We start from the raw sequence: 56919 nt of genomic DNA on the forward strand, positions 1-56919 counted from the left end.
CCCCACAGCCGCAGCCGGTCCCTCCTCCCCGCCCAGCGGTACCACACCGACGGGGAGGGGGTGCTCACCGCCGCCTTCCGGGAGCCCTGCGCCGTGGAGGTGTGCGGCCCGGAGGGGGAGCTTCTGGCCGGCCTGGAGCTGACCCAGGGGGAGAACCATCACACCATCCAGCTTTGAGAGGAGCGTACCATGGCAAATCCAGTTGTCCAAACGGCGACATGCACCTGCAGCTTCGGGGCGGCCCCCGCCGTCCTGACGGTGACCAGCCAGCAGACGGTGTCCATCTGCAAGATGCCGGCGGCCACCATCCAGGATGGGGCGGCCCTCAGCAACGTGCCCACCTTCGGCATGTGCTCCAACCCGGCCAACCCCACCGTGGCGTCGGCCACCGCGGCGGCCATGGGGGTGCTCACCCCCATGCCCTGCGTCCCCGCCACGGTGGCCTGGGCCCCGGGCTGTCCCACGGTGACGGTGTGCAAGCGGCCGCTGCTGAACAGCACCAGCAAGCTGACCTGTTCCTACGGGGGCGTGATCCAGGTGACCGTGACCCCGGCCATGACGGTGAAGGTGCCGTAAGCGCGGACCGGCGGCAGAGAGGAGGGCTTGGCTATGGAGGAGTACGACCTGCGGGACGTTTCCTATGAAAAACTGAATCGGGGCTATGAGAACCAGTGGGAGCTGATGGACGACCTGTTCGCCTGGCTGGACCTGCGCATCTACTTCTTCTACGAGCACCACCAGTGGCTGGGCCCCAAGAACGACATGCGGAACATGATGGGGCTGGTGGTCAGCCGGGAGGAGTTTGAGCACAACCTGGTGAAGGCGGCCCAGCTGGGGCTGGCCGCCCAGCTGGACGGGGGGGAGGCGGCCCAGCTGGAGTCCTCCCAGGTGACCATCCGGGCCCGGCTGGAGCGGACGAGGGCGGAATTCCCTCTGCTGCGCATGTTCCGGGAGCTGGGGCTGGAGGAGTTTGAAGAGGGCTGTCTGGTGCTTGCCTACGCCGCCGCCCTGGATCAGAAGTATGAGAAGCTGCTGGCCTACCTTCAGGACGACATCACCCAGAAGGTCCCCACCACCGCCCTGGCGGTCCAGCTGTTCCTCCCCCTGGAGCGGACCATGGAGGAGTACCTGTCCCGCTTTGCCCGCCGGGACAAGTTTACCAGCCTCTTTGACCGGGAGCGCCTGGCGGCCGGGCAGCTGGTGTTGCGCCCCTCGGTGCTGGAGTTTCTCAGCACCGGGACGGTGGCCCCCATGCCCGGACTGCGGATCTTTGACGGGGCGGGGGAGGCCCCCTCCGGCCCCCTGGTGATCGGCCAGGAGGCGGCCCGCCGCCTGGACCTGCTGTTCCGGGAGCCGGGGGAGCGGGTCATCTGCCTCACAGGGGGGCCGGGCACGGGCAAGCGCTTTCAGGTGGAGCACCTGATGGCGCGGGAAAAACAGCGCTGCGTGTTTGTCTCCCTGGACGGGGAGCGGCCGGAGGAGCTGGCCCAGGAGGGGGTGCTGGTGGCCCGGCTGACGGGGGCCTGCCTGTGCGTGTCCCACATGGAGCGGACGGACGCCGAGGGAAAGCTGCTCCCGGCGGAGGAGAAGCTGCTCCAGGGAATCCTGGACCAGGAGCCCGCCCATGAGAAGCTGTTTCTCCTGTCCCAGCTGCCCATCCGGGCCCGCCTGAGCCGCCTGACGGTGGAGCTGGAGGTGCCCGACCCCACGGAGGAGGAGCGCATCGCCCTGTTTCAGGCTTTTCTGGGAGAGGCGGAGCTGGGAGACGGACTGACCGTGGAGGAGCTGGCCGCCAAATTCCGGTTCTCCCCCCGGCAGATTGAGCTGGCCTGCCGGCAGGCGGCGGGCTTGACCAAACTCAGGGGGGAGGGGGCCATCTCCAGCCGGGAGATGCACCAGTGCTGCTACCGGCAGGTGGTCCACAAGCTGGGAGATCTGGCCAGCCGAGTGCGCCCTGCCTTCCACTGGGACGACGTGGTGATGCCGGAGGACCAGAAAAAACTCCTCCAGCACGCCTGCGGACACATCAAATTTCAGCACCAGGTCTACTACGGCTGGGGGTTCGACCGGAAGATCGCCTACGGGCGCGGGCTGTCCATCCTGTTCGCCGGGGCCCCGGGCACCGGAAAGACCATGTGCGCCCAGGTGATCGCCAATGAGCTGAACATGGAGATGTATAAAATCAACATCTCCCAGATCGTCAGCAAGTACATCGGGGAGACGGAGAAAAACCTCCAGGCGGTGTTTACCGAGGCCAAGCGGTCCAACTGCGTCCTCTTCTTCGACGAGTGCGACGCCCTCTTCGGCAAGCGCAGCGAGGTGAAGGACGCCCACGACCGAAACGCCAACGTGGAGGTGGCCTACCTCCTCCAGCAGATCGAGGAGTACGACGGGGTGTGCATCCTGGCCACCAACCTGATCGGCAACATCGACGAGGCCTTCATGCGGCGCATCACCTATGTGGTTCGCTTCCCCTTCCCGGACGCGGCCATGCGGGAGGAGATCTACCGCCGCACCATCCCCCAGCAGGCCCCCCTGTCCGACGACATCGACTGGGCCTTTCTGGCGGAGAAGTTCGAGCTGTCCGGCGGACACATCAAGAATATCGTCCTCTCCGCCGCCTTTCTGGCGGCCCTGGAGGGGCAGAGCATCGGAATGTCCCACCTGCTGCGCACCGCGGTGGGAGAGATGAAGAAAAATGAGATCGTAGTGGTCCGGGAGGAGCTGCGGGAGTACGCGGACCTGCTGGACGGCTGAACCGGCCCCGACCTGACGGGGGCTGCAGGAACGGAAACGAGGTGGACCGCCCTTGAAACGGAATACAAGCTTTACCCTGGGAAAAAAGCTGCTGCTGATGGTGCTGCTGGTGAGCCTGATTTTAAGCGCCGCCGCTCTGGCCGCAGGCTACCATGTCTATTTCCGAGACACCAGGGCCCTCTATGGCCAGTTTGGCGAGAGCATCGCCCGGACCTTTGCCAGCCAGCTGGACCCGGAGGAGCTGGAAGGCTATGCCCGGGGCGGATCGGAGGACGAGCGGTATGGGGAGCTCCGGGACGCTCTGGTGGCTGCGGCCAGGGAGGGGGGCGTGGCCCGCCTGGATGTGGTGCGCCCCCAGGAGAACGGAGCGCTGGTTTTGTTCAGCACCGGCGAGGCGGACACGGAGGGGACTGCCTCTCTGGGGGATATCCGGCCTCTGGAGGGCTCCCTGGCAGAGGCGCTGGACGACATGCGTGCCGGCGGGACCGTGGACCCGGTGACCTGGCAGGACGGGGAGCTGGGCTGGAGGATGATGACGGCCGCCCCGGTGTACCGGACGGACGGCACCGCCTGCGCCTACGTGGTGGCGGAGCTGGACATGGAGCCGGCGGTCCAGGCCCAGCGGGATTTCCTGCTGGGGACCGGCGTACTGCTGGCGGTGCTGGCGGCGGTGCTGATCGCGGCGTACATGCTGGTGATCCGGCGCAGCTTCATTCAGCCCATCCGGCTTCTGACCAAGGCGGCCCAGGACTATGAGGGGGGCGAGGACAAGTCCACCTTTACCAAGGTGAAGATCAAGAGCCACGACGAGCTGCGCACCCTCTCCGACGCCTTCCGGATGATGCTGGTGGAGATCGACCTGAACAACTTTGAGCAGAAGGAACTGGCCGTCCGGGAGCAGAAGCTGGAGATCGAGCTGCAGCTGGCCAACGAGCTCAACAGCTCCATGCTCCCCAAGGAGCTGCCCCGGCGGGAGCAGGGGTATGAGTTTGCCGTCCGGGGTCTGCTGTGCTCCGGCCGGGAGGTGGAGTACGACTTCTACGACTACTTCATGCTGGATCAGGACCGCCTGTGCGTGATCATCGGGGCGGTGCCGGGGGAGGGGATTCCCCAGGCCCTCTACACGGTCATGGCTCAGACGGCCATCAAGAGCCAGCTGCGCTCCGGCCTCCCGCTGGCGGCGGCCATGACGGCGGCCAACAGCCAGCTCCACGAGATGAGCGGCACCTTTGTGCTCCACGCCCTGGTGGGGGTGCTGGACGGCATGACGGGGAAATTTTCCTGTATCAACGCCGGGCAGGAGGTCCCCCTGCTGATGCGGAGCCAGGACCGGTACGAGTGGGTCCAGGCCCCCCCCTACGCTCCGCTGGGACAGAATGAGAATGTGGTCTATCAGGTGCTGGAACTGGAGCTGCACCAGGGGGACCGGATGTTCTTCCACACCCGGGGCCTGGGAGAGATCCAGGACGAGCAGGGCAGGGCCTTTTCCGAGGAGCAGCTCCGGGCGGCCCTGAACCTCAGCGAGAGCCGGGCCCTGGATCTGGAGCGGCAGCTGGAATTTGTCCGGGACGAGGCGGCGGCCTACTCCAGCCGGGTGCAGGTGGACGGCTATGCCATGCTGACCCTGGAGTACCGCCGGCGGGACCGGGCCATGGCCCACTGCGTGCTCACCGCCGGCCCGGAGGGGGAGCAGAAGCTGCTGGACTTTCTCCGGGGCCAGCTGAAGGCCAACGGCTTTACCGGCCGCCGCCTGGCGGAGGCGGCGGTGCTGGCCGACGAGCTGTTTGTCCTGTGCTGCCAGCAGGCGGAGCCGGACGCCCGCTTTTTGGCCCAGTGCGCCATGCCGGAGGGAGAGAATCTGATGGTGCTCCGGCTGAAGGGCCCCATGGGGGCCAAAGACCCGCTGAAGTCTGCGCAGGGGGATTCCGCGGTGCGGGCGGCGGAGTATGTGCTCCAAAATACCCAGCGGGTGACCTTCGAGAGCCGGGACAGCATGGATGTGATCACCGTGACAAAGCGTCTGGAGGCGGAGCCCTCCGGGCGGACGGCCGAAACACACCGGGCGGGGGGATGAGGTTATGGCGGAACAATGTTTTCCGGCGAAGCTGGACCAGCTGGAGCCGGTGCAGAAATTTGTCCTGGATCAGCTGAGGGGGTTCCCCTACACAGAGCGGACCCGGGCGCAGCTGGACGTGGCGGTGGAGGAGATCTTCGTCAACATCGCCCGCTACGCCTATCCCCCGGATCAGCCGGGGTGGGCCCTGGTTCGATGCCAGGTGGAGCAGGGCCCGCTGCGGATTCAGATTCAGTTCGTGGATGCCGGCATCCCGTTCAACCCCCTGGCCAAAAAGGATGCGGATATCACCCTGTCTGCGGAGGAGCGGCATATCGGCGGGCTTGGGATTTTGATGGTGAAGCGCTCCATGGACGCGGCGGATTATGTGTATTCAGGCGGGAACAACATTTTGACGCTTACAAAATACCTTTGAATCCAGGGCGGCAGCCATGCCGCTGCATGGCTGCAGTACAGCTGACAGAACGCACAAAATCGACAGACAAGCGTCATGGGAGAATTGTATAAATTTCGATGCATATCACACAAAATTAGGAAATGAGGTAAAAAACAATGACGATCACAACTACCCGGAACGGCAGCGCGCTGACCCTCCAGCTGGAGGGCCGGCTGGATACTACGACCTCGCCCCAGCTGGAGGCGGAGTTGTCCGCGTCTTTGGACGGGGTGACGCAGCTGACCCTGGACCTGCAGCAGCTGGCCTATCTCTCTTCCGCTGGATTGCGGGTGATCCTGGGCGCCCAGAAACGGATGAACAAACAGGGACAGATGGTGGTGCGCCATGTGAACGAGACCATCATGGAAGTCTTTGAGGTGACAGGGTTTGTGGATATTTTGACGATTGAGGCATGATCTATGCTGACAGACACAAAAAAAGAGGGGCCGTTCCAAGAGAAGAGGCTGTGCCGAAGCGTTGAATTGTCGGATCAATCCAACATTGAGCGGATCCGGGCGAGGTTTGGACATAATCTCAGTGCGCATGCGTTTCCTTCGCTATATTTGTGGCAGAAGGAAATGGGGCTGTCTTTATACATGGAAGATGATTTTTTTGCTGTAAAAATTGACAGCCGGGGCAGCAATTCATGGTTTTTCCCCTGCGGTGATGAAGAAAAAATAAATCGGTTCATCCGCGGCGGGATGGATACCGCCCATTTTTCCCTGTGTTACCTGCGCCCCGGCGATGTGCAGTGGCTGATCCGTCACTTTCCGGATCGCTGGGAGGTGCGCAGGGAGGAGGAGTCTGACGAGTATATCTGCAGGATTTCCGATTACTTGGCGATGGAGGGGAGTCAGTATTCGGAGGTTCGGAAAAAAATCCGCCATCTGGAGCGGGAATACGGTGTGAAGGTACAGCCGATTTCTGACGCAACCATTGACGATGCGCAAAGTGTTCTGCGTCAGTGGCGTGAAGTGGCGCACCATGTCAGTGACGGGAATGTAGAGGACAGAATCGTGAGCGAGACGGCGCTGCAGAAGCGCAATGAATTGAATATTTTCGGCAGCATTTTATATCTCGATGAAAAGCCGGTTGCCATGTATGCGGGCTTTCCCATTGATGCTGTAACAATGGATGTGGTGGTGGGAAAGTGTGTGCCGGGCGCACCGAATTACACGGTATATTTTGCCATGCGGGAATTTTTAAGACAGTACCAGGACAGGTTCCTGTACTGTAACTTAGAGGAGGATTTGGGGATTCCGGGGATCCGAATGGTAAAGCGGAAAATGCGCCCAATCGCATTCAATGAAATTTGGGAGGCCGAATTGAAGTGATCAGGAGAGAGAAGGACTACTTCATTTCCCGTATGTTTTGCCGCCTGTTGGTCCCATCGCTGTTTTCGTCTGTGGGATTTGCTCTGGCGGATATGATGGATTCCATCGTATTGGGGCAGAGGATGGGTGAAGTGGGACTGGCCGCAACCAATCTGTGTTTACCGCTGTTTATGCTGATCAACGCGGTCATGGATGGACTGGGAATTGGCGGGTGCGTGCGTTTTTCGCAAAAATTGGGCGATGGACGCGCGGAGGAGGCCGTACAGTGCTTTAACCGGATTGTATCTGCGGCAGTATTCCTTGGAATGGGAATGGGGCTGCTGGCCAATCTTTTCCCGCAATTCATGCTGAAAATTTTGGGAACTGTGCCGAGTGACGGGGCCCTGTACTCGGCCTGCGGTTCTTATGCCCGAGTTCTGATGGCAGGTTCTCCGATTTTGATGCTGAATGTGATCTTATCCAATTTTCTGCGCAATGACAATCGGGAGCGCCTGGCGTCAATCGGCTTCTTTGTGGGAAATATGGTTGATTTCTCGCTGAACATACTCCTGGTTCTGGTGCTGAATTTGGGAACGGTCGGGGCTGCCGCGTCGACGGTGATCGGTTCTGGAGTGGCGATCCTGATTTATTTACCTGGAATTCTTGAAAAGGGGCACATTTTGAAATTGGAGCCGGTAAAAACGGAGTGGGCGGAGGTGCTCTCCTGTTTCCGAACCGGATTTTCCACATCCGTGCAGCACCTGTTCCGCTTGGCCTTTTTCCTTCTGGTCAACCGGCTGCTGATGGGGCAGGGGACAGAAGACGGCGTGGCAATTTTTAGTGTGGTCTACAGCGCATCCTTCCTGATTTTGTACTTATTCAATGGAACGGCGGAGGCGGCTCAGCCTTTGGTCAGTACATTCGCAGGAGAGGGCAGCGAGGAAGATGCCCGCCGGGTTCGCGTGCTGTCTCTGAGGTGGGGATTGCTTGCAGGATGTGCAGCCGCAGTGGTTGTCTTTCTATTTGCAGAAGAAGTGTGCTGGATCTTCGGTATTGCGGAGGAATTGAGACAATCCGGCGCCTGGGCGCTCCGAATCTTTTGCATTGGAGCGGGCGTCACAGGGATAAACACCATTTTGGAAAGCTATTACCAGGCGAAGGAAGAGGTGGTTTCAGCTTTTTTGATTACTTCTCTGCGCAGCTGTTTCATTTTGATACCGTGTACGCTGCTGCTGTCGCAGCTTGGTATCCGGTGGATTTGGTTTATGTATCCGCTGACAGAGTTGCTCACCCTGCTGGTGTTTGCGGCCTGCCATCGCTTTCTTGCAGATCAGCGGAGCGTTTTGGCCCCGGAACGCCGGCTCTCTCTCACCATTGAAGGAGAGGAACAGATCGGGCAGGTGCTTGAGCAGGTGACCCAGTTTTGTGAGCGGTGGCAGGCGGACCAGCGGCAGGGCCACTTTGTGACCATGGCTGTGGAGGAGATTGCAATGTCTATTTTACAAAAGGCCATGGGCAAAGCGGTTGATGGCCGCATTCACATCACGCTGGCGGCCCAGGAGGATGGAGAATTTGTGCTCCATTTTATTGATAATGCGGTGAAATTCGATCCATTTTCCCTGAAAAGCGGGCGAGTAAGCAATTTCTTTGAAGATTTGGATGTGAATGCAGTGGGAATGATGATTGTTCGCAAGAAAGCAAAGGAATTCCTATACCGCCAGAGTCAGGGGTTCAATTCCCTGATGGTCCGAATTGGAAAATAGGAGGAACTGACACATGAAGCTGTCCCTGAAGAGTAAGGTTATCCTGGTCGTATTGCTTTTTACTGTGATACTGTCTACCTGCACTGTCATGCTGAGCTATCTGACCTATACAAATTCCTTCCAAAACTATTATGAGAGCCTGGCGGGATCCATTGCAAAATCTACGGCATCTGTTGTGGACAAGCGGCAGGTAGAGGCGGTGGCGGATGAAGTATTAAAGACATATCAGCGAATCTGCGATGAAACCGGCGGCGCGCCTGACCTGAGCGCGTTTTCCCAGGAGGAACTGGAGGCCTATTATGCCGAATTCCATTACATCACCGGGATGCCGGAGTACCAGGAGCTTTTGGAGCTGCTCAACCAGCTTCGTGAAGATAACGGGGTTGTCTCGCTGTATTTGGGATACCATGAACTGAACACCATGAAGGACCTGTATCTTGTGGACGCCAGTGCAGAAGAGAGCTGCATCCCCGGGGATTATGACAATGTAGAAGCGGACCAGGTGGAGCAGCTTCGGGCGGGAAATTTTGACATGCCTGCGTACATTACAAACTATCCCGACTATGGGTGGCTGTGCTCTGCAAGCGCTACGATTGAAAATGCGGACGGCGAGGTGATCGGGGTCGCGCTTGTGGATATTTCCATGAACGAGATCATGGGGGACGCCCAGGAGTTCTTACAGACATTGATTTTGCTGATTGCAGTGGTGGCGCTGATTATGGCCGGGCTGATTTTGCTTCTGGTCAATCGGACGATTGTGCTCCCCATCAATCAGATGGCCCGCGCCGCCCTGCAGTATGTGTCCGACCGCCGCACCAGCGAGGGGCGTTCCGCCTCCGCCGGGGGGCGCCGGGCGGCTGCGGGCGAAGAGGAAGAGGAGCGTTCGGCCATTTCCAAGCTGAACATCCGCACCGGCGACGAGATCCAGGCCCTCTCCGAGGCCATCAAAACCATGGAGCTGGAGATCAACGAGTACATCCAGGACCTGACCGCCGTCACGGCGGAGAAGGAGCGCATCGGCGCTGAGCTGAATGTGGCCACCCAGATCCAGGCGGACATGCTGCCCAGAATTTTCCCGGCCTTCCCGGAGCGGGAGGAATTCGACGTGTATGCCACCATGAACCCGGCCAAAGAGGTGGGCGGTGACTTCTACGACTTCTTCCTGGTGGACGACGACCACCTGGCGGTGGTCATCGCCGACGTATCCGGCAAGGGGGTGCCCGCGGCCCTGTTTATGGTGATTGCCAAGACCCTCATCAAGAACCACGCCCAGAATCAGGAGGCGCCGGGCACGGTGTTCACCCAGACCAACGAACAGCTGTGCGAGGGCAACGACGCCGGACTGTTCGTCACCGGATGGATGGGCGTGCTGGAGATCAGCACCGGCAAGTTTGTCTATGTAAACGCGGGCCACAACCCGCCCCTGCTGAAGCGGGCCGGAGGGACCTTTGAGTGGCTCAAAAGCCGCCCGGGCTTTGTGCTGGCCGGCATGGAGGGGGTCCGCTACCGGGAGAACACCCTGCAGCTGGAGCCGGGGGACCGGCTCTACCTGTACACCGACGGCGTCACGGAGGCCACCAACAGCCGCGAGGAGCTCTTCGGAGACGAGCGCCTCCAGAATGCGCTGAATGAGTACATGGATCTGCCCGTGGAGCAGTTCCTGCCCAAGATCAAGGAGTGCATCGACGCCTTTGTGGGCGGCGCGGATCAGTTTGACGACATCACAATGCTCGCTCTGGACTATCAGAGCAAAGGGGAGACGGAACATGATTGAACGTATATTTCCCGCCACGGAGGATCAGCTGGAGCCGGTCCAGAGCTTTATTGATGGGGAGCTGGAGCGGTACGACTGTCCGCCCAAGGCTCAGATCCAGCTGGCGGTGGCGGTTGAGGAAATTTTCATCAACATTGTCCGTTATGCCTACCACCCGGAGGTCGGCCTGGCCACCGTCCGATGCAGCGTGGGGGGAGATCCCCTTCAGGTCACCATCCAGTTTCTGGACAACGGGAAGCCCTTCAATCCGCTGGAAAAGGAGGACGCCGACATCACCCTCTCCGCGGAGGAGCGGGACATCGGCGGCCTGGGCATCCTGATGGTGAAAAAGAGCATGGACGCGGTGGACTATGAGTATGTGGACGGAAAGAATATCCTGACCATCCGAAAGAATCTATAAATGCGGTGCGCGGCGGGAAAGCGGAAGGGGAAAAACGGCCCGTTTCCCGTCTGCCGCCCTGGACAGGGAAGAAAAAGGGGAAACGACAGCAGAAAAAGGGCTGCAGATATGGTATAATCATCGTATAGAATTCTGCCTTGGCGCTGCTGTGCATGGACCCTGACCGGAGAGAAGAAAAACGGCTGGAGCCCGGAGAGGCTGTCCGGCGAAGAGGACAGGAGGAATGGAGATGTCTCAGATCTACACCACACGGCGCAGAGCGGTCCGGGATGCCGGGAAAGCGGCCGCACCGGCGAGAGAGACGCGGCAGGAGACATACTACGGCGGATTCAGCGAGACAGACGGGGGGATGGGCTCCCAGCTGGGGGAACTGATGCAGGCCCGGATGCGTCAGCACTTCCTGGACCATCAGAACCCTGCGGCCGAGCGGGAGGCGGACCAACTGTCCGCTGGACTGGACAGCGCCCGTACGCCGGAGGAGGTCAAGAGCCGCCTGGGTGAGCGCCTGGGCGCGGACTTTTCCGGCGTCCGTTTCCACACCGGCTCCGGCGCGGTGAGCTCCGCCGAACAGATGGGCGCCCGAGCCTATGCCACGGGCCGGGACGTGTATTTCGGCAAGGGGGGCTTTGACCCCTCTGTGGCCGCCCACGAGCTGGTCCACACCGTCCAGCAGGGACTGGTGGAGAGCAGCACGCCCACCGTCTCCGCCCCGGCGGGAGAAGTGCAGATGCTGCCGAAACTGTTTAAAAAGATCGGCGGTCTGTTTAAGAAGGGCTCCAAAGCACAGGAGGCCGCCGCCTCTCAGGAGGCCGTCCCGGAGAGCGCCCTGGAGGCTGGCCTGGAGAGCGCCGGCGGGGGACCGCGCATGCAGCTTGCCTCTGCCCAGGCGGGCGAGGCCGCTGAGACCATAACCGGAGAAGAGGAGCCCGTCACAGAGTCTGTCCCAGAGAGCATCCCGGAGGCAGGCCTGGGAGGCGCCTCCGGGGGACTGCGCATGCAGCTTGCTTCCGCCCAGGTGGGCGAGGCCGCTAAGACTTTAACCGAAACCAAGGAGAAGAAGCCCAGTCTGCTCTCCCGGGCCTGGGGCGGCATCAAGAAGGGCGCCGCCTATGTGGGCGGCGCGATCAGCGGCAAGCTGAATTCGCTCAAGCGCCAGCACCAGCGGGCGGTGGACGACCTGAACCACCACCGGGAGGACTACAAGGCCATGTCCCGGACAGACCGCTTCCTCTGGACCCTGAAAAACCCCCTGGCCCGGATCATGGCCAGCGGCAGCATGGAGGACACCAAGGCGCGGGACGCCCGGGCCAAGCTGCTGGAGGAGAAGGCGGTGGCGTTGGCCGCCGATGTCCAGGGGGACGGCGGCTATGACCTGGGCGACGCCGCCTTTGATCCCATGGAGCTGATGGAGGGGCCCGGTATCGCCACGTCCGTGGAGCGGGACAAGCGTGAGGCGGAGGCCGCCCGGCGGGGCGACCTGCCCAATCTGGAGGCGACAGAGCCCTTGGAGGAGATCGGCGCGGAGGCCGGCGCTGCAGGCGAGGAGGAGAGTGCGTCCTTCTTTGACGAGCCGGTGGTCGGAGAGGACGACTCGGCCATTCCGGAACTGTTGGATGCCACGTCGGGAATCACTCAAGTGGCCGGTCTCGCGGGAGGAGCCTCCGGAAGCCTGTCGTCCGACCCGGCCAATCCGGAGGTGACAGCGTCCTCGGAGGAGGTCAACGAAAAGGCGGCCCTGGAGAAGGCCCGCGGCGCGAAAGCGGAGGGGTACACCGGTACATCTTCCCTGCTTCAGGACGACGTGTTCCACGGCAAGCCCAAGACGCTTGCGTCCCTGGGCAGCACGGGGGTCGGCCTGGGTACGGATAACCTGACCAATGTGGCCAGGGCGCGGGAGAGCATTCCGCAGATCGAGAGCGAGATGCAGCAGTATCTGGCGGGAGCGGGCCACACCAAAGACGACAGTGAGTACAAGGCGCTTGAGCAGACCCTCAAGGACCAGCAGGATGTGGGGAATCTCACTGCCGGTGAGCGGGTCTTCGGCGTCAGCAGCGGCCTCCTCCAGATGGGGGCGGCCGGCCTGGAGGCCGGCGGAAATATCATGAAGGCCCACAGCCAGCGCAAGAAGGGCGACGACGCCGGAGCGGCCACCCACAGCTTCTACACCATGAGCAATATTGCGGACTTCGGAACCGGATTGTCCAAGGTGATCGGCTACGGCTCCGCGGCTACCGATATGGTGGGCCCCATCGGCCAGCAGGTCATCCCGGGCTTGGGCATCGCCAGCGGCGGGATGAAGGCCATCGGCGGCGGCATCCAGCTGGGTTCCGCCCTCAGCACGAAGAAGAAGATGGATGATCGGATCAAGGCCATGGATGAAGCGCAAAAGAGCGGCGCCCAGCGTACCCGAGACCAGGAGCGGATGTACCGCACCTTTAAGCAGGCCAGCGGCATGGCCAAGGCCAACGCAGTGGAGGGCGGCATCAAGCTGGGCTCCGGCGTGCTCAACGCCACCGGCAACGCCATGACCCTGGGCGGCGTCACGGCGATCGCCGGAACGATCGTGTCCGGTCTCGGAACCGCCGCGGATTTGGCCGGCGGTCTTGTGGTGGACAAGATGAAGAAGGGCGTCCGCGCCGACACGGTGAACGAGGAGATCGGCCTGGACGAGAAGATCAAGGCTCTGATGGCTCAGGACGACTCCATCACGGAGAAGGAGGCCAAGCACATCGTGCTCAAATCCATGGGCTTCTCCACCGGCAAGCGGAAAGAGGCCTTCCAGCACATCACCATGCGCCGGGCGGCGGAGCTGTACCGGCGGGCCAACGGCGGCGACGAAGAAGCGGAGTCCATTGTGAAGGAACTGGGGCTCAGCAAGACCGGAAGCGGCTACAGTCTCCAGGGCATCGCGGAGAAGCTGGGCATGGACAGCAGCACCACCTGGCAGGAACAGATGAAGGCCACCAAGGAGTCCCGGGGTCACAATCCCTTTAAAAACAAGAAGAAGGCGGCATAGCGGAATGAAGGGCGCGCCGCCCTGAATGAGCAGAGGATAAGGAGCGTCGGTTATGGATTTGGCGAAGCAGAAGCAGTTTTTTCAGATTTTGGAACAGAAGCTGAACGGCATGGGCATGCAGACGGCGGCGGCGGCAGGCGCCGGAGCCCCCCAGATAGGGGATACCCTGCGGGTCCTGGTTCCTATCACGGACGAGGGAGAGGCGGTGCTGCTGGAGCTGATGGCAGCCGCCATCGATGAGGAGACAGACCTGCTTCAGTTCTATACCACCATGGTGATGGAACTGGCGGCGGACCGCGGACAGCTGGCGCGGACGCTGATGCAGTGGAACTTCCTGTGCCCCCTCGGATCGTTTGGCGTTTTTGAGGAGGGGAACCAGCTCTACCACAAGTACGGCATTCTGCTCACCGGAGAGGAGGAGCTGGATAGGCTGGCGGAGCATGTGATCCAGATTCTGAGCGTTCTCTACGAGGTGTTGGAGCAAAAATTTCCGGCAGCCAAGGAGTTCAGCAGGAAACTGGACACATAGAGGGCAAAATTCTGTGGATAATGGATGACGTAAAAGCCAGGCTGGAATAAATTCCAGCCTGGCTCAGCTTGTCGAAAAACCTCTGTCTAGACGAATCCGCCCGAGTATTGGCGGGGGAGCTCGAGGGGGCGGCAGCCCGCCTCGAATGGAATCAAATGCCCCGGAAGCCTTGCTGTGCAAGGATTCCGGCAAGCGGAGCGAGGACTTTTGCACCGCTGTGCGGCGCAAAAGTAACGGCATTTTTACAGGCCGTCGGAAAAGTCCTTGGACGTTTCCGACGGCCTGAAGCCAGGCTGGAATAAATTCCAGCCTGGCTTTTCCGTTACCCTTTCTCCCACGCGTTTCGGTAGATCCAATCGGTAAAGATGTTCCGCGCCCGGGGCAGGTTGGCGGAGCTGATGGGAATTCGCGCGCCGTCCGACATGAGGAAGTCGCTACTCTCGATGCGCTCCGCATGGTTCAGATTGACCAGGAAGCTGCGGTGGCAGCGGAAGAAATCCGGGCTGTCAACGGCGCGCTCCAGGTCGTCCAGGCTCTTTCGCACCACCACAGTCTGGCGGAGAGTGTGGATGTGGGATTGGTGGCCCAGCACTTCGATGTACAGGACGGAGGCCAGAGGAAACTCCTGCGTTTCCCCCTCCGCGTAGACGGAGAGGCTGCGCAGGGGCTCCGGCATGTGCTCCAGGCACCAGTCCAGAGCGCGGTCCACCTCCTCCTGCCGGAAGGGCTTGACCAGGTAGTCGGAGGCCCTCACCTCAAAGCTGTCCACCCCGTGGTCGGTGCTGGTGGTGGCAAACACGATGGACGCGCCGTATCCGGCGGCGCGGAGCCGGCGGGCGGTCTCCACACCGGAGATCCCCGGCATGTAGATATCCAGGAACAAAACTTGACAGGCATTTGCCCGGCGGACGCTTTGCAGCAGCTCCTCGCCGCTGACAAAAAAGTGGACTTGAAGAGAGAGCCCCTGCCGGCGGGCGTAATTTCGGAGCATGCGGCTCAGTATGACCCGTTCTTCTTCCAGGTCGTCGCATATCGCGATTTGAAGAGGCTTCATAGGCTGTCACATCCGTTTCCAGAGGCCGGAGGCTCCTCCTCCGCCAGCTGAAGCCGGAGCTGCCGGTAGGCATCGGATATGGGCTTCCGGCTGCCGCGGTTCATGGGGATCAGGGTCCCGTCCGACATGAGAAGCCCCTGGCTGTCCAGCTGTCGGACGTGGGTGAGATTGATCAGAAAGCTGCGCTGGCAGCGGAAAAACAGCCCCTTGGGGAGGCGGGCCTCCAGAGAGGACAGGGTCTCACAGTTGACGATGCACTCCTGAGAGCTGTGGACCAGGCAGCCCCGCCGGGCGCCCTCCGCCCATATCAGGTCGCACAGGGGGAGGCGGACCCGGAGGCGGTCGGAGAGAATCTCCAGCCGCTCCAGAGAGTCCCACCACAGCTTGGCGCAGCGGCGCAGAGCCGTGAAAAGCGCGCTCTGCCGGACGGGCTTCTGGAGAAAGCCGTCCGGGTGGAGAGAGTAGCTGTCAATGGCGGCCTGGGGGCGGGAGGAGCAGACCAGCAGGGCCGTGGAGGCGGAGGAGACCATGCCGGAGGGCGGAAGCCCGGCGTCCAGGTCCCAAATGACGATGGCCGGACCGGAGGCGCCGGGGGACCAGAGCTCTGTCTCCATATCGGCGCAGGTGGACCAGGTCCAGAGACGGAGCATCCGGGCCAGGGAGCCGGCCTCCTCTGAAGTGCTCATATGGATCAGAAAGCGCATGGGAAATTCCTCTTTCGTCAGGAGTCTTACTGCCGGGATGCCCGCCGCGGAAATTTACCGGCCCGGGGTTTGTCGGATGACGCAGTACATAGTATATAATATTTTATTCCTCCCCTCCGGCTTTTCAATAGGCGTGCGCCGAATGGTCGGTTTTCCGGCACGAAAAACAAAAAATGGGCCGTCTGAGTGATCAGACGGCCCATAAAATTGGGACAAAATTCAGTTTTTGGAATTATTTGCGGATTTTACAAGGCGGTGCGCTCGGGCGGGCCGGTTAGGCCTTGTTGAAAATTGGAAATGTGCCCGACGGCGAGGGATTTTTCGCCGGCAAGGCAATTTGACGCGGCAATCCTTGGTGGATTGCAAGGAAAATGAACGCAGCCGAGTGGAAAAAGCCCCGCTGTTTTGGCATATTGACATGTTTCAAACATGGCCTAGGAAAAAGACGCCTGGGAGATGTCCAGAGGCTGGCCGCTGCGGTTGTCGATGTCGGTGCCGTTGCCCTCAAACCGGCAGCCGGGCAGGTTCAGGGCGTCCTCCGTGGGCTCCCCCTCGATGAGAATGCCCGTGCCGTTGCGAAGGAACTGGTTGTCCGGGGCGACGGAGTTGAAAAAGTTTGTCCGGTTGGTGTTGTAGTGGATGGCCACCTCATTGCCCTCAAAGCGGCATTCGGTATAGCAGATGCCGCCGTCGGCCCCGGTGCCGTGGCACATCAGGGCGGTGCGCCAGCCGGTGAAGGTGCAGCCGATGGTCCAGGTCCGCTGGGCGGCGGTGACGCCCACTCCGTCTCCGCTCCCCACAAAATCAAGGTCATAGAGATAGTTGACCCCATTGCTGATCTTCGGATTCACCTGGACGGAGCCGGTAAAGACCGTGCGGCCCTCCCCCTCCGTATTGCCGTACAGATTTACCGACCGGCCGGTGATGGACAGGTCCCCCTCATAGGTGACGGCGGGCAGGTGGAGATTCACCACGTCATGGTCCCCGACCTGGTCCTCGATGGAGTCCACCAGGGTTTGGAGAGCCTCGATGGTATCCATGGGCGCGTCCTCCGGGTAGATGTTCACGGTCTCGATCAGGTCCACGTTCAGCGTCTGGTGGAGCAGGATCACGTCCCCGTTGTCCATGGTGATGGTCCAGGTGCCCCGGGCGGAGTTCTCCCGGCCCAGGAACTGGGTGAAGCTGGTGAGGGCGGCGTCGGGGGCGTAGCTCTCATAGGCCGGCTCGCCGTAGCGGATGTAGCCGGAGGGGTCGTCCGGCGTGTCAAACTCCGCGGTGACCGACGCCACCTTCCGCAGAAAGATCCCCCCGGCATTGGCGCCGGTGTCCTTGTGGTGGATAAACAGACAGACGGGGAAGGTGTACTCCCCGTCTTGTTCCGCCGTATGGGTGATGACGGGGGCCGGTTCATAGGGGGTGTCCCGCCAGCCCAGGAGGATCTGATAGGTGCCGTCCTCGTCGGTGTAGATCACCTCTCCCGTGCCGCCGTCGTCGTAGACCTGGGGCCGGGTGGAGAGGTACCAGCCCGCCCCCGCCGCTGCCAGAAGCAGAAGAACCGCAAAAATCGGGAGAGCCCTGCGCAGGGCTCTCCTCCAGCTTAACGCTGGAGGAACAAGTTCCTTGCGCACGTTGACGCTTTTGCCGCAGTAGGGGCAGAAGGAGGCGTTCGGGTGGAGCTGGGAGCCGCAGTGAGGGCAGCTTACAAAGGTCTTGTCCGGCATGTCACAGCACCTCCATCAGGCGGAGCACGTCGGAGTACCGGTTTTTCGGGTTCACCTGGGTGCAGCGGGCCACGATATGGCCCAGCCGGCCGGGGGCCAGCTGCTTGGAGGGGTGCTTCCCGGTGAGCATGACATTGATCAGAACGCCCACGGCGAAGATGTCCGTGCGCTGGTCGGTCTGGGACAGGCCGTACTGCTCCGGGGCGGCAAAGCCGGTGGTGCCCAGAATCTGGGTGTCGGTGTCCTCCTCCGGCTTGTAGAGCCGGGCGGCGTCGAAATCGATCAGCACGGCCTCGTCCCCCCGCAGGATGATGTTGTCCGGCTTCACGTCCCGGTGGACTGCCCCAAGGGAGTGGAGCACCCACAGGGCCCGGCAGACCTGGGTGACGATTTCCCGGGTCTCCTTCACGGTGAACAAGGTGTCCTTGAGGAGAAAGTCCAGCGTGTCCCCCTGGATATACTCCTCCAGAATCAGGTGCTCCTCCCCCTGGGAGGCCACCTCCAGGGTGACGGGGAGGTGGGCGCAGGTGTAATGGAGCAGCTTCTGGTAGACCTCGGCATTGCCGGTAAAATGCCGCAGCACAAGGGGTTTGCCGTCTGTTCGGTGCCGGATCAGGTATACGCCGCCCCGGTCACTCTCCTTCATCCGGCGAACCAGTTCGTATTCTGTTTGCAGAATTTCCAGCAGCCAGGAATAGATAAGAATCCCTCCCTCAAAAGCAAAATACGATGCAGGGAGCATATTGTTTTCCAAGTCAAAGTGTTATAAAATAGTATAAACGATTTAAAACTGGAAGTAAAGAGGGGAAAGGTTGTGAAAAAAAGCAGCACCCTGGATCTGAGCCGCGGGCTGATGAGCGAGCCGAACCTGGACGCCTATCTGGCCCAGAACCAGTCTGACTTCTCCGATGAGGACATGACTGGCTTTCTGAACCGGCTCTACCAGAGAATCGCGGTTTCCAAGGCAACCCTGGCCCGGCAGGCGGGCATGAGCGAGGTGTATCTCCACCAGGTGTTTTCCGGCCGGAGGCGGCCCTCCCGGGACCGGCTGCTGTGCCTGTGCATCTGCATGGACGCCTCGCTGGAGGAGGTCCAGCAGGTACTCAAGGGAGGCGCCTACGCTCCGCTCTACCCCAGGCACAAGCGGGACGCCATTATCAGCCATGGGATTCTCCATGGCACTGCTCTGGAAAAGATCAATGAGAAGCTGGCCCAGGAACAGGAGCAGCCCCTGTTCTGATCGGGTGAGAACTGCAGGACACGCAAACCAGACAAAGATCCCGCTCCCTGTGGATTGGGAGCGGGATCTTCTGCGTTTTGCGGGAATTACATCAGCTGCTTGCCGTCCTGGAAGGCGCTGCCCACCTTCTCGCCCAGCTTCCGGTAGGCGGCGTGGATGGGGTCGAAGGTGATGGGGTCCAGCTTGTCCGGGTCGATCCTGCCGTCGTCCCCCAGAATGCGCTCGTCGGCGCTGACGTTGACGATCTCTCCCACCAGGCGGCAGGTCTGGGGGTCATAGCTCACCAGCCTGCACTCCAGGGCCATGGGCAGCTCGTCGATGAGAGGGGCGTCCACAAATTCAGAGCGGGTGGTGTGCCAGCCCGCCTTCTCCAGCTTCCTGGGCTCCGTGTTGCCCGAGGCGATTCCCACATAGTCGCAGGCCACCATCTGCTCCGCGGTGGCCATGCTGATGGTGAAGGCCTTCCGGGCCAGGATATTGGCGGTGGTCTTGTGCCCCTCGCTGATGCACACGGAGATCTCGCTGGCCTCGCTGATGCCGCCCCAGGCGGCGTTCATGGCGTCGGGAGTGCCGTCCTCCCCGTAGGTGGCCAGGATCAGCACCGGCTGGGGATAGGTCCAGGGCTTGGCGCCGAAGTTTTTACGCATGATACATTACCTCCAATCAAAGCTCTGTCCGGCGGCGGAGAGAGGTCCGGACCGGAAAAATCAGGTTCCCCTCTATGATACTCCCGCTTGGGACAGGAATCAATGGAAATCCCCGCCCCGGGGCATGGATCGCGGTTTCCCTCTTTCATTTTTCAGAAGAATATGGTATACTACACTTTGTTACGAATTTCACAAGGAGAGAGGTTGGACCGTGGGAAACGTCACGCTGATTGGAATGCCGGGTTCGGGGAAAAGTACGGTGGGAGTATTGCTGGCCAAGGCTCTGGGCTATGGCTTTCTGGATACGGATCTGGTGATCCAGCAGCAGGAGGGGGCGCTCCTCCAGGAGATCCTGGACGAGAAGGGGGTCCCCTATTTTCTGGACGCGGAGGAGCGTGCGGTGCGCTCGGTGGAGTGCGACCGGCACGTGATCGCCCCCGGGGGCAGCGTGGTCTGCCGGGAGGGGGCCATCGCCCACCTGAAGGCCGCGGGTCCGGTGATCTATCTGCGGGTGCCCCTGGAGGAGCTGAAGGCCCGGATTCACAATCTGGACTCCCGGGGCATCGCCCTGGAGCCGGGGCAGACCCTGGAGGACATCATGGACCTCCGGGCCCCCCTGTATGAGCGCTACGCCGACGCGGTGGTGGACGCCGTCCCCGGACAGTCCACGGCCCAGACCGTCTCCTCAGTGCTGGAGCGCCTGGAACAGCTGGTTCCGGGCCTCACCTGGCACGCCCCCAGCCCACAGGGAACCGTGGGCCGGCCCCGGAAGGAAGATTCTCCGGAGGCCGAATGAAAAGAAGGAAGTAGAACATGACATTTCAGACACTGGGGCTGTGCGCCCCGATTTTGACCGCCCTGGAGGAGCACGGGTATGAGCGGCCCTCCCCCATCCAGGAGAAGGCCATTCCCCCCGCCCTGGCCGGGCGGGACGTGCTGGGCTGCGCCCAGACGGGCACCGGCAAGACCTGCGCCTTTGCCGCTCCCATTTTACAGCGCCTGAGCGCCTCCAGGGTCCAGGGACACCCCCTGCGGGCCCTGATCCTCACCCCCACCCGGGAGCTGGCCATTCAGATCGAGGAGAGCTTCCTGGCCTACGGCAAGCACCTGCCCCTGCGGTGCGCCGTCATCTTCGGCGGCGTGGGCCAGAACCCCCAGGTGGAGGCCCTGGGCCGGGGGGTGGACATCCTGGTGGCCACTCCGGGCCGGCTCATGGACCTGTACCAGCAGGGCTTCGTCAAGCTGGACCAGCTGGAGATCTTCGTGCTGGACGAGGCCGACCGGATGCTGGACATGGGCTTCATCCACGACGTGAAGAAGATCCTCAAGTGGCTGCCCCGCAGGAAGCAGACCATGCTGTTTTCCGCCACCATGCCCCCGGAGATCGCCGAGCTGGTGAACTCCCTGCTCCACGACCCGGTTCGGGTGGCGGTGGACCCGGTGTCCTCCCCGGTGGAGGCCATCCAGCAGTCGGTGTACTTTGTGGACAAGAACAACAAGACCAAGCTGCTGGCCTATCTGATCCGGGAGCTGGACGTGAAAAACGCCCTGGTGTTCACCCGCACCAAGCACGGGGCCAACAAGGTGGCCAGGGATCTGGCCAAGGCGGGCATCACCGCCGCCGCCATCCACGGCAACAAGAGCCAGACCGCCCGGCAGCAGGCCCTGGCCGACTTCAAGGCCGGGAAGATCCAGTGCCTGGTGGCCACCGACATCGCCGCCCGGGGACTGGACATCGAGGAGCTCTCCCACGTGTTCAACTACAATCTCCCCGAGGTGCCTGAGACCTACGTCCACCGCATCGGCCGCACCGGCCGGGCGGGCCGGGAGGGGGCTGCCGTCGCCTTCTGCGACTTTGGGGAGAAGCCCCTGCTCCGCGACATTGAGAAGCTGATGGGCCGCACCGTGCCGGCGGTGGAGGATCACCCCTACCCCATGGTGGTGCTGGAGGCCCCTAAGAAGGACAAGCGCGGCCGCATCATCAACGAGGAGGACGCGGAGGCCCGGGCCGCCGCCAAGGAGCGCCGCCGGGCCCAGGACGCCGCCAACAAGGCGGCCGCCGAGGAGCGGAAGAAGAAGGCCGGGGAGGCGGTGCTGTCCGCCGTCTCCGCCGTGGCCGCCGCCGTCACCGGCGAGGGCGGCTCCCAGGATGGGAAGAAAAAGAAACGCCGCCGGAAAAAGGGCAAGGGCGGCGGGGAGGCCGCCCCGGTCCAGGAGGCGCAGGCGCCGGAGACGCCGGTCCGGGAGACTGCCCGGGTCAAGCCCCTCCGCCCCGGCGTGCGGCTGGATACGGGGGACGCCATGCCCCGCACGGAATTTGACCGGCCCGACCCCCTGGCCGGCGACCACATCATGGACGCCACCGCCCGGCTGCTGGCCCCCCGGAAGAGCACCCTCAGCCGGGAGGGGAGCGCCGCCTCCCGCCGCGCCGCCCCCAGAAAGCGGCGCAGAGGGAATGCGGGGGGCGAGGGAGAGCCCCGCGCCGCCGGGAAGGAGAAACCCCAGCGCGCCGCCGCCCCCGCCGAGGCGGGCCGGAAGAAGCGGAGCGAGGCCGGGGAGAGCAAGGCCCGTCCGGCTGCCCGCTCCCCCAAAAAGCACCGGGGCGGCCCCCGGGGCCCCATTGAGCCCATGAAGTCCAACCGCACCAAGGACTCCACCGAGCAGCACAGCTTGATGAAGCCCTACTATCTGGACAACTGACCCCGGGGCGGCACGCTCCCCCGCGGACATACCCGCCTCACAGGGGCGGGGAACATAGAGAACCATTCCGGAAAAGGGAAACAAAATAAAAAACTGGAGGGCATGAACAATGGATTATCAGGCAATGTATCAGCAGAAGCTGACCACTCCGGAGGAGGCGGTCAAGGTCGTCAAGTCCGGCGACTGGGTGGACTACACCTGGTGCACCAACCACCCGGTGGCCCTGGACAAGGCCCTGGCCGCCCGGAAGGACGAGCTCACCGACGTGAAGATCCGGGGCGGCGTCACCATGTGGATGCCGGAGATCGCCAAGGCCGACGACGCCGGCGACCACTTCACCTGGCACTCCTGGCACTGCAGCGGCATTGACCGCAAGATCATGAAGAAGGGCATGGGCTACTTCAGCCCCATGCGCTACTCCGAGCTGCCCCGGTTCTACCGGGAGAACCTGGCCCCTGTGGACGTGGTGATGCTCCAGGTGAGCCCCATGGACGCCCACGGCAACTTCAACTTCGGCCTGGCCGCCTCCCACCTGGCGGACATGATGGCCCGGGCCAAGTGCATCATCGTGGAGGTCAACCAGAATATGCCCTGGGTGTACGGCCTCACCGGCACCGAGATCAACATTCAGGACGTGGACTTCGTGGTGGAGGGGGACAATCCCCCCGTGGCCCAGCTGGGCGGCGGCGGAGAGCCCACCGACGTGGACCGGGCGGTGGCCAACCTGGTGGTGCCCGAGATCCCCAACGGCGCCTGCCTGCAGCTGGGCATCGGCGGCATGCCCAACACCATCGGCGCCATGATCGCCCAGTCCGACCTGAAGGACCTGTCCGTCCACACGGAGATGTATGTGGACGGCTTTGTGGACATCGCCGCCGCCGGCAAGATCACCGGCCGCCACAAGAACCTGGACAAGGGCCGCCAGGTCTACGCCTTCGCCGCCGGCACCCAGAAGCTGTACGACTACGTGAACCGCAACCCGGACGTGATGGCCGCCCCGGTGGACTACACCAACGACGTGCGGGTCATCGGCCAGATCGACAACTTCATCTCCATCAACAACGCGGTGGACCTGGACCTGTTCGGCCAGGTGAACGCCGAGTCCGCCGGCCTCAAGCACATCTCCGGCACCGGCGGCCAGCTGGACTTCGTCATGGGCGCCTATCTGTCCAAGGGCGGCAAGAGCTTCATCTGCCTGTCCTCCACCGTCACCGGCAAGGACGGCACCATGAAGAGCCGCATCGTCCCCACCCTCACCAACGGCTCCATCTGCACCGACCCCCGGTCCTGTGTCCACTACATCGTCACCGAGTACGGCATGGTGAACCTGAAGGGCCTGTCCACCTGGGAGCGGGCAGAGGCCCTCATCTCCATCGCCCACCCCGACTTCCGGGAGCAGCTCATCGCCGACGCCGAGAAAATGGGTATCTGGCGCCGCAGCAACAAGTGAGACCATAAATGATATAAAGAGGACCCCGGCCTGCGGCCGGGGTCCTCTTTTATCCTTCCAGTGTCCAAAGAAAATTTTCCAGTTTCAAACGGCTGCCCACCGTGGTCCCCTCGGGGAGGAGAAACATGGTGATGGAGTGGGGCTGCCCCTGGTCGGAGACCAGGTCGGCGTAGTCCCCCTGGATGGCGGCCACCGTGTAAAAAATCGGGTCCATATGCCGGCGCTCCTTTCCGCTTCCGGCGCTCCGCCAGTATATTGGCGGAACATCCAGTAAACTGATCTTGCAAAATTCGAGTTTTTTCCCTATCCTGGATATAGGCCCTGTTTAAACCATGTCAACATCCCCCAACGGCGGGCCTTTTCCCGCCATACCGCATTGATTTTCCTTGCAATACACAAAGGATTGCCGCGTCAAACCGCCTCGTCCGGCGAAAAAATCCCTCGCCGCTGGGCACATTTCCATGCTTCAAACAGGGCCTGGATGACAGAACTGGTTTCACCGCTCCAGAAAAAGAGAGGGGATGCCCCGTGTCCGGTGAGAAAAGACGGTCGCTGAATGAAAATCTCTCCCGCAACCTCAGCTTGATCTACACCCTGCGGCGGGAGACGGAGAAGATCAACCTGGCGGAGTTTGCCAACCAACTGGGAATCGGCCACACCACCTTACAGAATGTCCTCCGCCAAAAGTGCAATTTGACCCTGGACACGGTGGACCTCATCGCCCAACGGCTGGACTTCCCAGCCCTTCAGCTTCTGGCTGACCAGTACCCGGAGACCGACCTGACCCGGGGCGCCCTCCTTCTGGAGATGGTGGGGATGTGCGGCGGCCTGACGCCGGAGCGGCGCATGCGGGTGGCCATGCAGCTGTGCCGGGTGCTGGAGGAGCTGGCAGAGGCGGAGACGGCGGGGTTCAGCGGATGATGTCCCACTGGACCGGGCGGTAGAAGAGGGCCTCCACCTGCTCCGGGTCCCGGGTCCGGCCCAGCACCCACATGAGCTTGGTCACCGCCGCCTCCAGAGTCATGTTATAGCCCTCCAGAAGGCGGTACTTCTCCTTCACCTGATAGCCCACCTGATAGACCGCCATGTCGCTCCCCTCATAGGGCACCTGGGTGAGCATCACGATGGTCTTGCCCGCCTGGAGCCACCGCTCCACCGCCTGGGCGAAGGGGCCGGAGCCGCCCCCCGGCAGGCCGCCCACCCCGAAGCTCTGGAGGATGACCGCCTGATAGCTGTCCTCCAGGGCGGCCAGGGCCTCGGTCCCCATGCCGGGGATCAGGGTGAGAAGCAGGACCCGGTCCTCCAGAGTGTGGTAGAAGTCGGGGGACTCCTTGGCGTCCAGGGCGGGGAGATAGCGGATGAGCCGCCCATCCCGGATGACCCCGATCTCCGGGTAGTCCACGCTGGAGAAGGCGTTGAAGCTCTTGGTGCGCTCCTTCCGGGCACGGGTACCCAGGATCACCTTGCCGTCAAAGACCAGGCTGACCCCCCGGGAGCCCTCTGAAGCGGCGTAGAGAAAGGCGTTATATAAATTCATCCGGGCGTCGGTGTTCTCCAGACAGATGGACTTCTGGGAGCCGGTGAGCACGATGGGCTTGGGGGAAAACTGGATCAGGTAGGACAGGGCCGCCGCGGTATAGGCCATAGTGTCGGTGCCGTGGGTGACCACAAAGCCGTCGTACTGGTCGTAGTGCTCCTCGATGGCCCGGGCCATCCGCAGCCAGTGGCTGGGCCCCAGGTTGCTGCTGTCCAGGTTCATCAGCTGGATGGTCTCCACCCGGCACAGCTCCCCGATGGCGGGGACATAGCCCAGAATCTCCCGGGAGGTGATGGCCGGGGCCAGCCCCTGGCCCGTCTCCCGGGAGGCGATGGTGCCTCCGGTGGCCAGCATGAGGATGTGCTTCATCGAAATTCCGCCTCCTGTCAAGCCCCGCGGGGGCCCTATGTAGGATTACAGAAAGGTCTCCACCGCCCGGCGGGCGGAGTAGAGCTCGGTGAGCCGGGCGGCCAGCGCGGAGGAGTTGTAGCCCAGGGCGCCCACCGGACAGTGGGCCACGCAGGACATGCAGCTGATGCACTTGTTGTCAGCCCACAGCAGGGTCTTGGGGTCCATGGCCCCGGTGGGGCACACCTGAGCGCAGAAGCCGCACCCCAGGCAGATGTCCCAGTCCCGATCCTTCTTCACCGGCACCGCCGGCTTGGGGGCGGGGGAGGGGTTGCCGGGCACCTCCGCCTCGGTCCAGCCGGGCTGGGAGAGCTTCTCCTTCACCCCCTGGACAAAGGCGTTCAGAGCCGCCATGTCCTCCTCGTCCGGGCGGCCCACGCCCAGAGTGGGGGCGAAGATGTGGGGGGTGATGACGGCGGCGGCCCCTACGCAGCGGAAGCCCCGCTCTCCCATCTCCCGCTTCATCTGGGCCAGGGCGTCGTCGTAGTGCCGGTTGCCGTAGGTGGCCAGGATCACGCAGGGGGTGTTGTCCCCCTTCAGGCCGTCCAGCAGTCCGGGCACCGCCGGGTGCTGCCCGGCGTACACCGGCAGGGCCAGAACCAGCAGGTCCTCCGGGGTGAACTGCTTCTCCTTCTTGTTGGGGCCGGTGAGCTCCAGCAGCTCCGCCTCCCCCTCAAACAGGGAGCAGACGGCCTCCAGGGCGCGCTTGGTTCCTCCGGTTGGGCTGAAATAGGCCCCGATTGCGTGTGTCATACGATCTTCCCCTTTCCTCATTTGTTTGACTTGGTGGAAAAGAGGGGGCCGTCCGGCCCCCTCCCAGGCTGTCGGAAAAGTCCAAGGACTTTTCCGACAGCCTGAAAAAATGCCGTTACTTTTGCGCCGCAACAGCGGCGCAAAAGTCCTCGCTTCGCTTGCCGGAATCCTTGCACAGCAAGGCTTCCGGGGCATTTGATCCCACTCGAGGCGGGCGGCTGCCCCCTCGAGCTCCCCCGCCCTGTCTCAGGCGGATTTTATTCTGTATAGGTTTTTCGATAAACTGAGAGGGGGCCGGACGGCCCCCTCTTTTGTTTTGGCAGAATTCTCCTTACAGGCACTGGAGATATTTTCCGTACAAAGTCATGCTCAGCTCGTCCCCGATGGCGTGGACGTGGTCGGCGGTGATCCAGCCCTCCTGGAGCCCCAGCTCCTCCAGACAGCCCACATAGCGTCCGGTCTCGTCCTGGATCTCCTTGATGGTCTGGCCGGCGGTGAGCAGACTGTCCGCCGTACCCGCGTCCAGCCAGGTGAACCCCTTCTCCAGGGGGATGACCTGGAGCTGCCCCCGGCGGAGGTACTCCAGATTCACGTCGGTGATCTCCAGCTCCCCGCGGGCGGAGGGCTTCAGGTTCCCGGCGATCTCCATGACCTGGTTGTCATAGAAGTAGAGGCCGGGGACGATGTAGTTGGACTTGGGGTGGCGGGGCTTCTCCTCGATGGAGATGGCCCGGCCGCTCTCGTCGAACTCCACCACGCCGAAGGGGCGGGGGTCCTCCACCCAATAGCCGAAGACGGTGGCCCCGGACCGGCCGGCGGCGGCCTGCTTCAGGGTGGCGCCCAGGGAGGGGGCGTAGAAGATGTTGTCCCCCAGCACCAGGCACACGTGGTCGGCGCCCACAAACTCCCGGCCGATGAGCAGGGCGTCGGCGATGCCCCGGGCCACCGGCTGCTCCGCGTAGGTGATCTGCAGCCCGTACTGGCTGCCGTCCCCCAGCAGGGCCCGGAAGGTGTCTGTCTCCCCCGGGGGGACGATGACCATAATATCAGAGATCCCCGCCTGCATCAAAATGGCGATGGGATAGTAGATCAGCGGCTTGTCATAGACGGGCAAGAGCGGCTTACACACCGGCTTGGTCATGGGATAAAGGCGGGTGCCCTTTCCCGCGGCTAATACAATACCCTTCACAGCATCCTCCTGTTTTCTGTCGGCTGCCTCTTAACGAAATGGAGCAAAGTGCCCCATTAGGTCGTCAAAATCCCGAAACAGCCTGGATTTCTGACCCATTCAATATATCATGTTCCATAACCCTTTTCAAGGGGCTTTCCATTAAGAGTTTATGAATATAGGCGCCGAAGGGGGCTGGTCCTAGTTCTCCCGGTCTGCGGAGCCGTCCGGCACGCCGGCGGGAAGATCCGCGAACTGCCTCAGAAGGGCCATGCAGCGGTTCAGGCAGGACTCCAGGTCCTCGGACCCGTCGGAGCTGAAGCTGAAGCGGAGGAGCTCCGCGGCGAAGCTCAGCTTCAGGTGCTGAAGGGTCAGCTCCCGGTGGAGCTCCGGCTCCTCTCCGATCAGGACATAGATGGGGACGGAGAGGGCGCGGGCCAGGCAGCTCAGGCTCTGGAGAGAGGGGTTCCCCTCCCCGCGCTCATAGGCGGACAGGCTGCTGGCAGAGATGCCGGAGCGGTCCTCCAGCGCCTCCAGAGAGAGGCTGCACCGCCTGCGCAGCATACGGAGCTGTGCGCCGAACCTTTTTCGCAGTTCTTCCTGCGTCAACGCGGCATCCCCTCCTTCCTTAAGCTGATTCGCTTGCTGAGAACAGGATACCTGATTCCAAAAATTCTGTCAATTCCTCTTTGCGCCGGCTTCAGGCCGCCGGAGCGGCGGAACAGCGGAAGATTCCGGAGCATTTCCTCACCCGCGCTCCCGGGGCGGGAGAAGATTTTCAAAAAAGCCATATTCATTTTTCGGATTTTATGGTATGATACCAATGAATGCGCGGCCGCCTGGGATTTGAGGCGGCCCGGCGGGGAAAGGAGAGTGACGGACATGAAAAGACATTGGAGCGCGGGGCTGTTCTGGCTGGCGGTTCTGGTGCTGACTCTGTCCGGCTGCTTCTTCCGGGCGCCGGCGGACCTGTATCAGAGTCCGGAGCAGTCGGCGGACTACCTGAGCCTGACCCAGACCATCCGAAACGCGAAGAACGCCCTGTCCCAGGAGTACGGGGTGGAGGTGGAGGACATCTCCGTGATGAGCGGCAACAACACCGCCCTCATTCAGCTCCAGGATATGGACGGGGACGGGACAACGGAGACGGCGGTCACCTTTTTCCGGGTGCCCGACGCGGACCGGCCTTTGAAGATCTACTTTTTTACCAAGTCGGATGAGGACACTTATACCGCCAGCGCGGTGGTGGAGGGGACCGGCTCCTCCATCTACCGGGTGGACTATGTGGACCTGAACGGAAACGGGACCAAGGAAGTGGTGGTCAGCTGGCAGATGAACACCGGCGCCTACCTCTTGGGGGCCTACTCCCTGGAGGAGGTCATGAACCGCAACGTACAGCAGGCGGCGGTCTCCTCCTCCGCCTCCGGGGCGGCGGCGGTGCCCAAGCAGGACGCCCTGCGGGCCGAGGAGTGGATGACCACCGCCTATACGGAATACGCCCTCTATGATCTGGACCAGGACACCCGCACGGAGATCGCGGTGATCCAGGTGGACCCGGCGGGCACCAACAGCACAGTGCAGATCTACGGCTGGCGGGACGGCACCTTTATGATCCGGGATACCGTCTCCCTGTCCGCGGGAATCGTCAGCAACGGCATCCGGAATGTAGCCGCCAACCTCCTCCGGGGGGAGGAAAACGTGCCGGTGCGGGCCCTGTATATCTCCAGCGAACTGGCCGACGGGCGCCATGCGGTGGATGTGGTGACCTACCGGGACGGGAAGCTTGCCAATCTGAGCCTGGATGAGACCGGCGTGAGCCGGGACGTGCTGGACCGGTATGTGGATCTGGACCCCGCGGACGTCAATGAGGACGGGGTGCTGGAGCTGCCCAGCCCCATCCAGCTGCCCAGCAGCAGCGACACCTCCGCCTCGGATTTCTGGCTCATCGACTGGAGCCAGTACACCAGCCGGGGGACAAAGGAGTATGTGTGCACCACCTACCACAATATCGCCGACGGCTGGTACCTGACGGTCCCGGAGGATTGGAAGGACCAGATCACGCTGAGCCGGAACGACTTTGTCACGGGACAGCGGGCGGTCTCCTTCTACCACCTGGACGAGAAGGGCCAGCGGGAGAGCAGCCCCTTCCTGGTGATCTATAAGTTTGCCAGCCAGTTCAGCCGGGCGGAGACCTCCAACCGGTTCCTCCTGCGGGAGGAGGAGGGGGCGGTATACGCCGCCACCCTCTACGACAGCGACTGGGACTGCGGCATGGACAGCACAGAGCTTCAGGCGGCCTTCCATCTGATCCAAAGCAGCTGGACCGACTGACGGGAAGCCGATGAGAGGGAGACAGACATGAGAAAAGTTTTGGTTTTGGAGGATGAAGAGAATATCCGCAGCTTTGTGGTCATCAACCTGAAGCGGGCGGGCTATGAGACCATCGAGGCCGGCACCGGGGAGGAGGCCCTGGCCCTCATCAAGGAGGACCCGGGCATCAAGGTGGCGCTGCTGGACATCATGCTGCCCGGTATCGACGGCTTTGAGGTGTGCCGCCGCATCCGGGCCATGGACAGCAAAATCGGAATCATCATGCTCACCGCCCGCACCCAGGAGATGGACAAGGTCACCGGCCTGATGACCGGGGCGGACGACTATGTGACCAAGCCCTTCTCTCCGGCGGAGCTCACCGCCCGGGTGGACGCCCTGTTCCGCCGCACCGGCGGCGAGGAGGAATCCGTTTCCGCCGACGAGATCAGCCAGCCCCCCTTCCTGCTGAACACCCGCAACCGGACCCTGGAGAAAAACGGCCAGCGTGTGAAGCTCACTCAGGTGGAGTACGGCATCGTCAAGCTGTTCATGGAGAATCCGGGAAAGGCCCTCTCCCGGGAGGAGATCCTGGACGCGGTGTGGGGCAAGGACTACTTCGGCGAGCTGAAAATCGTGGACGTGAACATCCGCCGCCTGCGCATCAAAATCGAGGACAACCCCACGAAACCGACGTATGTGAATACGGTGTGGGGCTACGGTTATAAGTGGGGCAGCTGAGACGGCTGTTACGGCTGTCATAGACGGCACAGCACTGAGAACGCACAATTCATTTTTAAGGAGGTGGAGACATGGCCAAAAAAGTAAAGATCACGGACCAGCGGAAGATCCGGGGCATCCGCCGCCGCTGGCTCATCAACAGCGTGGGCGTGGTGCTGCTGGTGCTGGTGCTGGCCCTGGCCACCTTCTCCGCCGCCATCTGGAGCTACTACTACTCCTCCACCACGAGCGACCTGCAGCGCCGGGCGGAATCCACCGCCGGCGGCTTTGCCTCCTATACCCGCAGCCAGTATTGGACCAACGCCCAGAACGCGGTGCAGCGCTTTGAGGAGAAGACCAAGCTGGAGCTCCAGTTCCTGGACACCTCCGGCTCCGTCCAGTACTCCAGCAACGACCTGGCCGCCGGCACCACGCCGGACACGCCGGAGATCCAGGAGGCCCTGACCAACCAGGAGGTCCAGGTGTGGATCGGCTCCGACCCGGATACCGGAGAGCGGATCGCCACCGCCTCCGCCCCCATCGTCTACCACGGGCAGACGGTGGCGGTGGTGCGCTATGTGACCTCCCTGGTGAACATCGACCGGCAGTATGTGCTGGCGGTGGCCCTGGCCTGCCTGCTGGGGGCGGTGATTTTCGCCCTGGTCTACTTCTCCAACCTGTACTTTGTCCGCTCCATTGTGGAGCCCATTGCCAGCATCACCGAGACTGCCCGGCTCATCGCCGACGGCAGCTACGGGGTGCAGATCGAGAAGAAGTACGACGACGAGGTGGGGGAGCTCACCGACACCATCAACGACATGTCTCTGAAAATCAAGCAGTCGGAGAAGACCCAGTCGGAGTTTATCTCCTCCGTCTCCCATGAGCTGCGCACCCCTCTCACCGCCATCACCGGCTGGGCGGAGACCATCCAGAGCGGCGAGCTGAAAAACCCCGAGGACGTGCGGAAGGGCATGGACATCATCGTGTCCGAGGCCCGGCGGCTCACCAACATGGTGGAGGAGCTGCTGGAGTTCTCCCGCATCTCCGACGGCCGGTTCACCCTGTCGGTGGAGCCCATGGACCTGAAGGCGGAGCTGGAGGACGCGGTGTACACCTACCGGGAGTTCTTCCGCCGGGAGGGCATCGAGCTCACCTACCAGGACTGCCCGGAGGAGATGCTCCCTATCAGCGGCGACCCGGAGCGGATGCGTCAGGTGTTCTGCAACCTGCTGGACAACGCGGCCAAGCACGGCGGCTCCGGCAAGCGCATCGACGTGTCCATCGCCCAGGACGGGGAGGAGGCGGTCATCCGCATCCGGGACTACGGCCCCGGCATCCCTGAGGAGGAGCTGCCCCACGTGAAGTACAAGTTCTACAAGGGGAGCTCCAAGGCACGGGGCTCCGGCATCGGCCTGGCGGTGTGCGAGGAGATCGTCACCCGCCACGAGGGGACCCTCACCATCGGCAACGCGGAGGGGGGCGGCTGTCTGGTGACCATCCGCCTGCCCATTGAAGCCTAGCGTGCCGGGAACCTTGCAATTTTCCCAAAAACTTGATAAAATACCCTGGGCGCGGATGCGCCTGCGGGGATGCGCCTGCGGGGATGCCTGTCCCCCGATCCAAAGGAGAAACTACTGCTCATGCGAACAACGGAAGAACAAAACAACTGTCAGACCTGTCCCGCCGGCGGGTTCAAGACCATGTGCGGCGGGCAGGCCCTCATTGAGGGCATCATGATGCGCGGCCCCAAAAAGCAGGCCATCGTGGTGCGCAAGCCAGACGGCGAGCTGGCCGTCAAGGAGAGCCAGCTGAAATTCATCAAGGACCGCTACCCGGTTCTGGGCCTGCCCCTGGTCCGGGGGGTGGTGACCTTCTGCGCCTCCATGGTGGAGGGGGTCAAGGCCCTCATGTTCTCGGCGGAGTTCTACCCCGAGGACGAGGAGGCGGAGCCGGAGGAGCCCTCCAAGTTCGAACTGTGGCTGGAGAAGCGGCTGGGCAGCGAGAAGATGGCCTCTCTGGTGGTCACCCTGGCGGTGATCCTGGGCATCGGCATGTCCATCGGCCTGTTTTTCCTGCTGCCCACCCTGCTGGGGACGGCGGTCACGGTGGTGACCGACTCCATGCTGGTGCGGAACGTGGCGGAGAGCCTGCTGAAGCTGGCCATTTTTGTGGGGTATCTGGCCCTGTGCTCCCGGATGAAGGACATCCACCGGGTCTTTGAGTACCACGGGGCGGAGCACAAGACCATCTTCTGCTACGAGGCCGGTCTGCCCCTCACGGTGGAGAACGTGCGCAGGCAGCCCCGGCACCACCCCAGGTGCGGGACCAGCTTCCTCTTTATGGTCATCGCCATCTCCATCATCGTGTCCACCATCGTCTTTGCCATCTGGCCGGTTCACCACCCGCTGCTGCGGTTTCTGGCCCACCTGCTCATGCTCCCCATCATCGTGGGGGTGAGCTATGAGTTCAACCGGTGGGCGGGCCGCCACGACGGCCCCATCACCAAGATTTTGACCGCCCCCGGCCTGTGGCTCCAGAATTTCACCACCTTCGAGCCGGACGACTCCATGATCGAGGTGGGCATTACGGCGCTGAAGCTGGTGCTGCCCGAGGTGAAGGGCGAGGACGCGTGGTAAAATGCAGAATGCAGGAATGCAGAATGCAGAATGAATGGGGAGCGGCGTGGCCTGCGGGGTGAAAACACGCCGGCTGGAAATTCCTGAGCCGTGTTTGAAAAAAGCAGGGGCAGTTGAGAGTTATATTCTGCCTTCTGCATTTTTCATTACAACAAAGTGGGGGGTGAACGAAATGGCGACCACCTATAACAACCTATATCTGGACACCCGTGCCCGGCTGAAGAAGGCCGGGGTGGAGGCCGCCCAGCTGGAGGCCCGGGAGCTGCTGTGCTACGCCTCGGACAAGAGCCGGGAGCAGCTCTACCGGGATATGCCCCTGTACGTCTCCGGCGAGTTGGAGAAGCGGGTGGAGGCCCTGGTCCAGCGCCGTCTGGCGGGGGAGCCGGTGGCCTACATCGTGGGGGAGTGGGAGTTTTACGGCCTCTCCCTGGACATCTCCAGCGACGTGCTCATCCCCCGGTCGGACACCGAGGTGCTGGCCGAGCGGGGCATTATGAAGGCCAAGGCGGCCGGAGAGGGCTGCCGGGTGCTGGACCTGTGCGCCGGCAGCGGCTGCGTGGGGCTGGCCGTGGCGGTCCACGCCCCCCAGTGCCGGGTGGTGCTGGGCGAGCTGTCCGAGGGGGCCCTGCGGGTGTGCAAGCAGAACGTGCGCCGCAACAACCTGAACGCCCGGGTGACCTGCCTGTCTGTGGACGCGATGGAGCCGCCTCCCGCCGCCCTGTGGGACTTTGACGTGGTGGTGTGCAATCCCCCCTACATCCCCTCCGGCGACATTGCGGGGCTGGACGTGTCCGTGCGGGACTACGAGCCCCGGATGGCCCTGGACGGCGGGGCGGACGGCCTGGACTTTTACCGCTTTATCGCCTCCAAGTGGAAGAGCGCCATCCGCTTGGGGGGCACTTTGCTGTTTGAGGTAGGCATCGGGCAGGCCCCCGATGTGGAGGAGATCCTCTCCCAGAACGGCTTTGAGCAGATCCAGACCACCGCCGACACCCAGGGCATCTGGCGGGTGGTGGAGGGCACCATCAATAATTGACAATTTACAATTGACAATGGACAATGGGTGCGCGGCGGAGCCGCGTGCGGGGAAAAGTCCGGTCAATGGGACGAATCCAGCGGTAAGCTGTTGACACAGAAGAAAGCCGGCCCGGAGAGGAAAACGGGCCGGAGGCAAAGGAGATATGAAGTATGGCGACCAAGAAACCGGCGGTGGAGAGTGCGTCTCCCGCCTCGGATAAGAAGAAGGCGCTGGAGACGGCGGTGGCCCAGATCGAGCGGGCCTACGGCAAGGGCTCCATTATGCGCCTGGGTGAGAATGTGGACGTGATGGTGGAGTCCATCCCCACCGGCTCCCTGTCTCTGGACCTGGCTCTGGGGATCGGCGGACTGCCCCGGGGGCGGATCATCGAGATCTACGGCCCCGAGTCCTCCGGTAAGACCACCCTGGCCCTCCATGTGGTGGCCGAGGCCCAGAAGCGGGGGGGCGAGGTGGCCTTCATCGACGCCGAGCACGCCCTGGACCCCACCTACGCCCGGGCCCTGGGGGTGGACATCGACTCCATGCTCATCTCCCAGCCGGACACCGGCGAGCAGGGCCTGGAGATCTGCGAGGCCCTGGTGCGCTCCGGCGCCATCGACGTGGTGGTGGTGGACTCGGTGGCCGCGCTGACCCCCCGGGCCGAGATCGAGGGCGACATGGGCGACTCCCACGTGGGCCTGCTGGCCCGGCTCATGAGCCAGGCCCTGCGGAAGCTGGCCGGCTGCATCGCCAAGACCAACTGTATCGTCATCTTCATTAACCAGCTGCGCGAGAAGGTGGGCGTGGTCTACGGCAACCCGGAGGTCACCACCGGCGGCCGGGCCCTGAAGTTCTATTCCTCCGTGCGCATTGACGTGCGGCGTGTCGAGGCCCTGAAGAGCGGCTCCGAGATCATCGGCAACCGCACCCGGGCCAAGATTGTGAAGAACAAGGTCGCGCCCCCCTTCCGGGAGGCGGAGTTCGACATCATGTACGGAGAGGGCATCTCCAAGGTGGGCGAGCTGCTGGACCTGGGCGTGAAGCTGGACCTGGTGCAGAAGAGCGGCTCCTGGTTTGCCATGGGCGAGCTGCGCCTGGGTCAGGGCCGGGACGCGGCCAAGCAGTATTTACGGGACAACCCGGACCTGGCGGAGGACCTGGAGCAGAAGATCCGACAGAACTCCTTCAAGCTCCTGTCCAAGCAGGGGCAGGCGGCCGCCCGGGCCGCCGGCCGGGCGGTGGACGTGTCCGCCGACGACTTCGAGGACGGGGAGGAGTAATCCCCTGTGGTCATTCAGCAGCTGAAGCCCTCTCAGCGGGTGGCGGGCCGCTGGCTGGCGGTGATGGAGGACGGCTCCATCCTGCGCCTGGGGGAGAATGAGGTCTTAAACTTCTCCCTGTACGCCGGGAGGGAGCTCACCGACCAGGAGGCCGAGCAGCTCACCGCCTCGGCGGAGAAAAACAGCCGCCGGGAGCGGGCCCTGAATCTGGCGGCGGGGAAGCCCATGTCCCGCCGGGAATTAGAGCGCAAGCTGGCCGGCTGGGGCGCGGGGGAGGAGGAGCAGGCCGCCGTCTGCGACCGCCTGGAGGAGCTGGGCATCCTCAACGACGCCCAGTACGCCGAGCTGGTGGTCCGCCACTACTCCGCCAAGGGCTGCGGGGAGCGGAAACTCCGGGACGAGCTCTACCGCCGGGGGGTGCCCCGGGATCTGTGGGAGGAGGCCCTCACCCAGGCGGAGGACCCGGCGGAGGCCATCGACGCCTTTGTGGCCAAAAAACTGAAAGGGGCCGCTGTCAGCGACCCCAAAGAGTTGAAAAAAGTGTCCGACGCCCTGGCCCGCCGGGGGTACTCCTGGAGCGACATCTCGGAGGCCCTGCGGCGCTACGGCGCACAGTGGGAGGATTAGGCGGAAATCTCCATCAGCTCCAGCATCAGCTGCCCCCCAAACTGACTGCCCCTGCGGAAGGCGTCACACTCCAGCCCCCGCAGGACCGCCCGGAGCTTCGGGAGGAACTCTTTGGGGAGATGTTCGGACGCCCCGTCCAGGGCGGTTAGAATATCCTTGGGCAGTTCCAGCAGAGGGTCCTCCTCAAAGAGATTTAGTGTTTCGTTGAAGTAGAATTTGTTGAGATATTCAAACATCAAAAAACATCCTCTCTTTTAAAATGAGATATGCTTATGTTAGTTTTTATCTAACATAAGCATATCAGGTTTTATCTACGTTGTCAAGGAGATTTTATGTTCCAACAACAATTATTTGGAGAGCGCCTAAAAAAGCTCCGGCTTGAAAATCGAGTCTCCCAACAGCAGATAGCCGATTTGCTCCACGTTACCAGAACACAGGTGAGCGATATGGAGAACGGGAAAACAGGTACTTCACTGGTTCGGCTGGTTCTGCTGGCGGAATTTTACCATGTCTCCACCGATTACCTCCTGGGAATCACCGACGACCCCGCCTGGAGGGGCAAATAACTCCCTAAGCCTTCCCCTTTAGGGGAAGGTGCCCCCGAAGGGGGCGGATGAGGTCCCTTGGGGAAATTTCGCCGCTCCGGCGGCGAGTGACTTTTTGGGCGCCCAAAAAGTCACCAAAAAAGCGCTAGGGGGTCGGCTCAGAATGGACACTTCGTGTCCATATTCGCCGTCCCCCTAGGACCCCCATTTACGGGGGCCGCCAATTAGGCCGCCTTGGCGGTCGACGCAAAGGCGCGGGTGGCTCAGCTGACTGGTTCCCGTTCTATCACCGCTGCTGCTGAGCTTCCGGTAGCCTTTGGGTGTTTCTCCTCCTGGTTGGAAGCGCGCCTTTGTGCGGGGTGGGGCCCAAGTTCGGCTCGGATGGACGGCGGGAACGGAACGGGTTTGGTTTTTCGTAGGGGCCGGTCCCAGACCGGCCCGCGGGAGGGGCAATTCCCCATCCCCTCTGTCTCGCTACGCTCGACATCATCCCTACCCCTTTTGGCCTACGGCCATTTCCCCCTGATAGGGGGAATCGGCCCCTTGATAAGGGGAGTCGTCCCCTCCCCTACGGGTTTTAAGAAAGCCTTTCGGGGTTGGGTAGGGGAGCCCCTTGGGGCTCCCGTCGGGGGCGTGCGGGCCAAGAAGTCACCCTCATCCGTCTGGCCTAGCGGCCAGCCACCTTCCCCCTGGAAGGGGGAAGGCTTGAGCGGGCGGGTCTGGGACCCGCCCCTACGGCGAATTACGAAAACGGTTTCACGCCTTCGTAGGGGCCGGTCCCAGACCGGCCCGCCAGGATTCGCACCGGGAGCGTTGGCTGAAAAAACCCAGGCGCAGTTATGGAACCGCACCGGCGGCAATTTTTGCAACCCCAGGGCCCGGTGGCCCGGAAGGAATCGCGGAAAGCCACTCAGATTTTGCGCGCCGGAAATATTGCAAGACCTGACAGGTACGCGTCCCCCGTAATGGGGTCCGGGGAAAGCAGTCCTATGGACCTAGGCGGAGCGAAGCGGAGCCGTAGTCCATCGGCTGCGTCCCCGGCGGCGTTTTGGTTACTTTGCCGCCGTGGGCAAAGTAACCCGCCGTCCGCAGACGGCGGAATCTCTTGCGAAAAAACAAAGAACATTGGAGCGATGATGATGCCATACAAAGTAGCCTTTGTCTCTCTCGGCTGTGCCAAGAACCTGGTAAACACCGAGCAGATGATGGCCCTGTGCCGGGACGCCGGCCACACCGTCACCGGCGACCCGGAGGGGGCCGACGTGGCGGTGCTGAACACCTGCGGCTTTATTGAGTCCGCCAAGAGCGAGGCCATCGAGAACATTCTGGAGCTCTCCCAGCTGAAGGACCAGGGCAAGCTGAAAAAACTGCTGGTGGCGGGCTGCCTCACCCAGCGCTACCCCGACGACATCCGCACCGAGCTGCCCGAGGTGGACGGCATGCTGGGCACCGGCAGCTACACCGACGTGGTGACGGCGGTGGAGGAGCTCATGTCCGGGGAGCACCCGGAGCACTTTGAGCGCATCGACCGGGCCTATGACGACGGGGAGCGGATGGTGACCACCCCGCCCTACACCGCCTATCTGAAAATCGCCGAGGGGTGCAGCAACGGCTGTGCCTTCTGCATCATCCCCAAGCTGCGGGGACGGTACCGCAGCCGCACCATGGACTCCCTCCTGCGGGAGGCCAAGGAGCTGGAGGCCCGGGGCACCAAGGAGCTCATCGTCATTGCCCAGGACATCACCCGGTACGGCCTGGATTTGAAGGACGGCTCCTCCCTGGCGGGACTTTTGAAGGAGCTGTGCAAGCTGGACTTCCACTGGATCCGGCTCCACTACCTGTACCCGGAGGTCATCACCGACGAGCTCATCGACGTGATCGCCCATGAGAAGAAGATCGTCCACTACCTGGACATCCCCATCCAGCACTGCAACGACCGGATCTTGAAGGCCATGCGCCGCCACAACACCCGGCAGGAGCTGGAGGAGCTGTTTGCCAAGCTGCGGAAGGCCATCCCTGACGTGGTGCTGCGCACCTCGCTGATCTGCGGCCTGCCCGGGGAGACCGACGAGGAGTTCGAGGAGCTGTGCGACTTCCTCCGGGAGCAGAAGCTCCAGCGGGCCGGCGTGTTCCAGTTCTCCCCGGAGGAGGGCACCCTTGCCGAGCGGATGGAGGACCAGGTCCCCGGTGAAGTAGCCGCCCGCCGGGTGGAGCTGGTGGTGGACCTCCAGTCCCGTATTATGGACGAGTACAACGAGGAGCGGCTGGGCACCGTCATGGAGGTGCTGTGCGAGGGCTTCGACTCCCAGGCGGGCTGCTTCGTGGGCCGCACCTACGCCGACTCGGTGGAGATCGACGGCCACGTGTACTTCACCGCCGCGGGTGTGGTCCCGGCCGGCGCCTTTGTGAACGTGCGCATCACCGGCGTGTCCGACGGGGATTTGACCGGCGAGGTGGAGGACTGAGCCGTCTCTTTTAACAGAGCGACCCTGTAAGTATCACGTATCCCGTCCCCAACCCCGGCGGGCGGCCCGGTGTGCCGCCCCTACGGTGAATTTGGAAACCGTCCTTCTTTTTCGTAGGGGCCGGACACTGGACGGCCGTGGAGCGGCCTTTGGCCGCTTACCTCATCCGTCACGCTTCGCGTGCCACCTTCCCCTAAAGGGGAAGGCTTGCGGGCGGCTAATAGCCGCCCCTACGGAGGATAACGGACGATTCCCGAGAACGGCGGGCGGGTGAGGGCACCCGCCCCTACGGCGTATCCAGCACCGGGAACGTTTGCTCGGCAAAGCCAGGCGCGGGAGTTGAACCGCACCAGCGGCAAATTTTGCAGACCCAGGGCCCAGTGGCCCGGCGGGAATCGCGGAAAGCCACTCAAATTTTGCGCGCCGGAAGGGCATTGCCCACCCAGAGGGGGAGCCACCGTAATGGGGGGCAGGGGAAGGCTTGCGGGCGGGTGAGGGCACCCGCCCCTACGGCGTATCCAGCACCGGGAACGTTTGCTCGGCAAAGCCAGGCGCGAAAGCGGAACCGCACCAGCGGCAATTTTTGCAAACCCAGGGCCCAGTGGCCCGGTGGGAATTGCGGAAAGCCACTCAAATTTTGCGCGCCGGAAGGGCATTGCCCACCCAAAGGGGTAACCCACGTAAACGGGGTCCGGGGAAAGCGGTCCTATGGGCACGAAGTGCCCATCGGCCGCGTCCCCGGTGGCGTTTTGGTTACTTTGCCGCCATGGGCAAAGTAACTCGCCGCCCGCAGGCGGCGAAACCTTCTGCGAACAACGGAACCCATTCCGAAACTTGCCCCCTCATCCGCCCCCTTCGGGGGCACCTTCCCCCCAGGGGGAAGGCTTTTCAGGAGGATCTTTGTAAGCATACGCATTACCAACGTGTCCGATGAGGATTTGACTGGTGAGGTGGAGGACTGTCTTGAGTTTACACTAAACTTTGTACAAACTCAAGGGGCAAATCTGACGAAAATGAGCGGGTACTTTTTGATAAAATGTACTTTTCTTAGTGTATTTTGTGTGGTACAATAAAAAAGGAGTGGCATAATATGCCCATAAGCTATGACAAATTCTTTCTGTTGCTGAAACAGAAAGGCTTGAAAAAGTATGACCTCCGAAAAAATAAGGTTATCGGTGTCGCCACGCTAGACAATATGCGCACGGGAAAACGCCATATTGATACCCGCACCATCGAAAAGCTGTGCGCCTATCTGCACTGCCAGCCGGGGGACATCATGGAATACATCCCGGCCGAGGAAACAGACAAAGGAGAAACGAACCAATGAATACCGCCAACAAGCTGACCATCCTCCGGGTGTTTATGATCCCGGTGTTTCTGCTGGTGCTCTACCTGGATGTGCCCAACGCCAACTACTGGGCCCTGACCATCTTTGTGATTGCCAGCCTGACCGACACCCTGGACGGGTACATCGCCCGCCACTACAACCAGACCACCGACTTCGGCAAGTTTATGGACCCCCTGGCGGACAAGTGCCTGGTCACCGCCGCCATGCTGTGGTTTGTGGAGATCGGCCAGATGCCCGCCTGGGCCCTGCTGGTGGTCATCATCCGGGAGTTCGGCGTGTCCGGTCTGCGGATGGTGGCGGCGGACAAGGGCCGGGTCATCGCCGCCGGCTGGTCGGGCAAGGTCAAGACCGCCTCCACCATGGTGTGCATTGTGCTCATGTTCCTGCCCATCCCGGCGGAGCTGAACCTGGCCTGTGTGGCGGTGATCGTGGTCACCACCATCTACTCCGGCGTGGAGTATTTTGTCAAGAACCGGGACGTGATCTCGGAGATCAAGTAAAAAGTGTTCAGGCAGGGCCGTATAAACGGCCCTGCCCTTTTTCGTACAAAAATTTCAGAAATTGTGCAGCCTTTTCCCCCGGAATCCCGTGTAATAAGTAAAGAGAAAAAGGAGGCGAGGGTATGGAACGGGAGGAGGCGGAGCGGCTGGTGGCCCAGTACGGCTCCGCGGTGTACCGCCTGGCCTACGCCCGCACGGGGAGCCGGGAGGATGCGGAGGACGTGACCCAGGAGACCTTTCTCCGCCTGGTGCGCTCATCCCCGGTCTTTCAGGACGGGGCCCACGAGAAGGCGTGGCTGCTGCGGGTGGCCGCCCACTGCGCGGCGGATGTGTTCCGGGCCCCCTGGCGGAAGCGGGACCTGCCCCTGGAGGCGGCGGCGGGGGCCTCAGTCCCTCCCCCGGAGGAGCCGGACGGGAGCGTGCTCTCGGCGGTGCTGGCTCTGCCGGAGAAGTACCGGCTGCCGGTCCACCTGTTTTACTACGAGGGCTATTCCATCAAGGAGGCGGCGGCAATTCTGGGCCGGCGGGAGGGCACCGTGCGGGCGCAGCTCACCCGGGCCCGGGCCATGCTGCGGGACAGATTGGAGGCGGAGCGCACATGATGGAACAGAAATACCGGCGGGAGATGGACCGGGTGGAGCTGTCCCCGGACCAGCGCGCCCGCATTGTCCAGGCCATGGTGGAGGAGCCGCCCCGGAAACAGCGCCGGCGGCCCCCGGTGCGGCTGCTGATAGCGGCGGCGCTGGTCTGCGGGGTGCTCACCACCTCGGCCCTGGCCCTGTCTCCCGCCCTGCGGGACTACCTGGCCCAGGCCCTGGGCAGCTTCACCTCCTACAGTCAGGAGCCGGAGGGGGCTGTGGCGGCGGACGAGAAGGTGGAGGTTCGGGTGGTGTCGGCGGTGACCGACCAGTACCGGATGAAAATTTATGTGGAGGCACAGGACCTGACCGGGGAATATTTTACCGACGACCGCATCCTTATGTGGTGGAAGATTCCGCGGGAGTGGGGAGGTGCGAGTGTTTCTTCCGTGCCCTATGCCATCGCCTACGACCCGGAGACCCACACCGCCCTCTTTGAGCTGAACCTGAGCGGGTACCAGCGGGCGGAGGTGAGCGAGGAGCTGGAACTGACGGTAGATTGGATTCAAGCTGGGCAGATGGAAGTGGAGACCACGGAGGCCCTGCCGGTAGAGCTGCTGTCCGACCAGTACCTGGAGACCATGACCCTGGACAACGGGAACCTGGTTCTGGTCCCGGAGCAGACCCCCGCGGAGCTGGAGGGAACGGACCTGTTCCGCCTGTCCTCCCTGGGCTTTGCCCCGGACGGGACCCTCCAGGCGATTTTTGAGCTCTCCCAGGAGCTGGCGGAGGACGACAGCATCCTGCTGGGGAAGAATGAGCTCTCGTTTACAGCCCTTGTGGACGGCGAGCTCCCCTTTGGCGAGGATACGGAGTGGGAGCACTACTCCTTCACCTGGAACGGAAGGCCCTATGTGGGCTGCGGTCAGAAAATGCCGTTGACTGACAAAGACCGGGTGACACTGAGCAATGTGTCCGGGGGGCTGACGAGACACATTTCGGGCCCCTGGACCATCTCCTTCCCGGTGGAAAACATTCCGGTGAAAGAAATCGAACTCACCGGAGACATCGGAGAGTGGTCTTATCCCACCACGTTTGCCATCAGTCCCTTGGGGGCCATGATGACTGGGAGCATCGACGTGGGTTCCTGGGGCAACGGGCCCTTCGCGGTAATTTATGAGGACGGGACCCGGTTTGAGGATGTTACGGTGAGACACAGCATCTTTACCCCTGGGGAGCTGTGCGTCCTGGGCAACTGGGAGTTTACCGAGCCACTGGACCTGGACCGGGCTGTCACGGTGGAAATTGGGGACTGGCAAATCCCCCTCACCGGCCCGGAGGCGGGCGTGGTGCGGCCCCAATAGCACAAGAATCCCCCTGGGCAGCGGCCCAGGGGGAAATTCTTTCTTCGATTATGAGAGCTCCAGATGCCCGATGACCTCCTGGAGCTGCTGGGCGGAGGAGAGGAGGGCGGACTTCTCCTGGGGGGCCAGGGGGATCTCCAGCACGGTCTCCACCCCGTCCTGGCCCACAATGGCGGGAATGCTCAGGCACAGGTTTTCAAGGCCGTACTCCCCCTCCAGCACCGCCGAGATGGGCAGCATGGCCGACTCGTTTTTTACGATACACTCGGCGATGCGGGCTACCGCCATGGCGATGCCGTAGTAGGTGGCCCCCTTGCGCTCAATGATCTCATAGGCGCTGTCCCGCACCTCGTGGTAGATGCGGTCCAGCTCGGCGCGGTAATTTTTCTTCCCCCGCAGCTGGCAGAAGTGGTCCAGGTCCAGGCTGGAGATGTTGGCGCTGCTCCACACCGCCAGCTCGCTGTCCCCGTGCTCACCGATGATGGCGGCGTGGACGTTCCGGCTGTCCACCCCCAGGTACTGCCCCAGCAGGTATTTTAGGCGGGCGGTGTCCAGCACCGTCCCGGAGCCGATCACGTGCTTGGCGGGCAGGCCGGACAGCTTCCAGGCGGCGTAGGTGAGCACGTCCACCGGGTTGGACACCACCAGCAGAATGCCCTGGAACAGCCTCTTGGTGAGCTCCGGGATGATGCTCTTTAAAATGGCCACGTTTTTGTCGATCAGGTCCAGCCGGGTCTCGCCGGGCTTCTGGTTGGCCCCGGCGGTGAGGATGACCATGGCGCAGTCGGCCACGTCGTCATAGGTCCCGGCGTAGATCTGCATGGAGGCGGCGTAGGGGAGCCCGTGGCTCAGGTCCATGGCCTCCCCCTCCGCCTTGGCCTGGTTGGCGTCGATGAGCACCAGCTCGGAGTACAGCCCCCGCTGCATCAGGCTGAAGGCGATGGACGACCCCACAAAGCCGCAGCCGATAATGGCCGCCTTTCGGACGTTTATCATAATGGGCACGCTCCTTTCGTTTCTCCGTGCTATTCTGTCCCATTTTCCGCCGGGACATTCCGGCGGGAGGGGAAGGAGCGTCCTTCTTCGTCAGCCTTCTGTGACGGCGGCCAGCAGTCCCCGGCAGCCGGAGAGCACGTCCTGCCAGGTGGCCTCAAAGTCCCCGGTGTACCAGGGATCTGCCACCTCTTGGCCGGATCGGCCGGCGTAATCCAGCATCAGATGGATCTTTTCCCCCGGGTCGCCGCCGCAGATGCGGCGCATATTCCGGATGTTGGCCTGGTCCATGCCGATGAGCAGGTCCCAGTCCTCATAGTCCTCCCGCCGCAGCTGCCGGGCCCGCTTGCCCTCACAGCTGATGCCGTGCTGGGCCAGCTTCCGGCGAGCCGGGGGATAGACCGGGTTGCCGATCTCCTCGGTGCTGGTGGCCGCGGAGGCGATAGAAAACTGGTCCTCCAGCCCCGCCTTTTTCACCAGGTCCTTTAAAACGAACTCAGCCATTGGGCTTCTGCAAATATTGCCGTGGCACACAAAAAGTATTTTGGTCATCTTTTTATAACTCCTCATAAGTCCTGTATTTCTTCTCATATGCTTGATATTACAGGATTTTTCACACTTTTCGTGCAGCCTGAGCTTCCACCTGTTTTGAAGATATCTTCTCGAATCTTCTCAGGATTTCTCATGTTTTTTCCTGCAATATTGGTAAAGGCGTTGGTAAAGAAAGCCGCTTTACCAACGGGCAATTTTAGGCGTTCGACACACGCAGCAGTTCATCTTTGGCGTCGTCAAACTTCACATGGGTGTAGGTATTCAGTGTTACGCTGATGTCTGCATGGCCCATGATGTACTGCAATGTCTTGGGGTTCATCCCGGATTTTGCCATGTTGGAACAGAAGGTGTGCCTGCACACATGAGGGGTTACTTTCGGCATCTGGATGCGGTAAATTTTATTATACTTCTGGACAATATGCTCCAGGTACTTCTCCCAATGAAGGGCTACCATAGGCATATCGTTCTTGTCCAGAAACAGAAAACCAACGTATCCATCTACCATTGGCTCCGCTTTGGGAACCGCACGGTTGGCGATGATCCGGCGGAAACAGGATGCTACCTCCTCAGTCATCGGGACATATCGGATACCACTTTCTGTCTTTGGCTGCTGGATCACATACTCCATCTGTGATGTCCTCTGCAACTGACGATCTACTTTGATACGCATTTCCTCAAACTCAACATCCTGGATCGTAAGTCCACAGAATTCCGAGATACGAAGCCCTGTGTGAAAGAGGATATAGATCCCGTCGTAGTATCTGCTGAAATGCTTGTCCTCTTTGATAAATTTCAGAAGATCCCGTTCCTGTTTCCGGCTGATGGCTTCTCTCGTCACTGAGTCATTGACGATCACCGATGCCAGCTCAAAACCGAACGGATTCTTGCGGATCAGGTCATCATCCACTGCCATCTGGAATGCCGGTCTGAGAACACCACGAATCGAATGAATGGAGCTATACCCTCGGCCATCCACCTTCTGAAGCTTGATGAGCCATGCTTTGGCATCCGACAAGCGCACCTTGTCAATGCGCTGCCTGCCGAACGGTTCTTTTTTCAAGATGTTGATCACCGTCTTGTATCCTGCGACCGTATTATGGCGAACGCCGGTTTTCAGGGACACATATTTTTCCACCAGTTCCAAAACCGTGAGCTTTCCACCGTTGGTTACGATGTGATCGAACAAATCAGCCTCAATCTGCTTTTCCTTTTCTCTCAGGGAAGACTCTCGCTTTTTCCCCTTGGGCATAGGATCATTTTTATCCAGCCTCCAGCTGTACACATTTTGCTCTTTGCCATCCTCGTCCAGATAGCGGAACCGATACCTCCCATCCTTGCGCTGATACTCGCCTTCTCGCAAAATCCGATTGCGATTGTCTCGTCTTTTTTCACTCATTGAAATCTCTCCTCTAAAAGAAAGGAGAGCCAGACTTGCACTCTTATCATAGCACAAGTTTGGCTCTCCGTATAGCTTTGCCATGAAGGAATGGCGATCTGCCATCGACTTTTTGAAAGGCTATTATACAGCAGTGGCCTGATCCAGATACCTCTCAAATTTCTCCCGTTTGATCAAAGCACGGTTTCCATTCATCACATAAAAATCCTCATTGGGGTGCTCATCAATCAGCATCCGCAGCTTTCCCTCTCCGATATGATAATATCCGGCGGCTTCCTCAATGGTCAGGGTATAGCGGCGCCAGACCGGAATATCCAAACACTTCTTACTGCAAGTCATAGTCTTTTCATTTTCCATAGGCTACCTCCATAGATCAGAAAGGCCAGGCAAAGGGAACCTGCAACGAAGTCCGGCAACGGACTCCGAAAAACCTGCAACCTATCGTCTGGCCATCGTTTCTTACTTTTCAGATTTTCTTGTGAAATCTCGTTGCTTTCGTTGTCAGAGAACAGATACCTACCAAAAAGCCTAGCTTTACGGGTATTTATCGTATCAATACCTCCACTTTTGCGGCAACAAAGTCAGCAACCAGCCGACAACCTACTGGGCAACAAGCCCTGTAAATCAGGCAATCCACTCCTTTGGCAGCTCCAGCTGACGGACTTCTTCCTCGCTCAGCTCCACAAATCCACCTTCGTTGTCGGTCAGTTCGTTGCCGGAAATCTCCCTTTCCCAGCCACGCTGACGCCCATATCCAGCAAACATCCGGGGGTTAGAGAAGGGCTTCCAGCCCGTCACCACCGTGTTCATGATCTCGTTGATGTTGTGCAACTGCCAACGCTTCGGCTCCTCAAAGGCGTGTCCCAACGCTTCCTTGAATAGCTGCTTGGAGCAGACCACATTGCCGGTGTAGTGTTCCAGAAACCCCTGAATCTGCCCAGCCTCAGTGTCCTCCGGCATGAAGTCCTTCTGAACCTCCACCAGCTGCTTCTGAATCTCCTTTGAAAACTTCATGGAATACTCTCCGCTGCGGTAAATGGTCATAGCCTCCGCCCATACCTGCAACAGATATTCTCTGGAAGCGGCTTCGTCCTCCAGAATGTGAACCTCAGCTTTCTCCGGGTAAATCATCACCGGCAGGAACCGACGATTTCCGGCCCGGTCAAGGGGGAGGAAGTCCAGCGTGTTGGAGGAACCACCGAACACACACTGCCGCAGTCGGTCTTTGGGCTGGGTCTCATAGGGCGTGCGGTAGGTTTCCTTTTGGCGGCTGATAAAGGAGCGGATCTCCTCGATGCTCTTGGCGTTACTGGTGGCCAGCATCTCCGACATCTCGATAATCCAGTGGCCTTGCAGCTTGGCAAACACCTTGTCATCATCCAGCTTTTTTAGGTCATCAGAGAACCACTCATCCTGTATAGCCAGGAAGCGAAAGAAGGTGGACTTTCCAGCTCCCTGACCGCCCACCAGACAGAGCAGCTCCTCATACTTGGAACCCGGATGGAACACCCGGCGGATGGCTCCCAGCAGGAAGTGCTTGAGCATTTCTTCCACATAGTTGCTCTCGTCTGCCCCCAGAAAATGATGCAGACAAGAGCGTATCCGGGGCTTGCCGTCCCACGCCAGACTGTTCAGAACATCCTGAATGGGGTGATAGCAGTTTTCGTTTGCTACGATGGAGAGCGCCGCCATCAGCTTCTTTTCGCTGGTCAAACCGTAGTTCTGCTCAAAGTAAAGGAGCAGATATTTGACATCGGTATCGGTCAAGGCGCTGGTGCTTCTGCGCCAACCCAGATCCCTCACAATATCCACACGGTCGGTCAGCAGATTCAGCCGGATAGCACCCCGCAAAAGCGGATCTTGGCAGAACACCGTGCGGCAATTTCCAATGGTGTTGGCCGGTTGTCCTTTCTCGGTGACGGAGAGATTTTCCCGCACCTGCTCAACGGTCAATTCCACGCTTTCGATCTGCCGGGTTGCAGGCACTAAACTCTGCGATTCGCTGTTCAATGCTTCTCACCTCCTCAAGAGAAAAGCATCTGATTTCTTCGCAAAATCAGATGCCTTAAAGCTCCATATCCTGTTTTTCCTGCTGCTTTTTCCGGTTGGATTCTCTCTGTGCGCTATCCTGCTTGGCTTTTTTCAGGAAAGCAAGGATGGATTCCTTGGCCTTTTCCTGAATCTGCTGTTTACCAGCCTGTTTAACCTCCGGCTGCATCAGCTTCTTCTGGATTTTTGTCAGTGCAGACTGCATGGCATTTTTGATTTTCGAGACGACCCCATCCAATCGGGCGGCAGCATACTCACGCTCTTTTTGCGGAGCTTTCCGTTCCGGCGAGAGAACCCAGTTTTTCGTTTCTTCCACCAACCGAAGATCCTCCTTGTGGGTTTCCTGCCGGACAGTGTCGGTGACAACCTCCACCGCCTTGTCATAGGCAATATCCGAAACTTCTTCTACCAGCGTTTCCACATCTTCGATTTTCAGGGTCAGCTCCTCCAGCTTCTGTTCCTGGGCGGCCAGCTGCTCCTTTTGCTTCATCAGAATGTAGTCCTGCTTCTCCAGATACGCTCGCCCACCATAGGACGGCTCCTGCTCCAGATGCACCCCGTGTTTGCGGCTGATGTCAAAGAGCAGCGTCCGGCATACTGCATCAAAGGTTTGTTTTCGATTGTTGTGTTTGCCCTTGGGCTTACTCGGATCGGGCAATTCAAAGCCCAGTTCCTCCAGTGCCTTTTCCTGTTGGGGACACAGCTCCCCATACCGGTTTTTACAGTCAAACACATGGCGTTCATGGATATGGGGCGTGCCCTCATCCAGATGCAGCGCCCAGTCCAGAATGTGGATATGGGAACCAAAGCGCCGTTCAAACTCCTCATAAAATTCGCTGACGATGAGCGCCAGCGTACCCGGTGGAACGGATTCTTCCATGGTGCCGATCTGGTAGATACTTTCCTCCGGGCAGGTCTTGTTGTTTTTCAAAAGATCTTCCACCGTGCGGTTGCGCTCGGTGTGCCGGGTTTTCTCGTTCCGGGCATTCTGGGCATCCACATGGTCGGAATAATGCTCGTAGTAATACATCCGCTCAATTTCTTCAAAGCTGAAATCCGGCTGTTCCGGGTTCTCCCGAATTTCCGGGGTAGTGAAACCACGGTAGCAGTCCCAGTACACATTTTTCTTGGCTCGCTGGGCGTCAATGTGTTCGCTGTTTTCCACATCAAACCGGCGGTCATTGTGCCGGGGATTATAGGTGCCATGCTTGCCGGAGCGTCCGTTATGCCGTGTCAGTTTCAATTTCCATCCCTCCAATCTCTGTTGATTTTCCCGAAGGGGAGCAGCGGCGAAGCCGTCAAACCTGCGGATTTCTGCGTCAGGTAATACCCAGTATGAATTGACGCAAAGCATCAACTCTCCCTGGGCAAGGCGTTTCACCCTTGACCCGATGGGGCTGGCTGCCCTCAACCCGCCAATGGGCGTTGCCCCTTGACCCCAACAGGGCGCTGCACCCCTGTACCCAGCACAAAGGGCTTGCCGCCCTCTGTACTCCTGCCCGGAGAAGCTGACTTCTACCACTTGTACGGTTTCTGTCAGTTCCTCCGGCTCTGAATGCTCCTTTTGTCGCATTTCCCGGTATAGGGGATACTGGGATATCACGATACCAATTCACCGCAAAAATACCGGGTGCAGACCCATTATTTTCCTGTGAATTGACCCGATTTCAGGCGCTCTTCTTGTCCGTCTGCAAGACCTGAAATCCGTGCTGTTTGGCGTACTCTCTGGCAGCAGCCAGCCGTTCCTCGCTGTACGGCGGTACCAGACGGATGGACAGGCGGGACTTGTCCATCACATAGGTCACGCTGCCCTCTGTGGTGCTACGCTCCAACCGGCACAGCTGGGGATACTTGCGGCTGAACTCGGCCAGCCTGCGCTTCAGATCGGCGTTGAAGGTGTAGATACTGGCGGTGTCCTCCGCCTCGTTCCAGTTGATGATGGTTTCTTTCTCATACTTAGACAGCTTCGTCATACAGATCCTCCTCATAGTCGGTGTTTTCCTTTACCAAACGCAGGCGGCGCTTGGCACGGTAATACTCGTCCATCTCAGCACGGAGCTGATGATAAAAGCCGGTGTACCAGCTTTCTGACATCTCCGTTTCCATCTTCCGGGCCAGCTCCAGCATCCGATGTTTGGCCTGAGGGTCAACGGTTAAGGCAGTCAGCCATTTCAGCCGCGTTACCGTGTTGTGGTGATTGGGACAGGCAAAGGCATACAGCACTTTCTTTTCCCGGATACTCAATTTCATAAAATCAACCTCCTAAAAGTTTATTTTCTATGTGTTAGTTGCCGGTTTGCCTGCAATCGCTCCTGCCCGGATTTTCCCCGGCGTATTGTCCCTCTTGGTGCGCTCCTGTCATGGCGTCACTTCCCCAAAGGTCATACCCCTTGCAGACGGTCATTCAATTTTCAAGGTTCTATGTCTCCTGACAAAACTTATTTTACGGAAAAAACAGGCCCTCTCCCGTATATCCAAAACGATGGAAAACGGTTTGAAACCAGCATATTTCCACGCTTATGGAATCCATGGTATAATGGTTGAAAAGGGAAGGATTTTCTTGACGAGAGGGGGAATTTGGATGCAAACAAAGCTGTCTATCCCGGAACGGTTAAAAGACTTGCGGGTGGTGGATAAGCACCTGACACTGGAGCAGCTGGCTGAGCAGACCGGACTTTCTAAATCTGCTCTCAGCAAATATGAAAGCGACGATTATAAGGACATCAGCCCGTTTGCCATCGCTACGCTGGCGGAATTTTATGGGGTGTCCACCGACTACCTGATGGGGTTATCGGAAAATAAAAATCACCCAAACACAGAGCTTCAGGCCCTGCATTTGAGTGATGATATGGTTGCATTATTGAGCAGCGGAAAAATCAACAACCGGCTGCTGTGTGAGATTGCCACCCACGAGAACTTCCAGCGGCTGATGACGGATATTGAGATTTTTGTTGACCGCATCGCTGATATGCGGATTGCTCAGATGAATCTGGTGCTGGAGGCCACCCGACAGGAAGTGATCCGCAGCCATGCGCCGAGGGAGAACGACCTTTATGTCCGCACGCTGGAGTTGGGACAGGTACAGGAAAGTGACTTTTTCAGCCACACAATTCACGACGATCTGGACAGCATCATCCAGGATATTCGGAAGACCCATGTCACCGACCGCACCACCGCCGATCCGCAGCCGACTTTCACGGAGGTCAAAGAAAAATTTGACCGTGCCATGCGGCTGGGCAGCAATGAGGAACGGGTAATCCACGAGTTCTGTGACCAGATGCAGATTCCCTTCGACAAGATTGCGTCCGAGGATTTCTCGGCGTTTATGCGGATACTGAGCCTGTCCAAGCTGCTGAAGAATCCCAACAATATGAGAGGGAAGGCCCGGCCGCAAAAGTACCACAGTACTAAGAATAGGAAGAAAAGATCCAATTAAAGGCTATCGCGTAAAGAGCATCCTGTTTCATTTGAACGCAGGATGCTCTTTTTACAAATATTCAGTTTTCAAAACGATTGTGGCAGATTGTTAATCACTAAGTACCCTGGAGCTTAATTTCAATAATCTCTTTTTGCGTATCCTTGTCTATTGCAATTTTGAAATCATCACCAAGTGTGATCGAAAAATCAAATCCCTTATCTTCCGTAGCGATAGAGCCTGTTCCATTTTCTATCGCTTCAGCATCTCCCTGCTGAAGTTTGAGTTTAGCGGAGAACCATCCGCTCAATGTGATTTTCCCGTTTTCAATTTTCCACTTGGACAGTACCATCTTCGGAAAATCCAGAATCTCAACATAGTCGGCCAAATAATCGACACACTCCGCTTTATGCTTCTCTGCATACTCAAAAACTGCGTTTTCTTGTGTCTGTGCAAATCCTTCTATTTGCGAAATACAAGAAATGCAAATGTCAGAAACCTGTTTTAGAAGCAAATATGCAGATTTAAAGATTATTTGCCACTCTTCATCCAAGGGACTTATTATTTCATGAAACAGAGCATTTCTCAGTGCATATACATAATTAGCAAACCAGTCCACAGCCTTTGTTGCAATCAACTGTGCATATTTTCCCTGATGTGACTTATATATGTTTTCTCGCTCTGAACGGCTAAACCCATTAAACGGAATCTGGTAAATAATTGCATAAGAGTTCGATGCAATCAGCGGATCCACCTCGTGAGGATATTTGTAGTTGTATTCAAATCTGAGACGAAGTGCTGTGTCCAATCGCAAACAGGCATCTTTAATTTTCCTGGTTACTGTTTGGTTGAACCCCTTCTTCGGGAGTGTTATATCAATATAATGTCGAAGTGTGCCTGTTATCTCACTCATTACCGCATCATAAAAGTCACGCATAAATTGCGTTTCATTTATAATGAGGTCTTGATGCTTATGTTTCTCTACCGTGGAACAAACAATTGGACGAAGATCAATTTCTTTTTTTATGCTTTCGTTATACTTTGTTGTGCGGAACTGACCGGATACACCAAGGTAGAATTTCAGAATATGCTTATCAACAATATGTAGATTTGCTTGATATCGCTCCTTCAGGCTACCATCTTTATCCAGATCAATGGTCTTCTCCTCATAGGAGAAATCGCGATTGATTTGGAAAAAAGTCTGGAAGAAATATTGAGGAAAAACATCCATCACTTTTCGCATACTAATAGGATACATTGCAAATACTTCTTGGGCAAAATTGTCTGTATCGATGTTCTTTTGAACAAAGGGCATAATACCATCTTTGTAAGCATTCAAAAAAGGTTTGTCTCCTCGAGGCATACCATCTTCCGTAAAAACATCAACATCAGGATTCAATTCTCTTAAAACTGCAATAAAAGTAAACCATGTTTTGATGAACAGTGTTACAAAATCAGACTCGGTAATCGCTTTCCATTGCTCATATTTTCTTTCTACCTGCATATCACTGTTCCACCTTATCTTTTAGCCATGCCAGTGAAGCATCTTCTCCCTGCTCGATTGCGATCTCAACGGCCTGCTTTGCATATTCAAGGAGCTGCTTAGATTGGCGGCGAAGTGCAAACGATTTCTGAACCATCTCTGCGAGTTCTCTCTGCTTATCCATATCCAATACGGGAATAATGACATTTTCAATTTCGGAGGGCTTCCAATGCTGAATAATAGCTCCGTTAGAGTCTCGCTCAGCTTGCATTTGTACAACAGGGGAATTAAGAACAAGCGTCAAATAGTCCGGAAGTACTTCACTCGTATTTTTAACAGTTAGATGCAGTAATGCACCAGATGTAATAATATCTTCATCATGCTCCAATTTATATGCAATTCCAACACTACCATCCTTTGAAAAGAGAATCGTATCTTTTTTAGGAAACAGCGCCTTTACATTTTCAACAACATCATGCGAAAGGTAGATTTCTGGCGATGTGATTTCATGCTTAGAAACGTCCCTTACACGAATAAAAGGAATGCCTTCGTCTTTGTATGCGTCACTACCTGGTTCAATAGATTTTTTGATGCTAACAATTCCATTATTTCCACCTAGCCGCTTGCTTGAAAACTTCTTGAGGGCATCAAAAAGAGCATCAAATTTAGGCTGGTAGTATTCTGAATCAAGGCGTCCTGTTTTCATAAAGCTGTCAGAAAAGTTTTTTATAGAAACAGCTGCAGTGGGAAAGTGCGATATGCCCAGGGTCGTTTCAAGCATATCCACAGCGCTATCGTAGTTTTGCTGAGATACTTGCTTAATATTCACTGACCGATTGTAAAGATCCTCAATCGCTTTCTGCAGCACCATTGAGTATTCCGGAATATAAATACCATCAATAGAGCTGAGGGTAAGATGCGGTTGCCCAGTCTGACTGGCAGATCGCCACATTAGTTTTTGCCCAAAAGAACTGTGTAAATATGCCCAAAGATAAAACTTATTGAGATCAGTTATATCGTCTGTTCTTAGGATTATTACATCGCGACAGGTAGCATAAACATTAAACTCATCTGTTACAAGGCCAACTTTTGCCAATGTATTGCCGCCCTTCGCAATAATAATATCTCCGGGATAAGCCAGGGCGATGGTTTTACTATTATTCTTTAGCACTTCTTCAGGCAGAAAAACCGTTTTGTCTGAAATGACAACAAGTCCATCGACGATTTCGTTTACTCGTAGAAACGGAATATTGTTTCTGTCAGAACTGTAATATCCTGTAATCGAGGGATAAAAAGCACTGCAATCCGTTTTCCCGTTGTGATCGGAGATAGTTTTTCCTTCCATAGACGCAAGAACGTTTTCCCAAATGAGGTTATCTTTCTGATAATATTCTGCATCTATACGAAGAAGCTTATCCTTAACATACCGGAGATTGATTTCGCTACATTCCAGCCCATCCATTAAAGCCTTATACTTGGCTTCATCAAAAGGTTCAACGGATGGGCTTATTGAAAAAAACTCAGACCTTCCTTTTTTGCAAACTCAATAAACGCTTCCGCAATGCCCGCAGGTGTCAATCCCTCATGGCTATACAAGTCGTGGTCAACAATCAAATGTCCATGGCGGTCAAGAATATTTTCTCCTGTAGTAGGATCTTTCACATAAATTTTATCGCCAGAGTTATCCTTGCTCGGCTTCTGCATAGTGGCGAAAAAGATAGGATAATCTTCCTTTTTAGGGCACAAGACGTCATCCCACTTCTGTACAAACAGAACTGAGGTTTTGGTTCCAGTATGAGGTTTAAACACATTGCCATGCAAGCCGACGACAGCAAGAATACGACAGCGTTCAGCAATAAACTCACGAATGTATTTGTCGCTGGCGTTGTTGAATCGACCTTGCGGTAAAACGATCGCCATACGACCGCCAGGTTTCAGAAAGTTCAGATTACGCTCAATAAACAGCACATCACGGCCAACCTTATTCTGCCATTTGCCGGCACTGTTTTTACCGAGTTCATAATGAGAAATGATGGTGCTTTCTTTGATGTCACCAGCAAAGGGGGGATTAGCCATCACGAGATCGAATTGAAACCGGCTATAATCCTTCACACCAGAAGGCTGGAGTTTTTTTAGCTTCTTAAAGCCTTCGTTATAGGTGTCAATCCAATCATCTTGTTTGGTGGTTTCACCCCAACGGGAATAGTCCAGTGTGTTCAGATGAAGTACATTGGTCTGACCGTCACCTGCAATCAAATTAAGGGTTCGAGCTACACGGACGGTCTTTTCGTCAAAATCAATCGCAAAAACATTGTCTCTAACAAAATTGGTTTCTTCAGGAATTCGTTCTGCAGCAGTAAATCCTTCACCTTCAGGAAGTCCTTTTTCTCTACGGATGTCTTTCCAGACCTTGAAAATGCTATGAACCGTAAAGCCAGAGCTGCCACAAGCGGTGTCGATAATCTTGTCCTTTGTTGTAGGATTCATCATTTTTACACACATATCAATGACATATCGAGGCGTAAAATACTGGCCTTTTTCACCCTTCTGAGCCTTGCTCATCAGATATTCAAAGGCATCATCTACAACATCAAGATTGTTGTTAAATAACTTTATATCCTGCAAAGAAGCAACACAGACTGCAAGGTGAGACGGGGAAAGCAGAATTTTGCTTTCATCCGTAAAAATACCTTCCCATTTCTTTTTGGCATCATCGAACAGCCCCTGTATCTTTTCTTTCAGTTCAAAATCAGTGTCTCCGGTGTTGCGGAACTGCAAATAGGCAGTGGGGTCATTGGCGCAGATCAACTCATCATACAGCTTGGCAAAAATGAGCTTGAAGATTTCTTCAAAGGAATCCACTCCCGCACTCGCCAGAACTTCATCTTCCATTTCCTTAATTAGAGCTCGGAGAGATTTTTTCTGAGTGCTGATTTTGTCTTTTCGCTTCAGATCTTCATAGGTGAACTTTTCGTTAATGATATCTGAAAGTTTCTGCGTCGCCTTAGGAATGTCGCTGATTTCCTCGAAAAAATTGGGGTCTTTTCGGTTGTAACAGGAAATCTGTTCACCGTTCGTCCAAACACCGATAGGCGCACCAGTAGCATTGCAGTAAGACTTCAGCTGCTCCTTGCCATCAGTGAGCTTGGGCTTTTTCAGCTCCACGATGATATAGGGAACCATCGGGCGATCTTTATCCATGATCGCAATATCAGCCCGCTTTACTTCACGGCCAAAGTGAATCGGAGTTTCCAGCTGAATCCGACTTGCCGCATATCCGTATTCGTTCATGAGTTTATGAATATAGAGTTGGCGAACAGCTTCTTCGGGAGTAAGTTTAATTGCCTTATCACGGATTGCACAAGTGATATAAGGAACCTCTGCACCGCGGACAGACTTCATGAAAATACGAGACTCTACTGCGGATTTGTCCTCCGCAGAAAAAAGGGTGTCGTCGTATGTAGTATTTTTAAAAAGTTCATTCAATGTCATTTTTATTTCCTCCTGATGCGGTACCCGCACAAATAAGTTGCTCGATTTGTATAACTTGTTCTTCTGAGGGGTCTACTGCGATTAGCTGTCTTATCAGGCCCCATAGTTTGGGCTTTCTACTGAGTTCTGCGTTTATATCTGGTGGTGGCGTTCCCTTTGCATTTGCGAAAAGGATCAACATCTTTTCACGCAGTTCAGGAGGTGGTTGAAGCTTCTCTAATAACTTTAGAAACACTTCCTCAGAGGGAAAAATCACACCGCTCTCAATCGAGCTGAGAGATGCATTGGTGATATCAACAGCCAGCGCCAATTGCCTTTGCGAAAGATGCGGTTGCTTCTTTTCTCTTGATTGCTTGATCCACTTGCCGAGTTTCTTCTTATCGGCAGCTGATACAGCCATTGATATTCCTCCCTTCATAGTGTTAGCTGTTAATTAACAGCTAACACTATAATAACACATCTGAATTTTAATCGTCAAGACGATTTGCCCTCAACGATCGAGTAGATGAATCTCAATTTGTGAAACTTTAAAGAGCCGGACTTCGTTAAAGAAGTCCGGCTCTGACTCTATGCATAAATTATTCTGTCATGACCTCAATCATCATTTTGGCCCCCAGCTTAAAGCTACTCTGGAATAGTAGGCATTCTGCCATGGTCTGATGTTCATGTACTGCATCCGTGTACCGGGAGAACAATTCCTTCTGCTC

Annotated in this window: 54 protein-coding genes (1 of these 54 only partly in view); 30 read left to right on the forward strand and 24 right to left on the reverse strand. The window is 59.0% G+C overall.

The annotated features are described in order from the left end of the window. Positions 1-189 precede the first annotated feature (189 nt). The 11 genes from H6B31_RS07405 to H6B31_RS07455 all read left to right on the forward strand — a co-directional run bounded on the left by H6B31_RS07405 (position 190) and on the right by H6B31_RS07455 (position 14062). Entirely contained in the window at positions 190-576 is a 387-nt protein-coding gene (locus H6B31_RS07405) for a DUF4280 domain-containing protein (RefSeq protein WP_204897969.1), read from the forward strand. Positions 577-609: 33 nt separating this feature from the next. Next, entirely contained in the window at positions 610-2757 is a 2148-nt protein-coding gene (locus H6B31_RS17205) for an ATP-binding protein (protein WP_243418907.1), read from the forward strand. Between the two features lie 52 nt (positions 2758-2809). Continuing rightward, positions 2810-4831, forward strand: a complete 2022-nt coding sequence (locus tag H6B31_RS07415) for a PP2C family protein-serine/threonine phosphatase (protein ID WP_204897970.1) — start codon at positions 2810-2812, stop codon at positions 4829-4831. Between the two features lie 4 nt (positions 4832-4835). Further along, positions 4836-5246, forward strand: a complete 411-nt coding sequence (locus H6B31_RS07420; protein ID WP_204897971.1) for an ATP-binding protein — start codon at positions 4836-4838, stop codon at positions 5244-5246. Positions 5247-5383: 137 nt separating this feature from the next. Beyond that, complete coding sequence (locus H6B31_RS07425) at positions 5384-5683, forward strand: STAS domain-containing protein (RefSeq protein WP_204897972.1); 300 nt, start codon at positions 5384-5386, stop codon at positions 5681-5683. 3 nt (positions 5684-5686) lie between these two features. Next, complete coding sequence (locus H6B31_RS07430) at positions 5687-6601, forward strand: phosphatidylglycerol lysyltransferase domain-containing protein (RefSeq protein WP_204897973.1); 915 nt, start codon at positions 5687-5689, stop codon at positions 6599-6601. After that, positions 6598-8343, forward strand: a complete 1746-nt coding sequence (locus tag H6B31_RS07435; protein WP_204897974.1) for an MATE family efflux transporter — start codon at positions 6598-6600, stop codon at positions 8341-8343. Before H6B31_RS07430 ends, H6B31_RS07435 begins: the two co-directional genes overlap by 4 nt. A gap of 13 nt (positions 8344-8356) precedes the next feature. Further along, positions 8357-10117 (forward strand): PP2C family protein-serine/threonine phosphatase, encoded by a 1761-nt coding sequence (locus tag H6B31_RS07440; protein ID WP_243418908.1) that lies wholly within the window; start codon positions 8357-8359, stop codon positions 10115-10117. After that, positions 10110-10517 (forward strand): ATP-binding protein, encoded by a 408-nt coding sequence (locus tag H6B31_RS07445; RefSeq protein WP_204897975.1) that lies wholly within the window; start codon positions 10110-10112, stop codon positions 10515-10517. The genes H6B31_RS07440 and H6B31_RS07445 overlap by 8 nt, the downstream gene beginning before the upstream one ends. A 229-nt stretch (positions 10518-10746) precedes the next feature. Further along, positions 10747-13533, forward strand: a complete 2787-nt coding sequence (locus H6B31_RS07450; RefSeq protein ID WP_204897976.1) for an eCIS core domain-containing protein — start codon at positions 10747-10749, stop codon at positions 13531-13533. Between the two features lie 52 nt (positions 13534-13585). Further along, positions 13586-14062 carry a YbjN domain-containing protein gene (locus H6B31_RS07455; RefSeq protein WP_204897977.1) on the forward strand — a complete coding sequence of 159 codons (477 nt, stop codon included), beginning with the start codon at positions 13586-13588 and terminating at the stop codon, positions 14060-14062. A gap of 322 nt (positions 14063-14384) precedes the next feature. Here the strand turns inward: H6B31_RS07455 and H6B31_RS07460 are convergent, their stop codons facing one another. The 4 genes from H6B31_RS07460 to H6B31_RS07475 form a co-directional block, all read right to left on the reverse strand. Continuing rightward, positions 14385-15116 carry a LytR/AlgR family response regulator transcription factor gene (locus H6B31_RS07460; RefSeq protein ID WP_204897978.1) on the reverse strand — a complete coding sequence of 244 codons (732 nt, stop codon included), beginning with the start codon at positions 15114-15116 and terminating at the stop codon, positions 14385-14387. Then, positions 15113-15802, reverse strand: coding sequence for a LytR/AlgR family response regulator transcription factor (locus H6B31_RS07465; protein ID WP_204897979.1), 690 nt, complete (start codon positions 15800-15802; stop codon positions 15113-15115). The genes H6B31_RS07460 and H6B31_RS07465 overlap by 4 nt, the downstream gene beginning before the upstream one ends. Positions 15803-16254: 452 nt before the next feature. Next, complete coding sequence (locus H6B31_RS07470; RefSeq protein WP_204897980.1) at positions 16255-17541, reverse strand: zinc ribbon domain-containing protein; 1287 nt, start codon at positions 17539-17541, stop codon at positions 16255-16257. A 1-nt stretch (position 17542) separates the two neighbouring features. After that, complete coding sequence (locus tag H6B31_RS07475) at positions 17543-18187, reverse strand: serine/threonine protein kinase (protein ID WP_243418910.1); 645 nt, start codon at positions 18185-18187, stop codon at positions 17543-17545. A gap of 168 nt (positions 18188-18355) precedes the next feature. On the opposite strand from H6B31_RS07475, the gene H6B31_RS07480 reads away from it, so the two are divergent. Then, a complete protein-coding gene (locus H6B31_RS07480) occupies positions 18356-18781 on the forward strand; it encodes a helix-turn-helix domain-containing protein (RefSeq protein ID WP_204897982.1) in 426 nt (141 codons plus the stop codon). A gap of 86 nt (positions 18782-18867) precedes the next feature. On the opposite strand, the gene H6B31_RS07485 is transcribed toward H6B31_RS07480, so the two are convergent. Continuing rightward, on the reverse strand, positions 18868-19428 hold the full coding sequence (locus tag H6B31_RS07485; RefSeq protein WP_204897983.1) for a flavin reductase family protein: 561 nt from the start codon (positions 19426-19428) through the stop codon (positions 18868-18870). A 211-nt stretch (positions 19429-19639) separates the two neighbouring features. On the opposite strand from H6B31_RS07485, the gene H6B31_RS07490 reads away from it, so the two are divergent. The 3 genes from H6B31_RS07490 (at position 19640) to H6B31_RS07500 (ending at position 23578) form a co-directional block, all read left to right on the forward strand. Beyond that, positions 19640-20224, forward strand: a complete 585-nt coding sequence (locus tag H6B31_RS07490) for a shikimate kinase (protein WP_204897984.1) — start codon at positions 19640-19642, stop codon at positions 20222-20224. A 17-nt stretch (positions 20225-20241) separates the two neighbouring features. Beyond that, on the forward strand, positions 20242-22128 hold the full coding sequence (locus tag H6B31_RS07495; RefSeq protein WP_204897985.1) for a DEAD/DEAH box helicase: 1887 nt from the start codon (positions 20242-20244) through the stop codon (positions 22126-22128). Positions 22129-22237: 109 nt separating this feature from the next. Then, positions 22238-23578, forward strand: a complete 1341-nt coding sequence (locus H6B31_RS07500; protein WP_087291871.1) for a butyryl-CoA:acetate CoA-transferase — start codon at positions 22238-22240, stop codon at positions 23576-23578. 49 nt (positions 23579-23627) lie between these two features. On the opposite strand, the gene H6B31_RS07505 is transcribed toward H6B31_RS07500, so the two are convergent. Continuing rightward, the gene (locus H6B31_RS07505) at positions 23628-23792 is read right to left on the reverse strand and encodes a hypothetical protein (protein ID WP_204897986.1); all 165 of its coding nucleotides are present in this window, start codon (positions 23790-23792) and stop codon (positions 23628-23630) included. 368 nt (positions 23793-24160) lie between these two features. Here H6B31_RS07505 and H6B31_RS07510 point away from each other — a divergent pair, with 368 nt between their 5' ends. Continuing rightward, positions 24161-24499, forward strand: a complete 339-nt coding sequence (locus H6B31_RS07510) for a helix-turn-helix domain-containing protein (RefSeq protein ID WP_204897987.1) — start codon at positions 24161-24163, stop codon at positions 24497-24499. Here H6B31_RS07510 and H6B31_RS07515 read toward each other — a convergent pair. From H6B31_RS07515 to H6B31_RS07530, 4 genes are all read right to left on the reverse strand, one after another. Continuing rightward, entirely contained in the window at positions 24489-25484 is a 996-nt protein-coding gene (locus tag H6B31_RS07515) for an asparaginase (RefSeq protein WP_204897988.1), read from the reverse strand. The two genes, H6B31_RS07510 and H6B31_RS07515, sit on opposite strands and share 11 nt — an antisense overlap. A 45-nt stretch (positions 25485-25529) precedes the next feature. Further along, positions 25530-26276, reverse strand: coding sequence for a 4Fe-4S binding protein (locus H6B31_RS07520; RefSeq protein WP_204897989.1), 747 nt, complete (start codon positions 26274-26276; stop codon positions 25530-25532). Positions 26277-26607: 331 nt separating this feature from the next. Continuing rightward, positions 26608-27465, reverse strand: coding sequence for a glucose-1-phosphate thymidylyltransferase RfbA (gene rfbA / locus H6B31_RS07525; protein WP_204897990.1), 858 nt, complete (start codon positions 27463-27465; stop codon positions 26608-26610). Positions 27466-27645: 180 nt separating this feature from the next. After that, positions 27646-28053 (reverse strand): helix-turn-helix domain-containing protein, encoded by a 408-nt coding sequence (locus H6B31_RS07530; RefSeq protein ID WP_275960095.1) that lies wholly within the window; start codon positions 28051-28053, stop codon positions 27646-27648. A gap of 273 nt (positions 28054-28326) precedes the next feature. Between H6B31_RS07530 and H6B31_RS07535 the strand changes: the two genes are divergently transcribed. From H6B31_RS07535 to H6B31_RS07565, 7 genes are all read left to right on the forward strand, one after another. Then, a complete protein-coding gene (locus H6B31_RS07535) occupies positions 28327-29775 on the forward strand; it encodes a hypothetical protein (RefSeq protein WP_204897992.1) in 1449 nt (482 codons plus the stop codon). A 27-nt stretch (positions 29776-29802) separates the two neighbouring features. Further along, positions 29803-30492, forward strand: coding sequence for a response regulator transcription factor (locus tag H6B31_RS07540; protein WP_191343184.1), 690 nt, complete (start codon positions 29803-29805; stop codon positions 30490-30492). A 71-nt stretch (positions 30493-30563) separates the two neighbouring features. Beyond that, a complete protein-coding gene (locus H6B31_RS07545) occupies positions 30564-31991 on the forward strand; it encodes a sensor histidine kinase (RefSeq protein WP_204897993.1) in 1428 nt (475 codons plus the stop codon). A 120-nt stretch (positions 31992-32111) separates the two neighbouring features. Then, on the forward strand, positions 32112-33107 hold the full coding sequence (locus tag H6B31_RS07550) for a DUF1385 domain-containing protein (protein WP_243418911.1): 996 nt from the start codon (positions 32112-32114) through the stop codon (positions 33105-33107). 172 nt (positions 33108-33279) lie between these two features. After that, positions 33280-34143 (forward strand): peptide chain release factor N(5)-glutamine methyltransferase, encoded by an 864-nt coding sequence (gene prmC, locus H6B31_RS07555; RefSeq protein ID WP_204897994.1) that lies wholly within the window; start codon positions 33280-33282, stop codon positions 34141-34143. Positions 34144-34295: 152 nt separating this feature from the next. Then, entirely contained in the window at positions 34296-35405 is a 1110-nt protein-coding gene (gene recA / locus H6B31_RS07560; RefSeq protein ID WP_204897995.1) for a recombinase RecA, read from the forward strand. 6 nt (positions 35406-35411) lie between these two features. Further along, entirely contained in the window at positions 35412-36032 is a 621-nt protein-coding gene (locus tag H6B31_RS07565) for a RecX family transcriptional regulator (protein WP_204897996.1), read from the forward strand. On the opposite strand, the gene H6B31_RS07570 is transcribed toward H6B31_RS07565, so the two are convergent. Continuing rightward, positions 36029-36268 carry a hypothetical protein gene (locus H6B31_RS07570; protein WP_204897997.1) on the reverse strand — a complete coding sequence of 80 codons (240 nt, stop codon included), beginning with the start codon at positions 36266-36268 and terminating at the stop codon, positions 36029-36031. The two genes, H6B31_RS07565 and H6B31_RS07570, sit on opposite strands and share 4 nt — an antisense overlap. A gap of 96 nt (positions 36269-36364) precedes the next feature. Here H6B31_RS07570 and H6B31_RS07575 point away from each other — a divergent pair, with 96 nt between their 5' ends. The 6 genes from H6B31_RS07575 (at position 36365) to H6B31_RS07600 (ending at position 42832) form a co-directional block, all read left to right on the forward strand. Continuing rightward, positions 36365-36598, forward strand: coding sequence for a helix-turn-helix domain-containing protein (locus tag H6B31_RS07575; RefSeq protein WP_204897998.1), 234 nt, complete (start codon positions 36365-36367; stop codon positions 36596-36598). Positions 36599-37716: 1118 nt separating this feature from the next. Continuing rightward, complete coding sequence (rimO, locus tag H6B31_RS07580; protein ID WP_204897999.1) at positions 37717-39042, forward strand: 30S ribosomal protein S12 methylthiotransferase RimO; 1326 nt, start codon at positions 37717-37719, stop codon at positions 39040-39042. A gap of 1090 nt (positions 39043-40132) precedes the next feature. Continuing rightward, a complete protein-coding gene (locus tag H6B31_RS07585; RefSeq protein WP_204898000.1) occupies positions 40133-40369 on the forward strand; it encodes a helix-turn-helix domain-containing protein in 237 nt (78 codons plus the stop codon). After that, on the forward strand, positions 40366-40890 hold the full coding sequence (gene pgsA / locus H6B31_RS07590; RefSeq protein ID WP_204898001.1) for a CDP-diacylglycerol--glycerol-3-phosphate 3-phosphatidyltransferase: 525 nt from the start codon (positions 40366-40368) through the stop codon (positions 40888-40890). The genes H6B31_RS07585 and pgsA overlap by 4 nt, the downstream gene beginning before the upstream one ends. A gap of 122 nt (positions 40891-41012) precedes the next feature. Beyond that, positions 41013-41492 carry an RNA polymerase sigma factor gene (locus H6B31_RS07595; protein WP_204898002.1) on the forward strand — a complete coding sequence of 160 codons (480 nt, stop codon included), beginning with the start codon at positions 41013-41015 and terminating at the stop codon, positions 41490-41492. After that, positions 41489-42832, forward strand: a complete 1344-nt coding sequence (locus tag H6B31_RS07600; protein WP_204898003.1) for a hypothetical protein — start codon at positions 41489-41491, stop codon at positions 42830-42832. Before H6B31_RS07595 ends, H6B31_RS07600 begins: the two co-directional genes overlap by 4 nt. 48 nt (positions 42833-42880) lie before the next feature. On the opposite strand, the gene H6B31_RS07605 is transcribed toward H6B31_RS07600, so the two are convergent. From H6B31_RS07605 to H6B31_RS07640, 8 genes are all read right to left on the reverse strand, one after another. Continuing rightward, entirely contained in the window at positions 42881-43828 is a 948-nt protein-coding gene (locus tag H6B31_RS07605; RefSeq protein ID WP_204898004.1) for an L-lactate dehydrogenase, read from the reverse strand. A gap of 90 nt (positions 43829-43918) precedes the next feature. Further along, entirely contained in the window at positions 43919-44377 is a 459-nt protein-coding gene (locus H6B31_RS07610; RefSeq protein ID WP_204898005.1) for a low molecular weight protein-tyrosine-phosphatase, read from the reverse strand. A 196-nt stretch (positions 44378-44573) separates the two neighbouring features. Next, entirely contained in the window at positions 44574-45773 is a 1200-nt protein-coding gene (locus H6B31_RS07615; RefSeq protein WP_087302108.1) for a site-specific integrase, read from the reverse strand. A gap of 123 nt (positions 45774-45896) precedes the next feature. After that, positions 45897-46130, reverse strand: coding sequence for an excisionase (locus H6B31_RS07620; RefSeq protein ID WP_087302110.1), 234 nt, complete (start codon positions 46128-46130; stop codon positions 45897-45899). A 267-nt stretch (positions 46131-46397) separates the two neighbouring features. Then, complete coding sequence (locus H6B31_RS07625) at positions 46398-47741, reverse strand: VapE domain-containing protein (RefSeq protein WP_204898010.1); 1344 nt, start codon at positions 47739-47741, stop codon at positions 46398-46400. A 97-nt stretch (positions 47742-47838) separates the two neighbouring features. Next, positions 47839-49065, reverse strand: coding sequence for a plasmid recombination protein (locus H6B31_RS07630; protein WP_204898011.1), 1227 nt, complete (start codon positions 49063-49065; stop codon positions 47839-47841). A 424-nt stretch (positions 49066-49489) separates the two neighbouring features. Continuing rightward, complete coding sequence (locus tag H6B31_RS07635) at positions 49490-49795, reverse strand: molecular chaperone (protein WP_087989264.1); 306 nt, start codon at positions 49793-49795, stop codon at positions 49490-49492. Then, positions 49779-50072, reverse strand: a complete 294-nt coding sequence (locus H6B31_RS07640; RefSeq protein ID WP_204741274.1) for a hypothetical protein — start codon at positions 50070-50072, stop codon at positions 49779-49781. The genes H6B31_RS07635 and H6B31_RS07640 overlap by 17 nt, the downstream gene beginning before the upstream one ends. 331 nt (positions 50073-50403) lie before the next feature. Here H6B31_RS07640 and H6B31_RS07645 point away from each other — a divergent pair, with 331 nt between their 5' ends. Further along, positions 50404-51258, forward strand: a complete 855-nt coding sequence (locus H6B31_RS07645; RefSeq protein WP_087302118.1) for a helix-turn-helix domain-containing protein — start codon at positions 50404-50406, stop codon at positions 51256-51258. Positions 51259-51355: 97 nt separating this feature from the next. Here H6B31_RS07645 and H6B31_RS07650 read toward each other — a convergent pair whose 3' ends face one another. The 5 genes from H6B31_RS07650 to H6B31_RS07670 form a co-directional block, all read right to left on the reverse strand. Further along, a complete protein-coding gene (locus tag H6B31_RS07650) occupies positions 51356-52741 on the reverse strand; it encodes a hypothetical protein (RefSeq protein WP_087302120.1) in 1386 nt (461 codons plus the stop codon). Between the two features lies 1 nt (position 52742). Further along, positions 52743-54182, reverse strand: a complete 1440-nt coding sequence (locus H6B31_RS07655; protein ID WP_204245851.1) for a restriction endonuclease subunit S — start codon at positions 54180-54182, stop codon at positions 52743-52745. Between the two features lie 44 nt (positions 54183-54226). Next, complete coding sequence (locus H6B31_RS07660) at positions 54227-56212, reverse strand: type I restriction-modification system subunit M (RefSeq protein ID WP_087302122.1); 1986 nt, start codon at positions 56210-56212, stop codon at positions 54227-54229. Beyond that, a complete protein-coding gene (locus H6B31_RS07665; protein WP_162612391.1) occupies positions 56199-56612 on the reverse strand; it encodes a helix-turn-helix domain-containing protein in 414 nt (137 codons plus the stop codon). Before H6B31_RS07665 ends, H6B31_RS07660 begins: the two co-directional genes overlap by 14 nt. A 178-nt stretch (positions 56613-56790) precedes the next feature. Then, positions 56791-56919, reverse strand: partial view of a DUF6809 family protein gene (locus H6B31_RS07670; protein ID WP_087302126.1) — the 3' end only. The gene runs 135 nt beyond the window's last position; the window shows 129 of its 264 coding nt (coding positions 136-264); its start codon lies off the right edge, out of view; the stop codon is at positions 56791-56793.

It is taken from the genome of Pseudoflavonifractor capillosus (assembly GCF_016899775.1).
Taxonomy (GTDB): Bacteria; Bacillota; Clostridia; order Oscillospirales; family Oscillospiraceae; genus Lawsonibacter.

What these genes read in the sequence shown, in the direction of transcription:
- H6B31_RS07405 (WP_204897969.1), top strand. Translation starts at nt 190, where the DNA reads ATGGCAAATCCAGTTGTCCAAACGGCGACATGCACCTGCAGCTTCGGG.
- H6B31_RS17205 (WP_243418907.1), top strand. Translation starts at nt 610, where the DNA reads ATGGAGGAGTACGACCTGCGGGACGTTTCCTATGAAAAACTGAATCGG.
- H6B31_RS07420 (WP_204897971.1), top strand. Translation starts at nt 4,836, where the DNA reads ATGGCGGAACAATGTTTTCCGGCGAAGCTGGACCAGCTGGAGCCGGTG.
- H6B31_RS07425 (WP_204897972.1), top strand. Translation starts at nt 5,384, where the DNA reads ATGACGATCACAACTACCCGGAACGGCAGCGCGCTGACCCTCCAGCTG.
- H6B31_RS07430 (WP_204897973.1), top strand. Translation starts at nt 5,687, where the DNA reads ATGCTGACAGACACAAAAAAAGAGGGGCCGTTCCAAGAGAAGAGGCTG.
- H6B31_RS07440 (WP_243418908.1), top strand. Translation starts at nt 8,357, where the DNA reads ATGAAGCTGTCCCTGAAGAGTAAGGTTATCCTGGTCGTATTGCTTTTT.
- H6B31_RS07445 (WP_204897975.1), top strand. Translation starts at nt 10,110, where the DNA reads ATGATTGAACGTATATTTCCCGCCACGGAGGATCAGCTGGAGCCGGTC.
- H6B31_RS07450 (WP_204897976.1), top strand. Translation starts at nt 10,747, where the DNA reads ATGTCTCAGATCTACACCACACGGCGCAGAGCGGTCCGGGATGCCGGG.
- H6B31_RS07455 (WP_204897977.1), top strand. Translation starts at nt 13,586, where the DNA reads ATGGATTTGGCGAAGCAGAAGCAGTTTTTTCAGATTTTGGAACAGAAG.
- H6B31_RS07460 (WP_204897978.1), bottom strand. Translation starts at nt 15,116, where the DNA reads ATGAAGCCTCTTCAAATCGCGATATGCGACGACCTGGAAGAAGAACGG.
- H6B31_RS07465 (WP_204897979.1), bottom strand. Translation starts at nt 15,802, where the DNA reads ATGAGCACTTCAGAGGAGGCCGGCTCCCTGGCCCGGATGCTCCGTCTC.
- H6B31_RS07470 (WP_204897980.1), bottom strand. Translation starts at nt 17,541, where the DNA reads ATGCCGGACAAGACCTTTGTAAGCTGCCCTCACTGCGGCTCCCAGCTC.
- H6B31_RS07475 (WP_243418910.1), bottom strand. Translation starts at nt 18,187, where the DNA reads ATGAAGGAGAGTGACCGGGGCGGCGTATACCTGATCCGGCACCGAACA.
- H6B31_RS07485 (WP_204897983.1), bottom strand. Translation starts at nt 19,428, where the DNA reads ATGCGTAAAAACTTCGGCGCCAAGCCCTGGACCTATCCCCAGCCGGTG.
- H6B31_RS07495 (WP_204897985.1), top strand. Translation starts at nt 20,242, where the DNA reads ATGACATTTCAGACACTGGGGCTGTGCGCCCCGATTTTGACCGCCCTG.
- H6B31_RS07500 (WP_087291871.1), top strand. Translation starts at nt 22,238, where the DNA reads ATGGATTATCAGGCAATGTATCAGCAGAAGCTGACCACTCCGGAGGAG.
- H6B31_RS07505 (WP_204897986.1), bottom strand. Translation starts at nt 23,792, where the DNA reads ATGGACCCGATTTTTTACACGGTGGCCGCCATCCAGGGGGACTACGCC.
- H6B31_RS07515 (WP_204897988.1), bottom strand. Translation starts at nt 25,484, where the DNA reads ATGAAGCACATCCTCATGCTGGCCACCGGAGGCACCATCGCCTCCCGG.
- H6B31_RS07520 (WP_204897989.1), bottom strand. Translation starts at nt 26,276, where the DNA reads ATGACACACGCAATCGGGGCCTATTTCAGCCCAACCGGAGGAACCAAG.
- H6B31_RS07535 (WP_204897992.1), top strand. Translation starts at nt 28,327, where the DNA reads ATGAAAAGACATTGGAGCGCGGGGCTGTTCTGGCTGGCGGTTCTGGTG.
- H6B31_RS07540 (WP_191343184.1), top strand. Translation starts at nt 29,803, where the DNA reads ATGAGAAAAGTTTTGGTTTTGGAGGATGAAGAGAATATCCGCAGCTTT.
- H6B31_RS07545 (WP_204897993.1), top strand. Translation starts at nt 30,564, where the DNA reads ATGGCCAAAAAAGTAAAGATCACGGACCAGCGGAAGATCCGGGGCATC.
- H6B31_RS07550 (WP_243418911.1), top strand. Translation starts at nt 32,112, where the DNA reads ATGCGAACAACGGAAGAACAAAACAACTGTCAGACCTGTCCCGCCGGC.
- prmC (WP_204897994.1), top strand. Translation starts at nt 33,280, where the DNA reads ATGGCGACCACCTATAACAACCTATATCTGGACACCCGTGCCCGGCTG.
- recA (WP_204897995.1), top strand. Translation starts at nt 34,296, where the DNA reads ATGGCGACCAAGAAACCGGCGGTGGAGAGTGCGTCTCCCGCCTCGGAT.
- H6B31_RS07570 (WP_204897997.1), bottom strand. Translation starts at nt 36,268, where the DNA reads ATGTTTGAATATCTCAACAAATTCTACTTCAACGAAACACTAAATCTC.
- H6B31_RS07575 (WP_204897998.1), top strand. Translation starts at nt 36,365, where the DNA reads ATGTTCCAACAACAATTATTTGGAGAGCGCCTAAAAAAGCTCCGGCTT.
- rimO (WP_204897999.1), top strand. Translation starts at nt 37,717, where the DNA reads ATGCCATACAAAGTAGCCTTTGTCTCTCTCGGCTGTGCCAAGAACCTG.
- H6B31_RS07585 (WP_204898000.1), top strand. Translation starts at nt 40,133, where the DNA reads ATGCCCATAAGCTATGACAAATTCTTTCTGTTGCTGAAACAGAAAGGC.
- pgsA (WP_204898001.1), top strand. Translation starts at nt 40,366, where the DNA reads ATGAATACCGCCAACAAGCTGACCATCCTCCGGGTGTTTATGATCCCG.
- H6B31_RS07595 (WP_204898002.1), top strand. Translation starts at nt 41,013, where the DNA reads ATGGAACGGGAGGAGGCGGAGCGGCTGGTGGCCCAGTACGGCTCCGCG.
- H6B31_RS07600 (WP_204898003.1), top strand. Translation starts at nt 41,489, where the DNA reads ATGATGGAACAGAAATACCGGCGGGAGATGGACCGGGTGGAGCTGTCC.
- H6B31_RS07605 (WP_204898004.1), bottom strand. Translation starts at nt 43,828, where the DNA reads ATGATAAACGTCCGAAAGGCGGCCATTATCGGCTGCGGCTTTGTGGGG.
- H6B31_RS07610 (WP_204898005.1), bottom strand. Translation starts at nt 44,377, where the DNA reads ATGACCAAAATACTTTTTGTGTGCCACGGCAATATTTGCAGAAGCCCA.
- H6B31_RS07615 (WP_087302108.1), bottom strand. Translation starts at nt 45,773, where the DNA reads ATGAGTGAAAAAAGACGAGACAATCGCAATCGGATTTTGCGAGAAGGC.
- H6B31_RS07620 (WP_087302110.1), bottom strand. Translation starts at nt 46,130, where the DNA reads ATGGAAAATGAAAAGACTATGACTTGCAGTAAGAAGTGTTTGGATATT.
- H6B31_RS07635 (WP_087989264.1), bottom strand. Translation starts at nt 49,795, where the DNA reads ATGACGAAGCTGTCTAAGTATGAGAAAGAAACCATCATCAACTGGAAC.
- H6B31_RS07640 (WP_204741274.1), bottom strand. Translation starts at nt 50,072, where the DNA reads ATGAAATTGAGTATCCGGGAAAAGAAAGTGCTGTATGCCTTTGCCTGT.
- H6B31_RS07645 (WP_087302118.1), top strand. Translation starts at nt 50,404, where the DNA reads ATGCAAACAAAGCTGTCTATCCCGGAACGGTTAAAAGACTTGCGGGTG.
- H6B31_RS07650 (WP_087302120.1), bottom strand. Translation starts at nt 52,741, where the DNA reads ATGCAGGTAGAAAGAAAATATGAGCAATGGAAAGCGATTACCGAGTCT.
- H6B31_RS07655 (WP_204245851.1), bottom strand. Translation starts at nt 54,182, where the DNA reads ATGGATGGGCTGGAATGTAGCGAAATCAATCTCCGGTATGTTAAGGAT.
- H6B31_RS07660 (WP_087302122.1), bottom strand. Translation starts at nt 56,212, where the DNA reads ATGACATTGAATGAACTTTTTAAAAATACTACATACGACGACACCCTT.
- H6B31_RS07665 (WP_162612391.1), bottom strand. Translation starts at nt 56,612, where the DNA reads ATGGCTGTATCAGCTGCCGATAAGAAGAAACTCGGCAAGTGGATCAAG.